The sequence below is a fragment of the Pseudoalteromonas spongiae UST010723-006 genome, from assembly GCF_000238255.3.
Classification (GTDB): domain Bacteria; phylum Pseudomonadota; class Gammaproteobacteria; order Enterobacterales; family Alteromonadaceae; genus Pseudoalteromonas; species Pseudoalteromonas spongiae.
Genome location: NZ_CP011039.1, coordinates 2138154 through 2195824, shown reverse-complemented (window position 1 = coordinate 2195824; position 57671 = coordinate 2138154). Strand labels below are relative to the sequence as shown.

Below are 57671 nucleotides of genomic sequence, written 5' to 3'. Positions count from 1 at the left end.
TTTATCGCCAGCTGCGTGTGATGCATTAATGGCATACGATTGGCCGGGCAATGTACGCGAGCTATCTCACACCTTAGAACGCGCGACCTTACTTGCCGTAAGCGAAATCAGCCCAGAGCATCTAATGCTAACGCCAAGTGTAGCTCAAACCCCAGAGACTCTTGAGCAAACACCCACTAAGTACCAAGGTACCATGGATGACATTGAAAAAACGGTGATTGAACAGCGTTTAATGGAATACCAAGGCAACGCATTAGATACGGCAAAATCACTTGGCTTAAGTCGCAGTGCGTTTTATCGTCGACTCGATAAGTTTGGTATTTAATAGTGAAAAACTTTTTCAATCAGTTACAACGTTCGGTGTTGTGGGCAGCGCTTCCGGGCAATTTTATTGCACTGGTGATGATTTGGCAGGCGGACTTCAGCATCTATTTGCAAGCGTTGGTGAGCGTGTTGCTGATTTTAGTGGTGCTGGTAAATCTTTATTACTTGTTTGATAAATTAAACGAGCAGTTCTTGTCGTTAGCAAATTTAGTTGAAGCGTTAAATGTAGGTGATTACACCTTGCGAGCTAAGGGCGCTGCTGAGTCATCGGCGCTCGGCGATTTAGTTCAGCAGATTAACCGACTTGCAGATAACTTATCAACCACTCGCTTTGAATACAAAGAAAGTCAACTGTTGCTAGCAAAACTGATTAAACAAATTGGTGTGATTATTTTTGCCTGTGATGAAAATCAAAAAATTACCTTGGCAAACCCTGCGGCAGAGCGCTTTTTTGAAAAATCTGAATCCAAGTTGATTAACCATACACTTGCGGATTTAAACTTAGTTGATCTTATTGATGCGCCAAATAATCAATTAGTGATGGTTGCGAATAAACAAGCATCGTCACGCTTGCATTTGTATCGTGATAATTTTCGAGAAACCGGTAAGCAGCATAACTTATTTATTTTATCGGATTTAGAAACAGTACTGAGCCATCAAGAGCAAAAAGCATGGAAAGACTTAGTGCGTGTGTTAAGTCATGAAATTAATAATTCGCTGTCACCCATTATTAGCTTAACCGACACGATAAATAAAATATCATCGAGCTTGCCGATTGACGGCGAAGACAAAGAAGATATTCAAGGTGGTTTAACCATTATTGGCGAACGTGCAACACGCTTAAAATCGTTTATTCAAGGTTATCGTCAACTTGCTACTTTGCCTGAGCCACAGAAAAAACAGCATGATTTAGGAAAAATAATCTCCAGCAGCTCAGAGTTACTTGGTTATTCCTGTAATTTACAGTTAGCGGACAACTGTATTGTTGAAGTGGATGCCGCTCAATTAGAACAGTGTTTAATTAATTTATTAAAAAATGCCCATGAAGCAGCACCACAGCAAACAATAGATGTTTCACTTAAGCAAGATAAGCAAGATAAGCAACAAGTAGTGATTGAAATCAGAGATTTAGGCGCAGGAATTAGTAACCCTGATAACCTTTTTGTACCTTTATACACCACTAAAAAGCAAGGCACAGGTACTGGCCTTGCGCTGTGTCGCCAAATTGTATCAGCGCATAACGGAGTGATTTCACTTAGCAACCACCCTGAACGTGGTTGCGTTGCAAAAGTGGTGTTGCCTGTTAATTAAAACGAGCGATTGAATAAGGGGTTAAATCAATTAAGGGTTTAACTCCTTGCACATCACAAGCGATAAGCTCGGCACAAATTGCCGCTAGCGTTAGACCTAGGTGCTGGTGGCCCAAGTTAAAAAATACATTGTTGTGTTTAGGTGCGCGCCCCATCACAGGCAGTGAGTCGGGTAGCGTAGGGCGAAAGCCCATCCACTTTTTATCTTGCTCAGGGTGGTCGTCTACCATATTTGGCCAAATAGATTCGCCAAGCTTCTTTAACATATCCGCACGACGATAAGTTGGTGCTTTGCTTAGGCCTGCAAATTCCACTGTACCAGCCAGGCGAAGCCCTTCTTGCATTGGGGTTAAAATAAACTTTTTCTCAAATGAAACAACCGGCATAGTGGGCATGTTCTCACTACTTACCATGTAATGATAACCGCGCTCTGTATCAAGTGGCACGTTATAACCAAGTTGTTTACACAGTGATTTGCTGTGAGCACCGGTACACATTACGAGTGCATCAAATACAAGGTCATCGTGGTTGGTATTTATGGTTACAGCTGAATCGGTAGTAAATAGCGATGTGACTTCAACTTGTTTAAAGCTAACGCCTAACGATTTTGCATGCTCAAATAGCGCGAGATTTAATTGATATGGGCTACAAGTGTGCCCTACATCAGTAAAATATAAAGCATGCGTTATATTTTGATGCAAGCCCGGTTGTAACTCATCAAGCTCATTGCGTTCAAGTAGGGTGACATTAACACCCTCATTTTTATAGTGTTCTAGTGTTGTGAGCGCATTTTTTCGCGAGTCTGACTCAAAGGTGAGTAAGCTGCCATTTAAATGGAATAGTCCTTCGCTATTACTTGCTTGAGTAAGCCGCTGCCATGCATTTATTGCCGCGCAGTTTAGTTTTTTTAACGCTTCTTTGTTTTGCTTGAAAATGCGCGGACGCATATTTGCTAAAAACCGCATAAACCACGGTAATGCTTTAAATAAATAACTCGGGCTAATACGCAGTGCGCCTTTCGGGTTGAGCAGCATTTTTGGCAATTGCGGCAATAAAGAGGCTTGTGCCAGTGGGAATATTTGCTCTGTCGCAAAGTGCCCCGCATTACCTTTTGAACAGCCTTCGCTAATACCTTGTTTATCGAGTAATGTGACTTGATAACCACATTGTTGCAGCTGAATTGCGGTTGCAATTCCAATTACGCCTGCGCCAATTACAGCGACATTTTGATTAACCGATCGAGAGGTGTTTTCCATTAGATTAAAATAGTGCTTTACATTGTATACAATATACATTAACTTAATCGGTATACAATGTACAGTATCACTTTTCGAAGTAAAAACAAATGAAACTAAATTGGCAATATGTGTAGTCGTTTTTCACAACACAATGCAAAAACGCAATGACACATTCAGATATGGTTTTAGCGTACGAAGTATAACAATTAGGCTTTCCCCTTAGCCAAGGTGTGCATCAAGGTGCACGCCTATTTCGCATTATAAGAAGTAACAATAGATAGGAGAGCAGCAAGTGAAGAAAGGGACCTATTTTTGTATTGATGCCCATACCTGTGGCAATCCAGTGCGACTGGTAACCTCGGGACACCCTGTGCTTGATGGCAATACCATGGGTGAAAAGCGTATGCACTTTATGCGCGAATTCGACTGGATCCGCCAGTCTTTGATGTTTGAGCCTCGTGGTCACGACATGATGTCGGGCGCGTTTTTGTATCCTCCATGTTCAGATAATGCCGATGCGTCCATTTTGTTTATTGAGACTTCTGGCTGCTTACCTATGTGCGGACATGGCACGATCGGTACGATTACAGCGGGTTTGGAAGCGGGGCTTATTCAACCCAAAGAGCAGGGTAAATTGACGATTGATGTGCCAGCCGGGCAGATCAATGTTGAATATCAGATGACTAACAACAAAGTTGATTGGGTCAAAATTTATAATGTTGCGGCTTATTTAGCACACCGTGATATTGAAATTGACGTGCCAGAGCTTGGCAAAATCAAACTCGATATCGCCTATGGCGGTAACTTTTACGCCATTGTTGAGCCGCAAGAAAATTTCCCTGGTATTGATAAATGGTCACCTGGGGATATTTTAAAATTCAGTCCATTGGTACGCGAAATTGCAGGGCGTGCCGCGGAATGTATTCACCCAGAAGATAGTAAAGTAACAGGACTATCGCATGTGTTATGGACCGGCGCACCAAAAACTGAAGGTTCTACCGTAGCCAACGCGGTGTTTTATGGCGATAAGGCGATTGATCGCAGTCCGTGTGGTACAGGTACATCGGCACGTATGGCGCAACTGCATGCGAAAGGTTTATTAAAGCCAGGCGAAAAGTTCGTACATGAAAGCATTATTGGCAGTCAGTTTGTTGGCACTATTGAGTCAGTAACCGAAGTTGGCGGCATTACTGCCATAAAACCATCGATTCAAGGATGGGCAAAAATTACCGGATACAACCAAATACTAGTGGATGATGATGATCCCTATGTTAATGGTTTTCAACTTGTATAAAGGGGAAAGTAAATGTTTACAGGATTAAGTTTTATTAATAACGAATGGACTTCACAAGGTGAAGGTTCATTTAACGCAATTAACGCATTTGACCATACACCGCTTGAGCCTGCATTTAAAAACTGTAGCCTTGATCAGCTAGCACAAGCATGTGATGTGGCAGACGCTGCATTTAAGGTTTATCGTAAAACCACTAAAGCCCAGCGCGCTGCGTTTTTAAATGCGATTGCAGATGAACTAGCAAGCAAAGAAGATGAACTTGTTGCACGTACTCCTCTTGAAACCGGTTTACCTGAAATGCGTATTAAAGGTGAGCTAGGTCGTACTGTTGGGCAGCTACGTTTATTTGCAGCAAATTTAGAAAAAGACGTTGAGTTTATCGCTGAAGATGCAGCATTACCTGAGCGTCAGCCTTTACCGCGTCCAACATTAAAAATGGCAAAAATTGCGATTGGTCCGGTTGCGGTATTTGGTGCAAGTAACTTTCCACTTGCGTTCAGCGCGGCAGGTGGTGATACAGCCTCGGCATTAGCGGCTGGGTGTCCTGTGGTTTATAAATCTCATTCAGCACACCCAGGTACCAGCGAAATTGTGGTTAGCGCGATTGAAGCGGCAATTACTAAATGTGATATGCCAAAAGGTGTTTATCAGTTATTACACTCAAAAAGTTATGATGTAAGCCACGAACTGGTTAAAAATCCAAAAATCCAAGCGGTTGGTTTTACTGGCTCGTTTGGTGTAGGTATGGCACTGCAAGACAGCATTAAACAACGCAAGCAGCAAATTCCATTTTATGGTGAGCTTGGTTCAACAAATCCGCAAGTACTGCTTCCAGGTTTTGTTAAAGGTCAAGAAGATAAACTAGCAGCAACATTTATTGCATCGCTAAATATGGGGGCAGGTCAATTCTGTACTAACCCTGGTTTGTGGTTAATTGCTGAAGAAGAAGCTGAAAGCTTTAAGCAAGCTGTAGCAAAAGAAGTGGAAGTGTCTGCACCGCAAGCCATGTTAACACCTGCTATTTTAAAAGCGTATCAATCAGGATGTGAAAACTTTGCAAGCAATGCGACGCTTGTTGCAAGTGGTCAATCTGAAGCACTTCGTTGTAGCACGCAAGTATTTGCCACTACAGCGACTGAGTTCAGAAACAATAAAGCATTGCATGAAGAAGTATTTGGCCCAGCAGCGTTAATGGTAACTTATTCATCGAATGATGAATTAGTAGCATTGATTGAAGAACTCGAAGGTCAATTAACAGCAACAATTCATGGTAGCGAAGCATTAGTACAGCAACATACTGATATTACCGAGTCGCTAAGTTATGTTGTTGGCCGTTTAATATACAATCAAATGCCAACGGGAGTGGAAGTGTGTGATGCAATGATGCACGGTGGTCCATTCCCTAGTTCAACGGATGTACGTAGCACATCTGTCGGCAGCCAAGCAATAGAACGATTCTTGCGTCCTCTATGTATACAAAATGCATTTTAGGATCTGTTGATCTTTCAAGTTCGTTTTTGCAGTAGCTTGATTGGGTTTTATGCAAGGAAGAGGCTGCGTTGCATAGTTATTCTATGCGAGTCAGCCGATAACAAAGCAGAAAAGCCAATCAAGCACTGCCGGAAGGTTTTTTTGAGCGCGCTTTTATCATTGTTGCCTACATGGATGTAGGTAAGGGGCGAGAGCAGGACGCGGAAGCTTTGCCCGATATTTGCTTAGGCGACTAGGCTACACATCGAGCGCCGCGGTAGAAACACGCTCAGAAAAACAAAAATAGAACAGCAAAGATTAACGGACCCTAGAGTTCGCATGAAATAATTGTGTGTTCCCGTTCTAAGGTAAAAGGCCAGCTATGCTGGCCTTTTTTTATAATTTGTATAAACTATTGCCAAGTTTATACAAAATACAAAGAGATAAAATGGGGCTAGCATATAAAACACGTACTGAATTTGTAGTGGATGCAATTCGTGAAAAAATCTTAAAAGGCGAAGTAAAATCCGGTCAACCGTTACGCCAAGCAGCGCTTGCGGAAGAGTTGGATGTAAGCCGTATTCCTGTACGTGAAGCCCTATTACAACTTGAAGCAGAAGGCTTAGTAAAGTTCCAAGCGCACAAAGGCGCGGTAGTAACTGAACTTGATGCCGCACATGTTGATGAGCTTTTTGAATTAAGAGCAATGTTAGAAGCTGATCTCCTTGCTCGCTCTATTCCAAATATGAATGCAACTGACTTTGATCATGCTGAAGAATTATTATCTAAGTTAGATGAAGCGCTTACCCATGAAGACAGTGCCAACTTATGGGCAGATTTGAATACCAGTTTTCATACCTATTTGTATCAAGCAGCTGAGCGCCCACAGACGCTAGAAGTGGTAAATATTTTAAATAAAAACTCTGACCGCTATATTCGTATGCACTTATTACTTGCTGGTGGTATCAAAAAAGCAGGTGGTGAGCATAAGCAGTTAATCGATTATTGCCGTGCCGGTGACACGAGCAATGCCTGTCAGCTACTTAAGCAACACATTCTTGGTGCAAAAGAAGAAATTAAAGCACTGTTAATTGAAGAATAAGTGCTAAATGAATATAAAAAACCAGCCTGATGTGGCTGGTTTTTTGTTTTAAATGCTTAGCTAAAAAAGCCCAGAGAAATTACTTTTTAATTAACGGTAATTGTTTTTCACTCCACGCGAGGTAGTCACCTTCTAAATGCTTTAACTTAAAGCCTTTCTTAGATAACGCTTCTTCAAATATACCCGCGCGACGACCTGAGCGACAATACACAACGAGCGTGTGATCTTTTAGTTCCTCTAATACCGACATGTTTTCTTCAATTTGATTATGCGGAATATTAAGTGCGCCTTTTACATGTCCATCGTTAAATTCTTCTTTTGAGCGCACATCTATTATGGTGTAAGCATTAGCCGACATTTGGTTTTCAAGAAGTTGCTGCTGCGTAATAACTGGCGTATTAGCAAAACAAGTAACACTAAATAGTAGTGATGCAACAAATGCGATGTATTTCATAGTAGGTTCCTTTAGTTTTTATTAAATAGATCAACAGCGGCTTGGCTCATAGCCGTTACGCCTGTTTTAATTGTCAGTGGGTAATCTGGCGCAAATTTACTTGAATGAAGCGAGGGTAGCTTAGTGCCATTTTTAATTGCGCTTTCATACTCTGTTGGGTTTACACCACCAAGCCAAAAAATGGTAATAGGCACATTTTCATCGGTGCGACCAAACAGGCCGAAATCTTCACCGGCCATTACTGGTTCCGCTTTTAATGTATTGTCTTCACCAATTGCTTTTTTAATACTGGCGGTAATACGTGTCGCAAGCTCTGGGTTATTATAAGTAGAAGGAATACTTTCCGACTCGTGTACTATTACTTCAGGGTGTTCGTTTTCTGAAAGACCAGCACTTAGTGCAATCCCCTTAGTAATACGTTTAATTGCCGCAATTTGTTGATTGCGCACGTCGGGGTTATACGAACGTAAAGTAAGCTGTAGTTTCACTTGGTTCGAAATAATATTGTGTTTTGAACCACCATGAATAGAACCGACCGTAATCACGTTTGGCTCGAGTGGCGATACTTCGCGACTTGCGATGGTTTGCAATGCAAGTACCGTGCGTGAGGCAAGTACCACGGGGTCGATAGTCGTGTGCGGGTAAGCGCCATGACCGCCGCGACCTTTTATAATCACATCAACCGAATCCACATTTGCCAATGCATACCCTGGAGCAATTGCGATTTTACCTGCAGGCGCTGAGGCACTTACATGAAGTCCTACAACATAGTCCGGTTTAGCAAATTTAGTATACAAACCTTCTTTTAACATGGCTTTTGCGCCGCCACCAACTTCTTCAGCAGGTTGCGCAACCATCATCAAGGTACCTTGCCAATCACTTTTGTGTTCAATTAGCTGCTGAGCTGTACCAATAAAACTCGTCATATGAATATCATGACCACAACCATGCATTACACCTACTTTATTACCGCTTTTATCAATGACTGTTACTTTTGATGCGTAATCTTTATTTGTTTCTTCAATAATAGGTAAGCCATCAGTATCTGCTCGCAGCATAACTGTTGGTCCGTTACCATTTTTATAAATACCAACGACGCCAAAGCCACCAACATTTTCAGTAACACTAAAGCCCAATTGCGTTAACTCTTTGGCAAGTCGCTGAGACGTAGCTTTTTCTTGGTATGACAGTTCAGGGTTTTGATGGAGGTGTTTATACAATTCGTTTAAGGCGTTTTGCTGGTTTGTGTTTGGGGTAAATTGACTGGCAGCAAATGCGCTATTACTTATAAGCAGTGCTGATAGGAATGCATATTTCATTTGTTATTCTCTTTCTAAGCATTGTTTTTTAGTTATATTGCCTCCATATTGAAACTAATTGAAGTTAATAATTAATTTTATATGTCGAATATTATTGAATTAACAGCTGAAAGCTTTCAGCAAGTTATCTCAGAAACAGCACCTGAAACACTTATTGCTCTTTATTTTCATACTCAGCAAGCGCCTGAATGCGCTACTATGACGCCATTGCTTGAAGCAAAAGCAGCGCAATACGCTGAGCACTTACTGTTAGCCAAGTTAAATTGCGATGTTGAACAAGCGTTGGCATCTCAACTTGCACAACAAATTGGTCTTCAGGGCATCCCAGCCATTTTACTTTTAAAAGGCGGCGCACCTGTAGACATGTTGCCAGGTCCGCAAACGCAAGAGATGTTAGATGCTGCATTTGAAAAGCATTTACCTAATGCTGAAGATTTACTTGTTACTCAAGCACAACAATTGCTGAGCCAAGGTAATTACTCTGACGCCTATACAAAAGCAAAACAAGCTTATGACATAAATGCACAAAACAGTAAAGTTAAGCTTATTCTTGCAGATATCTGCTTAAACATACAAAAAGTAGATGATGCTGAGGCGTTGTTGTCGACTATTCCAATGGTTGATCAAGATGCCTACTTTAATAACTTAAAGGCTAAAGTTGAGTTAGCGCAAGAAGCTAAGGATTCGCCAGAGATAAAACAGTTAGAAGCTGAAATTGAAAAAGACGAAACTAACTTTGACGCAAAAGTAAAACTAGCAGTGCAATACGATCAGGTTGGTCGCAAAGAAGAAGCGCTAGAAACCTTGTTTAGTGTACTGCAAAAGGATTTAGCGTTTGGTGATGCACGTAAGATGTTTTTAGATGTGATTGCGACATTGCCAGATGGTGATGAGTTAGCAGGGAAATATCGTCGCAAGCTATACAGTATTCTATACTAATACACACCATATAAAGGAGAAGGAGCCACAAGGCTCCTTTTTTATTTCATATTGTTTTAAAAAATCTGACATATAAATTTGCAATCCTGAAACATTGATCGATACTTAAATTCCTCTTTTTGAGTTCAAATGCTCAAAATCGTACGTTTAACGTTCGGTTTTGTAGCCTTAATGTTAAATTTAGAATTAAATCGCTATTTTTTACAAAAAACTCAAAAAAAGGGTTGCGCCCAAATCAAATCACTCTATAATGCGCCTCCACCAACACGGGGAACGACGCAGCATAGCAGCGAATCACGAGTTGGTTGAGTCAAGTAAAACTGAGTTTTGAAACTTTCTTAAAATAAAAAGAAAATAATCAAAATTAAGTGTTGACAAAAAATTAGGAAAGCGTAACATACGCAGCCCTAACAGCGACGAAGCGTCGCGGCAAACACAAGGTTGTTTGCACTGTTCTTTAAAAATTTAAGCAATCATCTGTGTGGGCACTCGTACAGATTAAGTTCTAACATACGCTTTTAAAGCGTAACAAAATTTAGGCTTAATTGAACTGAGTGACCAATTGATACGAAAGTATCAGCACAGTCAATTCGATATCTTTATGATATCAAAATCAGAATTCATTGAGTCGGAACGTATGTTCCAAAAACACTTTTAATTGAAGAGTTTGATCATGGCTCAGATTGAACGCTGGCGGCAGGCCTAACACATGCAAGTCGAGCGGTAACATTTCTAGCTTGCTAGAAGATGACGAGCGGCGGACGGGTGAGTAATGCTTGGGAACATGCCTTTGGGTGGGGGACAACCATTGGAAACGATGGCTAATACCGCATAATGTCTACGGACCAAAGGGGGCTTCGGCTCTCGCCTTTAGATTGGCCCAAGTGGGATTAGCTAGTTGGTGAGGTAATGGCTCACCAAGGCGACGATCCCTAGCTGGTTTGAGAGGATGATCAGCCACACTGGAACTGAGACACGGTCCAGACTCCTACGGGAGGCAGCAGTGGGGAATATTGCACAATGGGCGCAAGCCTGATGCAGCCATGCCGCGTGTGTGAAGAAGGCCTTCGGGTTGTAAAGCACTTTCAGTTGTGAGGAAAGGTTAGTAGTTAATACCTGCTAGCTGTGACGTTAGCAACAGAAGAAGCACCGGCTAACTCCGTGCCAGCAGCCGCGGTAATACGGAGGGTGCGAGCGTTAATCGGAATTACTGGGCGTAAAGCGTACGCAGGCGGTTTGTTAAGCGAGATGTGAAAGCCCCGGGCTCAACCTGGGAACTGCATTTCGAACTGGCAAACTAGAGTGTGATAGAGGGTGGTAGAATTTCAGGTGTAGCGGTGAAATGCGTAGAGATCTGAAGGAATACCGATGGCGAAGGCAGCCACCTGGGTCAACACTGACGCTCATGTACGAAAGCGTGGGGAGCAAACGGGATTAGATACCCCGGTAGTCCACGCCGTAAACGATGTCTACTAGGAGTTCGGTTTTTCGGAACTGTCTTCCAAAGCTAACGCATTAAGTAGACCGCCTGGGGAGTACGGCCGCAAGGTTAAAACTCAAATGAATTGACGGGGGCCCGCACAAGCGGTGGAGCATGTGGTTTAATTCGATGCAACGCGAAGAACCTTACCTACACTTGACATCCAGAGAACTTACTAGAGATAGTTTGGTGCCTTCGGGAACTCTGAGACAGGTGCTGCATGGCTGTCGTCAGCTCGTGTTGTGAGATGTTGGGTTAAGTCCCGCAACGAGCGCAACCCCTATCCTTAGTTGCCAGCGATTCGGTCGGGAACTCTAAGGAGACTGCCGGTGATAAACCGGAGGAAGGTGGGGACGACGTCAAGTCATCATGGCCCTTACGTGTAGGGCTACACACGTGCTACAATGGCGCATACAGAGTGCTGCGAACTCGCGAGAGTAAGCGAATCACTTAAAGTGCGTCGTAGTCCGGATTGGAGTCTGCAACTCGACTCCATGAAGTCGGAATCGCTAGTAATCGCGAATCAGAATGTCGCGGTGAATACGTTCCCGGGCCTTGTACACACCGCCCGTCACACCATGGGAGTGGGTTGCTCCAGAAGTAGGTAGCTTAACCTTAGGGAGGGCGCTTACCACGGAGTGATTCATGACTGGGGTGAAGTCGTAACAAGGTAGCCCTAGGGGAACCTGGGGCTGGATCACCTCCTTATACGATTTAGAACTTTTTGTTCGAAGTGTCCACACAGATGATTGTTAGCTAAGCAATAGCTTAGTTAATTTGCTCTTTAAAAATTTGGAAAGCTGACAAACTTTAAATTAAGTACTTACTTAGTAAGTGCAATATTTAATTTAGAGTTCTCAAAATAAAGTAAAGAAAATATGCCGCAACATACTCTTTAAAAAAGAAAGTGTTGTTGGTATCTACTTTAGTATTCAATATTTAACTTCTGGCGGAGTTAAAAACTGTCTTTGACGATACAAACCATTTTGGGTTGTATGGTTAAGTGACTAAGCGTATACGGTGGATGCCTTGGCAGTTGGAGGCGATGAAGGACGTATTAACTTGCGATAAGCCTAGTCAAGCTAGTAAAAAGCGCTTGAGACTAGGATTTCCGAATGGGGAAACCCACCACTTTGTGGTATCACTTACTGAATACATAGGTAAGTGAGGCGAACCGGGAGAACTGAAACATCTAAGTACCCCGAGGAAAAGAAATCAACCGAGATTCCGAAAGTAGCGGCGAGCGAAATCGGATTAGCCCTTAAGCTGTAATGTAGTTAGTGGAACATTCTGGAAAGTTTGACGATACAGGGTGATAGTCCCGTACACGAAAACTTATTTACAGTGAAATCGAGTAGGTCGGAGCACGTGAAACTTTGACTGAATATGGGGGGACCATCCTCCAAGGCTAAATACTCCCAACTGACCGATAGTGAACCAGTACCGTGAGGGAAAGGCGAAAAGAACCCCTGTGAGGGGAGTGAAATAGAACCTGAAACCGTATACGTACAAGCAGTAGGAGCAGATTCGTTCTGTGACTGCGTACCTTTTGTATAATGGGTCAGCGACTTATATTCAGTAGCGAGGTTAACCATTTAGGGGAGCCGTAGTGAAAGCGAGCGTTAACTGCGCGTTTAGTTGCTGGGTATAGACCCGAAACCCGGTGATCTAGCCATGGGCAGGTTGAAGGTCAGGTAACACTGACTGGAGGACCGAACCGACTATCGTTGAAAAGCTAGCGGATGACCTGTGGCTAGGAGTGAAAGGCTAATCAAACCGGGAGATAGCTGGTTCTCCCCGAAATCTATTTAGGTAGAGCCTCGGACGAATACTATTGGGGGTAGAGCACTGTTAAGGCTAGGGGGTCATCCCGACTTACCAACCCTTTGCAAACTCCGAATACCAATAAGTAATATCCGGGAGACACACGGCGGGTGCTAACGTCCGTCGTGGAGAGGGAAACAACCCAGACCGCCAGCTAAGGTCCCAAAGTGTATGTTAAGTGGGAAACGATGTGGAAAGGCCCAGACAGCCAGGAGGTTGGCTTAGAAGCAGCCATCCTTTAAAGAAAGCGTAATAGCTCACTGGTCGAGTCGGTCTGCGCGGAAGATGTAACGGGGCTAAACATACCACCGAAGCTGCGGCTGCGAATTTATTCGCGGGGTAGGGGAGCGTTCTGTAAGCTGTTGAAGGTGTACCGGGAGGTATGCTGGAGGTATCAGAAGTGCGAATGCTGACATGAGTAACGATAAAGCGGGTGAAAAACCCGCTCGCCGGAAGACCAAGGGTTCCTATCCCATGCTAATCAGGGTAGGGTGAGTCGACCCCTAAGGCGAGGCCGAAAGGCGTAGTCGATGGGAAACGGGTTAATATTCCCGTACTTGGAATAATTGCGATGGGGGGACGGAGCAGGCTAAACAAGCATGGCGTTGGTTGTCCATGTGAAAGTATGTAGGCTGGAAACTTAGGCAAATCCGGGTTTCTAAGGCTGAGATACGAGACGACACACTACGGTGTGGAAGTTGTTGATGCCATACTTCCAGGAAAAGCCTCTAAGCTTCAGATTATTTCGAATCGTACCCCAAACCGACACAGGTGGTCAGGTAGAGAATACTAAGGCGCTTGAGAGAACTCGGGTGAAGGAACTAGGCAAAATTGTACCGTAACTTCGGGAGAAGGTACGCTCCTATCTGTGATGAGACTTGCTCTCTAAGCGGACGGGAGTCGCAGTGACTAGGTGGCTGGGACTGTTTATTAAAAACACAGCACTCTGCAAATTCGAAAGAAGACGTATAGGGTGTGACACCTGCCCGGTGCCGGAAGGTTAATTGATGGGGTTAGCTTCGGCGAAGCTCTTGATCGAAGCCCCGGTAAACGGCGGCCGTAACTATAACGGTCCTAAGGTAGCGAAATTCCTTGTCGGGTAAGTTCCGACCTGCACGAATGGTGTAACCATGGCCACGCTGTCTCCACCCGAGACTCAGTGAAATTGAAATCGCAGTGAAGATGCTGTGTACCCGCGGCTAGACGGAAAGACCCCGTGAACCTTTACTACAGCTTGGCACTGAACATTGACCCTACATGTGTAGGATAGGTGGGAGGCTTTGAAGCACAGTCGCTAGATTGTGTGGAGCCGTCCTTGAAATACCACCCTTGTAGTGTTGATGTTCTAACATAGGCCCCTGAATCGGGGTTGTGGACAGTGCTGGTGGGTAGTTTGACTGGGGCGGTCTCCTCCCAAAGAGTAACGGAGGAGCACGAAGGTTTGCTAAGTACGGTCGGACATCGTACGGTTAGTGTAATGGTAGAAGCAAGCTTAACTGCGAGACAGACACGTCGAGCAGGTACGAAAGTAGGTCATAGTGATCCGGTGGTTCTGAATGGAAGGGCCATCGCTCAACGGATAAAAGGTACTCCGGGGATAACAGGCTGATACCGCCCAAGAGTTCATATCGACGGCGGTGTTTGGCACCTCGATGTCGGCTCATCACATCCTGGGGCTGAAGTCGGTCCCAAGGGTATGGCTGTTCGCCATTTAAAGTGGTACGCGAGCTGGGTTTAGAACGTCGTGAGACAGTTCGGTCCCTATCTGCCGTGGGCGTTTGAGAATTGAGAGGGGCTGCTCCTAGTACGAGAGGACCGGAGTGGACGAACCGCTGGTGTTCGGGTTGTGATGCCAATTGCATTGCCCGGTAGCTACGTTCGGAATCGATAACCGCTGAAAGCATCTAAGCGGGAAGCGAGCCTCGAGATGAGTTCTCACTTTAACTTGAGTTAACTGAAGGGCCGTTGAAGACTATAACGTTGATAGGCAGGATGTGGAAGTGGTGTGAGCCATTAAGCTAACCTGTACTAATTACCCGTGAGGCTTAACCATACAACGCCAAAGTGGTTTAGACCCGCAGAAGTTGAATAGCTCGAAAGAGCAAAGAACTAAAGTAGATAACTTTACGAATTGAGATAAAAAGACAGTTTTCCAGATTTAGATTTAAGACAAGCTCTTAAGTCAACCAGATTTGCTTGGTGACTATAGCGTTTTGGAACCACCTGACCCCATGCCGAACTCAGAAGTGAAACGAAACAGCGTCGATGATAGTGTGGGTTCGCCCATGTGAAAGTAGAACATCGCCAAGCTCCTAATTAAAGAAACCCGTTGCTTAAATGCAACGGGTTTTTTAAAGCCTAAAATAAATAATAAAAAGCAAATTACCGAATTTGCTTGGTGAACATAGCGTTTTGGAACCACCTGACCCCATGCCGAACTCAGAAGTGAAACGAAACAGCGTCGATGATAGTGTGGGTTCGCTCATGTGAAAGTAGAACATCGCCAAGCCCCTATTTAAAAGAAAGCCTCAACATTATGTTGAGGCTTTTTTGCATTTATGACTCAAAAAAACAGGGCAAACGCCCATGTGCCTCTTCACCGCTGTAGGCACTTGAACACCTCCAACGCTAATAACTAAATGAAAAGCCCGCTAAATGTGCGGGCTTTTTGAATTTTAGCGTTTAATGAATTTGCAAAGCTTTAATTCATCCATGAAGCTGGGCCCCATCGCGCATCCTTGCGCTCACTTCCTTAGGCTGCGAAACTCCGTTTCGGTCCATCGTCACACATGTGCCTCTTCACCGCTGTGGGCACTTGCACATCTCCAACGCTACTAATTAAGTAAGTAAGATCGATAAAAGCCCTTCATCCATGAAGCTTATCGATATTCGAATACCCATATATATCAAAGCCCGCTCATCGAGCGGGCTTTTTGCGTCTAAAGTCAGTACAGAAAAGGGCTACCATCTTTATTTGGTTATTATCTGTCGTTGAAACTTTAAGGCTGGCTTTTGGATATTACTTATCAGAAGTTACTATCTATTTACCATTGCTAACAAGTAGTCGTAACTGCGAAACAACAGTGATTTATTATGAAATCTAAAGTCTTTAACTAACGATTTATATATCCCTACATAAATAACCTACTCGTAAACTAATCGCTTTGATTTATCATCGATATATAGTTTTCTTTCAAGTAATAAGTCCACTCTGCAAGAGTGTTAATTAGGATTTGAGTTTATTTCCTAACCAGTTGAGTCGTAAACATAAAAAACTACTTGCTGTGGTACTATTAGTTTGTATAATGCAATTACTTTATAAAGCGTAGCCTTTGTATTGTAATTTGTGCCAGTGTGATGGAATTGGTAGACATAGGGGATTCAAAATCCCCCGCAGCAATGCGTGGCGGTTCGAGTCCGCCCACTGGTACCATTTAATGCTACATAGCATTAAATAAAATTAGCCGACGTAAGTCGGTTTTTTTGTGCCTGAAATTAGCTTGTTTTAACTTTAATTAGCGTGTGATCTTAACTCTAGGTTAGAATAACGCATCCCATAGATTTGAGGTTTTACTACTTTTATGTCAAATATCGAACAACGAACTGGTTTTATGCGTCGTCTAGCATCATTGGTATACGATGCGTTAGCGACAATCGCGATTATCATGTTGGCGCAGATTATCTTCCTTGGTGCTCTTGAGCTGCTTCTTTCATTGGGGTTAATCAGTAAAAGTGAAGATGCAGACATCTCTCACTTTGTAACAACCCAACCATGGAACTTTATTAATCAGTTTTATTTAGTGTGTGTGGCTTGCTTCTTTTATGTTTACTTTTGGACTAAGGGCGGCCAGACGATCGGTATGCGTGCATGGCGATTAAAAGTGAGAAACTTAGACGGTAAACCTATTAGTAAGCCACAAGCGCTTATCAGGGCGATTACGGCGTTATTAGGGCTAGGAAATTTAATAGTACTGATTGATTTTAAGAACAAACGTTCACTACAAGATTATCTTGCTAAGACGGAAGTTATTACGCTGTCGAAAGAAGAAAATAAAAAGGTGTATCGCGAGCTCGATTAATATTTTACGAGCTCTGGAGACATAGTTCAGAAAGTCAAAGGCGCTATTATTGGCGCCTTTTTAGTAAGAAAGTTGCAATTGCGATAAAGATCAAACTAGGCATTATTGCGCCAATTGACGGATGTAATTCATACACTAATACAAACGGGCCAAAAATACGGTCTGTTAAATGAAATATAATACCTGTCACTACGCCCATAATAATTCGTGCGCCCATTGTTACACTTCTTAGTGGGCCAAATATAAATGACAGTGCCACTAATAACATCACAGCGATAGTAAGCGGTTGCATTACTTTACGCCAAAACGCTAGGTCATAGGTGCTGGTATCTTGGTCATTCTCTTTTAGGTATGAGAGGTAAGAATACAAGCCTGTGAAAGACAGTGTTTCGGGTTTAACAGATACTACACCAAGCTTTTCCGGAGTAAGTTTTGACTCATAGAAATAGTTTTCTGATATAGATGTATCTGTACTATTTGCATCAATTGCTAAATGTTGCACTTTATAAAGCTGCCAACCGTTTTGTTCCGGAATCGCTTTTTCTGCACGTTTGATTGTTTGCAGTTCCAGTCGCTCATTAAATTGGTACATGGTTAAACCATCTAAGCGACCCGACTCATCGACATTATTGATATTGATAAAAGTATTGCCATCTTTAGCCCAAACGCCTTTTTGTGCGTTAAATATGCTCCCGCCGGATATTTCCATTGTACGAAGCTGCTTAGCCGTTTTTTGCGCTTCAGGTACAACCCATTCAGCGATTGCCATCATAACAACTGCTAAGATCAGTGCAGTTTTCATCACTGAACGAATAATTTGAAAACGTGATAAACCGGCTGCTTGCATAACAACAAGCTCGCTGTTTGAAGCAAGTGCACCCAGCCCAAGCAGGCCACCAATTAATGCAGCCATAGGAAAGAATACAACGATGTCGTAGGGCATGCTGTACAAGGTGTATAAAACAGCATCTACGATATCGTATGTACCGCGGCCAACCGATCTTAGTTGCTCTATAAACTTAATCAGTGTACCAATGCCTACTAATACGAGTAGGGTAAAGCCTGTGGTTTGCAATAAACTGCGACCTAAATAGCCATCTAAAATTCTCATGCTACGGCCTCCTTCTTACTAAACCAAGCTCGAATGGTGGAGCCTAAAGGCCTATCACGAAGAATTAAAAAGGCACCTATAAACAGAGCGCTTAGGTGAATCCACCAAAGGCCAATAGATGTCGGGACTTTACCTTCTTGTACTAAAAACGTGCCTGCATTCAACAGCACAAAGTAACCCAAATAAAGGGAAATCGCAGGTACTAACTTGGCGAACTTTCCTTGTCTTGGATTAACTACCGATAGCGGCACAGCAATTAGGGTTAAGAGTGGGATTGATAATGGCACCGCTAATCGCCATTGAAATTGTGCAATCGCCTCGGTTGTCCCTTGCTCTAATAATTGCATCGATGGCAAGGCTTCTAATTTACGGCGTTTTTGCTCGATTGCTTGATCTTGAATTTGCACTTCGTAGTTAGTGAATTCTGTAAGCTGAAGTTGCTTACTGCCAGCAGGGTTTTCATAACGCTTACCATCACTGAGCACTAATTTTTGTTCGCCGGTATTTCTGTCTTCTTGTACTTTGCCTTTTTCGGCGTATACCACTTCCGATGTAGGACCATTTTTATCGCTATCTATTTGCGCATAAAAAACACGGTCTAGTTCAGTACCATTTTGCTTAATATCGTGAATAAACACCACGGCTTTTTCGTTATCGGTTTGTTGAAAGCGTCCTGAGCGAAGCGCAGCGAGGCCTGCATCAGCTTCAATCTTTTCTTTTAGCTGATACTCGTGCTCGTTTGCCCATGGTGCAAGGGTCAGCGTTAAAAAGCCTGCCAGCACTGCCAACACAGTAGATGACACGAGTGTTAAGCGAACTACGTACCATTCGCTTACACCGCATGCCTTTAATACTGTCATTTCGCTGTCGGCATAAATGCGACTGTAGGCCAAAATAATGCCAAGGAAAATACTTAACGGTAAAATTAAAGATGCCAATTGTGGCAGCTTTAATAGCACCATTTGCAACACCAATTGGCCGGGAATAGAGCCCTCTGCAGCGTCAGCTAAAATCGAGACAAATTTCTGGCTGACGAAAATAGTCATCAAGGTGAGGAATACAGCGAGCTGTGATTTGAATACTTCTGTCGATAAATAGCGAAAGATTAACACCGCGACCTCTACAAAACTTGTCTTTTTACTGGAATAGTCTGAAATTTTAAGTAAACTTTGTATTTTTACAACTTAAATATATGCCATTAGGACTTAAATTTAAAAATTAAGTTTGTTTTGGTTTAATTTATAGTCAAAATCACTCAGGAGTCGCTATGGAATTTAGCGTTAAAAGTGGCAGCCCAGAAAAACAACGCAGTGCATGTATTGTTGTGGGTGTTTATGAACCTCGTCGTTTATCACCAATTGGCGAGCAACTCGATCGTATTAGCGATGGTTATATTTCTAATTTGCTACGCCGCGGCGATTTAGAAGGTAAGCCTGGGCAAATGTTGCTATTACACCATGTACCAAACGTGTTAAGTGAGCGCGTGCTATTAGTTGGTTGTGGTAAAGAACGTGAGCTTGATGATAAGCAATATAAGCAAATTATTTCAAAAACCATTAGTACGTTAAACGATACGGGCTCAATGGAAGCAGTATGTTTCTTAACTGAATTGCATGTTAAAGGTCGCGATACCTACTGGAAAGTACGTCAAGCGGTAGAAACAACACAAGACAGCCTATATGTTTTCGATCAGTTAAAGAGCAAAAAGAGTGAAGCGCGTAGACCGCTTCGTAAAATCGTTTTCAACGTACCAACGCGCCGCGAATTAACTATTGGTGAAACAGCGATTGAACACGGCCTTGCAATTTCACACGGCCAAAAACTGTGTAAAGACGTTGCAAACATGCCACCAAATATCTGTAACCCAGCGTACCTTGGTGAGCAAGCAAAAGAACTTGAAGCAAATTACGACAACGTAAAAGTTAACCTTGTTGGTGAAAAAGAAATGGAAGAGTTAGGTATGCACTCATACCTAGCAGTAGGCCGTGGTAGCGCGAATGAATCGATTATGTCGGTTATTCACTACACAGGCGCGCCAGAAGACAAAGCACCAATCGTGTTAGTGGGCAAAGGCCTAACTTTTGACTCAGGTGGTATTTCAATTAAGCCAGGCGAAGCCATGGACGAAATGAAATACGATATGGGTGGTGCTGCAGGGGTACTTGGTACGATGCGTGCGATTGTTGAAATGCAATTACCAATTAACGTGATTGCAGTGCTCGCAGGCTGTGAGAACATGCCAAGCAGCAATGCATACCGCCCAGGTGATATTTTAACAACTATGTCTGGTCAAACAGTGGAAGTATTAAATACCGATGCTGAAGGCCGCTTAGTATTATGTGATGCATTAACCTATGTTGAAGCATTTGACCCTGATACCGTAATTGACGTAGCGACGTTAACAGGTGCATGTATTATCGCACTTGGTCACCAAACATCAGGTTTACTAGCAAACCATAATCCACTGGCACATGACTTATTAAAAGCGTCAGAGCTAAGTGGTGACCGAGCATGGCAATTACCGCTTTGGGATGAGTATCAAGAACAGCTAGAAAGCCCGTTTGCCGATTTCACTAACTTAGGCGGACGTGCAGCCGGTACAATTACTGCGGCATGTTTCTTATCGCGCTTCACTAAAAAGTACAATTGGGCTCACCTTGACGTTGCTGGTACTGCATGGCGCAGTGGCAAAAATAAAGGTGCAACAGGTCGCCCAGTTGCAATGTTAACTCAGTATCTATTAAATCGTGCTGATGTTAATATGGAGCAAGATGCCTAAAGTGATTCTAGAGGCAGTTTAATGAACGCAGTATTTTACGTTCTAAAACAACTAAATGAGCCGGTAAATTCCATTCCGGCTCATTTTGATCTAGCGGCAAGGCTAGCTGCAGATTGTTACCGACAGGGAAAAAAAGTATTTATTCTTGTAGATAATCAAGAGGATGCACATGTAATAGATGAGCACCTGTGGCAATTCGAAGTAGATAGCTTTGTTCCACACAATCTGCAAGGCGAGGGACCACAAGCAGGATCACCTGTTGAAATTGGCGAGTCAGCGCCAGTGGCAAATCGCAAAGTGATAATAAATCTGGCCAAAACGGTGCCCGATTTTATTCGTCGCTTTTCAGAGGTATATGATTTTGTACCTGCTGATGAACAATTAAAAGGCGTAGCGCGTGAACGCTACAAAGTAATGCGTCAACTAGGGGCGCATTTGTCGACACAAGAGATAGAGATTTAGTATTAAGGTTCTGTGCAATGGATAAAACCTATAATCCACAAGATATTGAACAGTCGTTATATCAAGGCTGGGAAGAGAAAGGCTACTTTAAACCGTCAGGTAAAGGTGACGCGTATTCAATTATGATCCCACCGCCAAATGTCACAGGTAGCTTGCACATGGGCCACGCCTTCCAAGATACCATCATGGATACGCTGACACGTTTTAAGCGTATGCAGGGCAATAACACCCTTTGGCAGGTTGGTACTGACCACGCAGGTATCGCAACGCAAATGGTTGTAGAGCGTAAGCTTGCAGCTGAAGAAGGTAAAACACGTCACGAGCTTGGCCGTGATAACTTCATCGACCGTATTTGGCAGTGGAAAAATGAATCTGGCGGTACTATTACCAAGCAGTTACGTCGACTAGGCGCGTCTGTAGATTGGGATCGCGAACGCTTTACGATGGACGAAGGTCTTTCAGAAGCGGTTAAAGAAGTATTTGTTCGTCTTCACAAAGAAGATTTAATTTACCGTGGTAAGCGTCTTGTAAACTGGGATCCAAAGTTACACACGGCAATTTCAGATTTAGAAGTTGAAAACAAAGACAAGCAAGGTCATATGTGGAACCTGCGTTATCCACTGGCTGATGGCCTAACAACGCAAGATGGTAAAGACTACATCGTAGTTGCGACAACGCGTCCTGAAACCATGTTAGGTGACACGGGTGTTGCAGTAAACCCAAATGACGAGCGCTATCAAGACTTGATTGGTAAAGAAGTAATTCTACCAATTGTAAATCGTCGCATTCCAATTGTTGCCGATGAACACGCCGATATGGAAAAAGGCACAGGCTGTGTAAAAATTACTCCTGCGCACGACTTTAACGATAACGAAGTAGGTAAGCGTCAGCAACTACCGATGATCAATGTGTTTAACAAAGACGCTGCGGTATTAACTGCGGGTGAAGGTTATACATTTGATGGCAAGCCGCAAGAAATCGACGCACCAATTCCAGAGCGTTTCCACGGTCTTGACCGCTTTGATGCGCGTAAAGCGATTGTGGCTGAGTTTGAAGAGCTTGGTTTACTAGAGAAAATTGAAGATCACAGCTTAACAGTACCATACGGTGACCGTTCAGGTGTGGTTATTGAGCCACTTCTTACAGACCAATGGTATGTGCGTGTTGCACCACTGGCAGAGCCTGCAAAACAAGCAGTTGCTAACGGCGACATTAAGTTTGTACCAGCGCAATACGAAAACATGTACAACGCGTGGATGAACGACATTCAAGATTGGTGTATTTCGCGTCAGCTTTGGTGGGGACACCGTATTCCAGCATGGTACGATGCTGAGGGTAACGTATATGTTGGTCGCAGCGAAGAAGAAGTACGTAGCGAGAATAACATCGCTGCGGATGTTGCACTTACACAAGATGAAGACGTACTTGATACTTGGTTCTCATCGGCTCTTTGGACCTTCTCTACGCAAGGTTGGCCTGCACAAACTGAAGACTTAAAAGTATTCCACCCATCAGATGTGCTGGTAACGGGTTTTGATATTATCTTCTTCTGGGTTGCACGTATGATCATGATGACCATGCACTTCATCAAAGATGAAGATGGCAAACCACAAGTGCCATTTAAAACGGTTTACGTAACCGGCCTTATCCGCGATGAAAACGGCGATAAGATGTCTAAGTCAAAAGGTAACGTACTTGACCCAATCGATATGATTGATGGCATCGACCTTGAAAGTTTAGTAGAAAAGCGTACCGGTAACATGATGCAGCCACAACTGGCGGCAAAAATTGAGAAAAACACCCGTAAAACGTTTGAAAAAGGCATTGAGGCACACGGTACTGATGCACTGCGCTTTACTCTTGCTGCAATGGCATCAACAGGGCGTGATATCAACTGGGATATGAACCGTCTAGAAGGTTACCGTAACTTCTGTAACAAGCTTTGGAATGCGAGCCGCTACGTATTAATGCACACAGAAGAAAAAGACTGTGGTTTTAATGGCGGCGAGATGACGCAGTCACTTGCAGATCGTTGGATCTTAGGTCAATTCCAAAACACGGTTAAAACATTCACTGATCATTTAGATAACTACCGTTTTGACTTAGCAGCAAGCACCATTTACGAGTTCACTTGGAACCAATTCTGTGACTGGTATCTTGAGCTAACGAAGCCGGTATTGTTTAAAGGTAATGAAGCAGAACAACGCGGCACACGTAACACGCTAGTAACGGTGCTTGAAGGCTTACTGCGCTTAATGCACCCATTAACGCCATATATCACTGAAACAATCTGGCAACGTGTTGCACCTCTTGCAAACATTAACGCCGATACCATTATGCTACAGGCATTCCCTCAGTTTGATGAATCGCAGGTAGATGAATCAGCGATGGCGGATCTTGAGTGGGTTAAGCAGTTTATCGTTGCGATTCGTAACATCCGTGGTGAAATGGACATTAGCCCTAATAAGCCTCTAGACGTACTGCTTAAAAACGCAAGTGATGAAGATAAGCGTCGCCTTGAAGAAAACGCAAAGTTCTTAGCATCACTAGCTAAATTAGAATCTACAACTGTATTAGCTGAGACTGACGAAGCGCCAGCGTCTGCTACCGCGTTAGTCGGTGGCTTAGAAGTGCTTATTCCAATGGCGGGTCTTATCGATGTTGAAGCTGAACTTGCACGTATTAGCAAGCAGCTTGAAAAAGCACAAAAAGGCCTAGAGCAAGTAGAGCGAAAGTTAGCAAACGAAAAGTTTGTTAATAATGCCCCGGAAGCAGTACTTGCTAAAGAGAAAGAAAAGCTTGCTGAATACAGTGAAGCGAAAGCCAAGTTACTAGAGCAAAAGGCTAAAATCGAAAGCCTTTAATCTTTAAACTTAATAAAAGCCGCGTCTATCGCGGCTTTTTTATTTGTACGTAATCATTTACTTACCGTTACAAAATTCGTGAAGATTGCATCGCAAAATATTGACTCGCGAAGTGACTTTAAGACATAGTGATAATGTAACATTATTACAAAAAATACTGATAAAAAGGAAACGCACAAATGCGCATTAAAGCGATCGCAGCTGCACTTGCATTTAGTTTTGCAGGCTCAGCATTTGCCGACGAAGGTATGTGGCAACCACATCAATTACCTGAATTAGAAGATATTCTTAAATCAAAAGGTTTAGCAATTGACGCTAAGTCAATCTCAAAGCTTACCGAATTCCCAATGAATGCCGTAATCAGCTTAGGCGGTTGTACAGCATCATTTGTATCGCCAAAAGGTTTGGTAGTTACTAACCACCACTGTGCTTATGGTTCTATTCAGTACAATTCAACTACTGATAACAACATTTTAGAAAATGGCTTTTTAGCAAAAAAACCATCGGAAGATTTACCTGCAGCGCCAGGTTCACGTGTGTATGTTACTGAAGAAGTGACGGATGTAACGGCTAACGTGAAAAAAGGCACTGAAACACTTACTGGCAAAGCGCGCTACGAAGCCATTGATGCAAACCGTAAAGCACTTGTTGCTGAATGTGAAGAAGACAAAGGCTACCGTTGTAATGTTTATACGTTCCACGGTGGATTAGAGTATTACCTAATTAAATCGCTTGAAATTAAAGACGTGCGTTTAGCTTACACGCCAGCAATGGGTGTGGGTAAATACGGCGGTGATATCGATAACTGGATGTGGCCGCGTCACACAGGTGATTTTGCATTCTACCGTGCGTATGTTGGTAAAGATGGCAAACCTGCCGAGTTTTCAAAAGATAACGTACCGTTTGAATCTAACTCATTTTTAAGCGTGAGCGCTAAAGGCGTGCAAGAAGGTGACTTTGTGATGGTGACTGGCTACCCAGGCCGTACTAACCGTTACCGCGTATCACCTGAAGTGGATTATGTTTTTAACACGGCATACCCACTTGCGCGCAAGCATAACTCTAAATACGTTGAGCTAATCGAAGAAAATGCACCTGAAGGTTCGCAAGAGCGTATCGCATACGAAAGCACGATTGCTGGCTACAATAACTACATCAAGAACTATGGCTCAATGATTGAGAGCTTCAAAAAAGGTTCTATGTATACGCGTAAGCAACAATTTGAACAAGATTTACAAGCGTGGATCAACAGCGATAGCGAGCGCAAAGCAAAATACGGTAACGTATTAGCTGATTTAGAAGCGCTTGTTGCAGAGTCGCAAAAGCACAACCAACGCGACCGTATGTTAGGCTATGTTCACCGCTCACAAATGATTTCAACAGCACGTATGTTGTATCGTTTAGCTGTGGAAAAGCAAAAGCCAGACGCAGAGCGCGAAAGTGGTTATCAAGAGCGTGACTTACCGCGTATCGAAGCGCGTCTTAAGAGCATGAGCCGTCGTTATGCCGAGCCAGTTGATAAAGCAATTCTACTTCACTTCTTAGAGCTATATGCTGCATTACCAGCAAATGAGCGTATCACTGAGGTAGATAGCGCTTTGGCACTAGAAAATGGCTTTAATAAAGCTAAGCATTCAGCCATGTTAGATGACATGTATGCAAATTCTAAACTAGCTGATGAAAAAGCCCGTTTATGGATGCTGGACTTAGACCTTGCGCAGCTTGATCAAAGTAACGACCCATTTGTGAAATACGCAAAAGCGATTTTCAGTGTAATGAAGTCAATTGAAGATCAAGATAAAGAGCTTGTAGGTAAAATGCAGGCGGCTCGCCCAGCATTAATGGAAGCGATTATTGCGTACAACAAATCACTTGATAAGCCTGTATACGCAGATGCAAACAGCACATTACGTGTAACTTACGGTACAGTGGGTGGTTACTCACCGCAAGACGGATTAGTTGCAACACCGTTTACTTCACTTGAAGGTCTGCTTGCGAAAAATACCGATGTTGAACCATTTAACTCACCGAAAAAGCAAAACGACTTAATCAAGCAAAAGCATTACGGTGATTACACAGGTGGTATGAACACAGTACCAGTAAACTTCTTGTCAAATGTTGATACAACTGGTGGTAACTCAGGCTCACCAACGCTTAACGGTAACGCAGAACTTGTTGGTTTACTGTTTGACGGTGTTTACGAAAGTATCATTGGTGACTGGGATTACGATGCAAACTTAAATCGTTCAATCCATGTAGATTCACGTTATATGCTTTGGGTTATGGATAAGGTTGATAACGCGCAGAATTTACTAGATGAAATGAAGATTGTGCGTTAAACAATCTTTCTACTAAATTAAAAAGGAGGCGTATGCCTCCTTTTTTATGAGGCAAACACAATGCAATTAAAATGGATTGACTCCCAGCACATTGCGCTGGCGCTACTTGATGAACACCCCAGCGTTGACCCACGTGAAATTAGGTTTACCGACTTACGTGATTGGGTGCTTGCGTTAGAAGATTTCGATGACGACCCAAGCCATTGTGGAGAGCGAATATTAGAAGCAATTCAAATGGCTTGGATTGAGGAATATGAATAAATAACTTAGGCTAAGCTATGAAAAAGCTCTTCCGCATCTTCTTTTATATCTTGGTAATCTTCTTCATCAAGGTCGAGCACGGTTAACACTTTCTCTTGCATATCAGGCCAATCAGGTGAATGCACAAAGCGACGATTTACGTGTACTATGTCTTCAGCCATTTTCAGCGTTGCGTAGGTGAGTTGGTCTTGGCTAAAAGTAGGTGTGTCTAAATACGCATCGTCATGATGACGTAATATAAGTTGGCAAATATTTTTTGGAAGGTTCCAACTGGTAGCCAAAAAGTAACCGATTACCGCATGATTTGTGCGGTACGCTGCTTCTTCACGTGCAACAAGAGATAGATGGTAATTGCGGTTAGACTCTTCCAGTACATCAACATAATTAGCGTAGTTCATCGCCATCGCAGGAATGCCGGCATCGTGAAATAACCCCACCATATGCAAATTTTCAGTTGGCACTATTGCTTTAAGTTTTTTACCAATCAAGGTTGAGATAGCTGCGATTTCGCTTGCGGTATCCCAAAAACGTTCTAGTCGAATGCAGCATTTGTCTTGATCAAACGCTTTTTCAAGTAAAAAGCCTGTTACTAAATTAGTTATGCCTTCTAAACCTAGAAACATAACCGCTTGTTTAATGTCGGTTATTGTTCTGGCAAGGCCGTAATAAGGGGAGTTAATAACCTTTAATACCATAGCGGCAATGGCTACATCACCAGCCACAATATTGGCAATATTGTTAAGTTCTGGCGAATCACTATTTAATTCAGTTTGCAGTAATTGCAGTAATTCAGGTTTTGGGGGAATCGTAAAGCCAGATTCTAGATCAGTAAGAACCTTACTATCAATTTCGATCATTATAAGCACCTTAATCAACGAGTGGCGCCATTATACTTGGTCTTTATTTCTCATGTTAGAGCTAAATCAAAGGAATTACGTTTATCATTATCAAATATTTGAGCATAATAGAACGCTAATTTGTTCAATTATAAATTTTAGGCTTGGTTTTGCGAAAGTTACTGCTCATATTACTGATTTTCCCACTTTTTTGTTACGCTGAATGGCAATCCGATGAAAAAGCAATTATGGGCACATCAGTCAAAATAACACTTTGGCATCATGATAAAAGCCATGGTGAAGCCGCCATTAAGGCCGTTTTTGATGAAATGGAACGAATTAATCAGCTAATGAGCCCCTACATAAATAGCAGTGAGCTTTACCGTGTGAATAAAAATGCGGCAATCCAACCAGTTAAAATCAGTAATGAGTTATATCTATTAATCAAACAAGCCCAACTAATTTCAGCACAAACCAAGGGTGCATTCGATATTACCTTTGCCAGTGTCGGCTTTTTATATAATTATCGCGAGCGTATTTCACCTAGTAATCAGGTGCGAGACACCAACCAAGCCTTAATCGATTATCGTCAAGTTGAGCTAAACGACAAAAATCAAACAGTACATTTTAAGCAGCAGGGCATGAAAATTGATTTAGGTGGTATTGCAAAAGGCTACGCTGTTGATAATGCCATTACAATTTTAAAGAGTCAGGGCATCGATTCGGCGTTGGTAAGTGCGGGTGGAGATACCAAAGCACTTGGCAAACACGGAGACAGGCCGTGGTTACTCGCCATTCAAGATCCGCGTAAAAAAGGCAAACACGCCATTCAATTACCGATGGAAAATGAAGCAATTTCTACCTCGGGCGATTACGAACGTTACTTTATTCAAGATGGCGTACGTCACCATCATATTATTGATCCAAAAACTGGCCATTCAGCTGCTAAAGTTCAAAGTGTATCGATTATCGGTCAACAAGGTGTGATGACAGACGCGCTGTCGACCAGCGTTTTTGTGCTGGGTGTAAAGGATGGTTTGGCATTGATAAATTCAATGCCAAGCTTTGAGGCGTTGATTATTGATAAAGACCGCAAGCTGCACTTTTCAAATGGTTTGTTAGCACATTAAAGAGGCGTCGCCGAGTGCATTTGTGATTACGCAATCGGCTCAAACGCAATTAAGCTGTCCATTAATCTGGCGTTACCTAAGCCATGCATCGGGAATAAATTAGCAAAATTGCCTTGCTCACCATGTAGTGCCATGTAATTGAGAATAACAGTTTCAACCAGTAAGTTAACATTGTTGGCTGCAGGTCCCGATGCCGTTTCTACTGACGCATCGCGACGCATATAACCAATTTGTTGGCGCTTAGCTTGTTGCTCTGGTGTTGCACCTAACAACTGTGGCGTGCCTTGCGGGTTATAGACCAAGAAGAACGACGCTGAAGTTGATGAGTTGTCGCCTGTCCAAACACCTTTACCGCGGCCAAATTCTGAATCATCTATCATACCGTTACTGGCAACAGAGCCATCACTGTACACATACATCATTAGTGGCACGCCAAGTCTTGCGGCATATTCTAAGCATGCACCCATACAACGCCCTGCACGTAAATCGCGAATTTCACCGGTCGCTCTATCGCCAGTGTGGTAATCAAAACCACCCATAGTGATAGTACCTGCGCCGGCGTAACCGTTAAGCACTAATTTCATAATCGAAGCTGTTTTTCTAAACTCGCCATCTTGGTTAAGTTCTTCGGCAGTAAAAATAGCATTGTCACCGGTGATCAATGGATCTGTCATCGGATTCAAGTTGTCTGGGTTACCAAAACGGTCAGTAATATCTGCGGTTTTAACGTAACCGCAGCGTACCAAGTCTTTCAGAACATCATCACGGCTTATTTGAGTACTGACGCTGTTTAGCTTCATATCACTAATGCGTTGAATGGACTCCATCACCGCAACGGCATCACTTTGGTCAAGTAAACCAACTAAATCACCGGTATCGACAAGGCCTGTAACATCACTGGGCCTATCTATTTTGGTAGGGCGTTTGGCCGAATCAAATAAACTATCGGGCGACATAGAGTTTGCTCCGGAGTCGGAGTTACGAGAACCGACTAAACTCAGCAGTGAGCCATCGGCGCCAACACGGTTTATGCCAAACATTGGGTTATGCGGGTTAGTGCCGGTATCATTTTCAGAGCGTGCTGGGATCACCGCACCATTAATATTGGCGCGATTAGTCACGGATACTTTTTCAAGTATGCCTTGTAAAAATTGACTGTCTGAATGAAATGCCAATCCCAGTTCACTATTAACAAAATCGCTTAACCCAGTTTGCGCATTGGCGATTGGTGGGATCATATCGCCCGGTAAACCGAGTTTGCTGTAACCTTCAGTCGATAAAAAATCCATTTGCCCGTTGGGTCCACCAACCAGTACATTTGAGCCAGCGATGTTTGCGCCTCCGGCCAAATCAAAGCAAATAAAGGGAATTTTTCCAGCGCCAGAGGTGGCAATACCACAACTTTGCTTTAGCGCTTCTAAATCACTGGAAAGTGTACTTTGTGCTTGTAGTGGGCTTGAGAATAAACTAAACAATGAACCACTAAAAAACGTGCCTAATCCTGCGGCAAACCCCTGCGCGATAAAATCGCGACGGCTGATTGGTTTACTGTGATCTTGGTGCAGTAATGGTGTATCTGGGTTGAGAATATGATTTTGTTTTTTCATAACATTTCCATTACTTAATTATTGTTGCTGCGCTGCCAACGATTGCCGAGCAGCTGGCTTTAGCGATAATTAAAGTACGCGCAGCATCACAGTCTTGAGGGCAGCGATTTAAGCGCTGAATAAGTGCGTTTAATTCTTGTTGCATGCTGTCGTATTGCGGCGCTGATGCGAGTTCTTGGCCAAGCAAATAATGTGATAATCCAGAGCTAAATTGCAAAGTGCGCTCAGGCGTAAATGCCACATCGGGTGTTGTATTAAAGTCGAAATCAGCAAATGCGTTTGAACGCAGAGCCGGATCTTCGATAAACGCGCTACAGTACTTAATAGCTAATTGTGAAATCGCCATTTGGTTAGCTGCAACAAAACCATCAAGTGTATTTACGGTAGGTAACTGTTGTTTTAACTGTTCATAGGTTTGCGCTATTTCAGCAAGTTTGGTACTTATCCCCGTCATTTGGGCCATTGAAAAGTTAATTTCAGAAAATGCTTTTATGCCGATATCGCTGCTGAGCTCTGCTGGAAATTCAATTGGGAAAGGCGGTAATTCACCTGGCACTCTGACAAATTGGTGTTCACCCAGTACATCAAACGACAAAAAGAACTCATCGTTATTGGGGCCTTGTTCTAAGGGAATTAAACTGCCCAAGCGTGAAAGCGGCTGCCCAGTTTGGCTTGAATAATTACTGCCTAGGGTTGTTTTAAGGTTGGCAAAGCTTTGCCCTAATGGGCTTTCTTTGCCATTAATACCAATGCGTATGCCTTCAAGTGCAATGGCTTGCGGTGATACATTGCTATCAAGTGACAAGAAAAATGGTTCTTTAAACAAGTAGCTATAACTATCGAATTGACTCACTTCTGCAATAATGTAACTGCGCGGTAAATCTATGAGCTCGCTTACAGAGAATAATAAAAAGAACTTTTCACCGACACCTACATCGTAGTTTTGAGCAATTTGTTCAGGTGTAATCGCGCGATTGTGAAGGGCCATCATGCGTACTTGACCACGCCATTTAAAATTACTGCTGGTCTCACTGCCAACCACAAGGGCAAAGCTTGCATCCCAATTAGACAGTACGCCTTGATTATCTTCTTGTTGCGATATCAAGTTGCCATTAACGTAAATGCGTTTGCCATTGACCGGATCAAAGGTCAGTACCACATGCTGTAAGGTAGCTTGCAGTACTTCATCATTATTAGGCGTTGATAACATTGGATCGCCATTACTGCTGGTGGTGTTATCACGTAATAAAAAGTTGTAGTTATAAAGTGTTTGGCCGAGTGTAAAGTTACGACGATCGTCACCTCCTGAATAACTAATAATCCGTGCAGGGCCTTCTTGTGTCACGTTGTCAGGCACAAGCCATGCTTCAAGGCTAAATTCACCTGTGGCTGTAAGCATTTTGTGTAGTTTCGCGCTCGCGCTAGTTGATGCTTGCGCGCGGCCTCCATTGAGCTTAATGCCCCAACCACCAACCCAAGAGACATCGCCATTAATGGTTAAGTTAGCAGCTGGCTCAACGCCACTGGTGTCGTAGGCAGTAAACCCTTGGCCTGATTTAAATTCCCACTTTGCAATAATGTGTTGCTCAAAACGGTTACCATTGTTAGCAACAATGCCTTCGGTGAGTTTTAATGCTTTGCTGAGCACTAATGCATCATCAACTTGGTTCGTTGGAATTGCATCGGCCATTTGCGTAATGGCTTCTTGCATAAGGGCTGCATCGCTTTCGCAATCGGACCAGCAGTTATGAAATTCGCTGCCTAAACGCAGTACAAAACGTGATAATTCAGGTTGGTTTAAATCTATTTTTGCTTGTGCAACTTGATAAGCAGCGTCTGCATTGGGTTCAGCAAAGTAGGGCGCTACAGGAAATGACGCACTGCTACTATGACAGTTTGCACAGTTTTGTTGCAAAATCGGGTGAACATACGTGGAAAATAATGCACTTGATGCAGGAAAGCTTTTACTGCTACCGGGGACTTTAAGAATTGGGTCGTCAAAGTCGATGGTGGTCGCAGTGTTATCTGTTTGCGCCCATTCGCTTATCCAAGTCGTAAGGATATCGGCGCACACGCTATCGCTTTGTTGCCAACAGTTATGACCGCCCGCCACTTTTGTTACTAACAATGAGTCTTTTGGTGAGGTTAAATTGATGAACCCATTAATTGCGCCATAGGCAAGGTTTATATCGTCGCGTCTTGCAAATTGCGGGGATTGACCTTGTTCATTATGGCACGCACCACATTTATCATTACCAACAAGGTTATCCCAAACAGCTATTTTAAACTGTTGTATGTCTGCGGTTTCTGCGGCAGGGCCTGAGTAAACAAATTCTCCCGAATCATCAATCGGGGGTTTTGGTTGTTCTTTTACTTCAGAATCTGAGCCACAGCCACTCAGTAATGCCATTAGCAAAAGCGATAAAAAAATGCGCATGTTAATCTCCTTTGCAATAGTTGGCAGTTGCAGCAAACACGGTTTTTAGTTTGTAGCCTGAGTTTTTAAAGGTATCGGTAATTGTTGCGAGTGTGGTTGCATCTTGTTGATTTTGTACTTTGCGTAAACACACTTTTTCAAACACTTTACTTACTTGGCAACTGGCAAATTGTTCACTGTAGGCGATTTCTTTACCTAAGCTTTTTGCGCCATTACCGCTTCCTGAAAGTTGTTCATCCCAACCTAAACGGCGGTTTAACCCTTGTCGCCAATAGTTGTCCCATTTATCGGATTCAGTAATAAAGCCAAACTTAAATGTTTCGCTATTGATATGGTATTTACCTTGCACGGTATTGGCTTGGTAACTCAATTGACCATTCTCGCCAGTAAGATCGTTATCGCGATCGTACTCGAAATTATAATAAGCATAGGCTTGCGCCATTGGGTCCATACCTGAATGGCAACCGCTACACGAGTTCATAAAAATGCGGCTATCGCCACCAGGACTGCGGCTGACATCTTGGCGAATACGGTTAGTTGCAATGCTGGTATCTTTAAGTGCGTCTAGGTCGGTACACATATGATTGATAAAGGTATAGCGAAACATTGCTCGGTTTGTGCCAGCAATAAAAAATGCTTTACTGGCAGCACGCGAAGTAATTACGCCGCTCGTCGCTTCAATGGGTAAATTAGTCACGCTTGATTGTGTTTGCCGCGTCAGCGTGTCTTTTAAATTAAGTGCGCTTTGGTCAAGTGCAGCGTAATGGTCGTTATTACTGATTGAATAATTCGGCAAATTTGCACTTGCGGCGGCCGTATAAATAATGTCGTCAAATAAGATAGTGCGAAAGTCTAAGTCATCCCTTACCACGCCCATAATGGTGGCAGTGTAGTCGTTAAGCGGCTGGTGTACATCAAAGTCACGATTGGTCCAAGGTGTCACCCAATCTTTTAAAGTCACGCGGTAAAACGCGTCGTTCTCCATAGCAAGCTTAGCGGCGTCATCGCCTTTACCGGCTTCAAGTAAACTGACCATATTTTCAAGCACCGTAGCACTCGGTGATACGCCTGTTAACCGGGTATGTATACGATTGGCTTGCTCTTCAACACCAGCAAATGCCGAACTTGCGCTCATCGCTAAGATCAGTACTAGCGTTTTACTAAATAAATGGGGAGAAGATGTATTGTGTGATAATTGCATATCCATTTTGCTAGTTGACCTTGATAGAGGTACGCATGTTAACATTGTTAATGCATAAACGGTAAAGAAAAGTTATTGTAAAAATATCTTTGCGTGCAATAATATTATATTGCTAAATTTTCATTCTAAAATAATACTAAATAATGGTTTGTTTAGTGGCGCTTTAGGGTTTTGTTTTTATAGGGATTGGGAAGTGAGTAAGCTGCTAAAATTATTTGTACTGTTATTGCTAACAGGATGCGGCAGTGACGTTGTTGAGCAGCAACCACAAGTACAAGATCCAATCGCCGAAGAAGTTCCCCTTGCATTTGTTATTCGTGATAGCAGTGAAGCTGTTAGTTTTTCGTTAGCTGATCCAACACTTTTTAACCCCGGAGCTGCGCTTTATTTTAAAAAACTTGCGGGTGTTGATGCGCCGTTAGTAAATATTTCTAGCACATTGTTCGAACAGCCTATTGATATTAAGCACGTGTCGGCATCAGCAGATGGCAATAAATTAGTGTTTAGTTTACGTGCGCCAGAGCTTGAAGATGCCTCTGATGATATGCAGCCGAAGTGGAATATTTGGCTTTATGACGTAGTAAGCGACAAGGCGACAAAACTAATTAGCGATGAATTGATTGCAGAAGAAGGCGATGACTTATTCCCCGTTTTCCTGCCAGATGGTCGTATTTTATTTAGCTCTAACCGACAGCAAGGCAACAAAGCCCGCCTGCTTGATGAAGGCAAACCGCAATATCAGGCACTAAGCGACAACTTTCGTGAAAAAGCACTTACACTGCATGTCATGGAGCAAGATGGTAGTGATATTAAACAAATATCGTATAGCCAAGGTCACGACCTTTATCCTCAGGTATTACAAAATGGTAAAATTGCGTTTGTAAGGTACGAACATCGAGGCCGCAATCGTGGCTTACATATTTATCAAATAGACTCAGATGGTAAGCAGTTGGAGCTGGTATTTGGCGCCCATTCTGATTACCCAAATGACTTGGCAATAGCAAGTCTACAGCAAGCACCTAATGGCAAACTGGTGATTGGTTTGCGAGATGGTGACAGTGAATTACCAAGCACAGATTTCTACTATCTCGATAGCGAACAATTTATGGATAATGGACGTTTTCATGATGGTAATGAAACTCAGCAGTCCGCATTTAGCTCGTCATTATTCGCATTAAGTCCGCCAGAAGGTGAACTGGCACTTACCGGAAAGTATCACTGGTTTACCCCTATTTTTGATGAATCCCAACGCAGCCTTGTGGTGTGGAGTCAGTGTCAGGTTATCGACCCAAATAATACCGATAATGTAATTCCCTGCACTGAGGCTCTGTTAAATGATGAAAACACGCAAGCCGCCCCTGATTTATTTGGCTTGTGGATTTACGATGAAACCACTAAAACACAAAAACCCGTAGTGTTAGCTGAACAAAATAAATTAATCGAGGAGGTAGTGGTACTTGAATCGAAAAACGCCCCACTTGAGACTGAATACTCGTCGGATTTAAGTTTGCAAAACGAACAAATGGGCAGTATTCATATTCGCAGTGTGTACGATTTTTCCGGCGAAGATACTGCAAACCCAAATATTACAACCATTTCAGATCCAAGCGTCAATGCTGAACGCGTTTATGCGGTACGTGTAATAAAGCCAGTGTCTATTCCAGATAGAAATGAATATAACTTTTCTACCGCGCTGTTTGGTCGAAGTAGTGGTCAATCAATGCGTGATATTTTGGGTTACGCGCCAGTTGCTCCTGATGGCTCAGTGCATGTCAAAGTGCCAGCCGATGTGCCGTTTTCCCTTGAATTATTAAATCGTGATGGGCAGCGTATTAGTGGTCGTCACGAGAGTTGGCTGCAACTTAAAGCCGGCGAAACGCGCACTTGTAATGGGTGCCACCAAAGTACCAATGAATTGCCACATGGTAAGGTTGCACAGCAAAACAGTGTTAATTTAGGCGCAGCTTCTACCAGCTGGGTTGGGAGTTTTGGTGATATTAACGCACAAATTGGTGAAACTATGGCGCAAAGTTTTGCCCGTGTTGTTGGCTTACCTACGCTGAGCCCCGAGCCAATTTTCCCAGATGTTTGGCGTGAAGGTATTGCCGCAGAGGCTGATTTAACAGGTAGCTTGGTAAGCCTTGAAACGGCATCACCACTTACTGATGCGTGTGCACAAAATTGGACAAATCTATGCCGCTTATCGATTCATTTTCCCGAGCATATTGCGCCACTATTTGCATTATCACGACCTCAACTCGATGCAAATGGCGATGAAGTGGCAAATTTCCGCTGTTTAAATTGCCATATTACAAGCGATGAAAATGGCGATGCGCAAATCCCTGCAGCACAGTTAGATTTAAGCTTGTCGCCTTCAAATGAGAATAACCAGCACGCGATAGCCTACCGTGAACTGTTTTTTAACGACAACGAACAAGAATTGGTTGACGGTATTTTGATTGATAAATTAGTCGACAGGCTCGATGAAAATGGTAATCCAGTTTATTTAGTCGATGAAGACGGTAATTTAATTTTAGATGAAGACGGTAACCCGATTATTGAGCAGGTTACAGTCACTATTCGCCCTGCATTGAGTGTGGCTGGCGCCGCTGCAAATACGCGCTTTAATACGTTGTTCGCCACAGCAGGCAGCCATGCAAACTATTTATCAGAGGCGGAAAAGTCGCTGCTTTGGCAGTGGCTCGATATCGGTGCGCAATACGCCAACAGCCCATTTTACAGTGAGGAAGAGTAATGACGAAGTGGCTCTTACTATTGGCATTACTGTTTAGTTTTGAAACGGCTGCGCAATCACTAAAACTAGCAGTAAAAGAACCGTTTTTAAATATTCACAGCGGCGCAGGGCGCGGTTACCCGATTATTTATGTCGCAGAAAAAAACGAAACCATTACGGTTATTAAGCGCCATACATCTTGGTATTTAATTTCCCTAGAAAATGGGCAACAAGGCTGGGCAAAACAACAAGAATTGGTTGAAACCTTAACATTAGACGGTAAACCTTTTTTAGTGACAGACGCAACGCTTGATGCATTTGAAAACCAGACATTTAGCTTTGGTATTGGTCTTGGCCAGTTGGAAGGTGTAAATAGCCAGTCAGTTAATGCGAGTTGGCGTTTTACGCGTCATTTATCGAGTCAATTAGAGTACAGCTATGCACTTGGTTCAGTGGCAAAAAATCAGCTAGTTGATTTATCGGTTTTCCATCACCCATTTCCCCATTGGCGCTTTTCACCTTATTTAGGTATCGGTGCAGGTCAGGTTTGGACAACGCCAAAAACACCGATTATTGGTGGTGGCGATGAAACCAGACAGTCAGACTTATTAAGCGCCACTGTGGGCTTAAACACATATATTACCAGTCGTTTTGTCTTTAAAGCAGAATACAAACGTTTTAGCGCACTTACCGAGCGTGATGTTACAGAGGATTTAGAGTTGTGGAAATTAGGTATCACGGTATTTTTCTAACTGCGTTAGCAACCTTAGCATTGACTTTTTCAGCGCCAAGTAACGCAAATAATGAGCAACAAGTAAGCCCAGTTGTTGACCCGCAAATAGCACGTACCGATATAGAAGAAGCGCAGATAGATAGCGATGATTTTGAATTTGGTGTTTATGGTGGCGTTATCTCAATTGCTGACTTTTCATCGACTTCGCTGGCGGGTGCAAAGTTGGCGTATCACATCAATGAAGACTTTTTTAGCTATTTTAAATACGGCACAGCAACCGCCGGAGAAACAAGCTACGAAAAGCTTAGCGGTGGCGCAAAATTATTGACAGATGAAGAGCGCGATTATCAGTTACTGGATTTAGGTATCGGTTATAACCTTAAGGGCGAAACCTTTGTGTCACAGAACCTCACGCTTAATAGTGCTTACTATTTTACGTTAGGCGCAGGCACCACCGAATTTGGTGGTGACGACCGTTTTACGGTATCTGTTGGTGCGGGTTACCGCATGTTGCTGAACGATTTTGTCACGGTGCAAATCGATATGACCGACTACGTATTTGAAAGTGACATTTTAGGTGATCCTGAAACTGTGCATAACCTCGCATTTACGCTTGGCTTAAGCGTTTATTTCTAAGGTATTTGTTTAATGAAAAAAATAATAATCATCATCACATTATTTCTAACCAGCATGTTTGTGGGCAATGCAACATCGGCAGAGCTCAATAAAAGTGCGCCCGACTTTACATTAAAGGCGTTAAGCGGTGATAACGTGCGCTTAAAAGAGCTAAGTGGTCAGGTTGTACTGATTAACTTTTGGGCGAGCTGGTGCGGACCGTGCCGTAAAGAAATGCCATTACTTGACGAGTTACACGCTAAATACAGCGATTTAGGCTTTACCGTGCTTGGCGTTAATGTGGAACAGCAAAACCAAAAGGCAAAAGAGTTTATTAATGAGCTTAACGTGTCTTTTCCAATTTTGCTTGATGAGCAAAATACCGTTAGTAAGCTTTACGATGTAGAAGCCATGCCAACAACGGTTGTGATTGACCGCAATAGCAACTTACGCTATGTCCATTATGGCTATCAGGCTGGCGATGAAAAACTCTATAAGAAAATGGTTAAGGCATTGATCCGTGAATAAATTAATTGCGATTTGTTTTACTTTATTGCTAACCGGCTGTGCTGCAACAGATGGCTTTGAGCCGTGGGTAAAACCGTATGAGCGTGAAAACCTTGCACAACCTGTTATGCAGTGGCAGCTTGATGCAGTTGAATCGGGTTACATTCACCATGTTTATCAAGCACGGGAAGGCGCAAAGGGTGCAGAAGGCACATCAGGTGGTGGCTGTGGCTGTAACTAATCTATTTAAATACCTTGTTGCGAGCTTTATGTTCGTGAGTTTAAGTATTTGCGCGGCGGTATTACCGGAAGATCGTGTTGATGCGATGTACCACAGTTATGATGGTGGCGGCATGAGCATTGACGGTCCGTCGATTTTAATTCGTAAAAAAGTTTCCAAAGCGGTATCGGTTTCGGCTAATTATTATGTGGACTCGGTAAGTTCGGCATCAATTGACGTATTGGCAACGGCCAGCCCTTATAAAGAAGAACGTGACGAGCAGTCTGTAGGCGTCGATTTTCTAAATGAAAAAACGTTGTTCTCACTTGGTTACAGCCAATCGCAAGAAAATGATTACGACGCAAAAAGCTACAAACTGGCTGTTAGTCAGAGCTTTTTTGGTGATTTATCGGTGCTTAGTTTGAGCTATGCCCAAGGCGACGATATTGTGATGCAAAACGGCAATGCGCTTTTTAGTGAAGAAGTGAAGCGCGCCAACTATGCATTGTCTTGGTCGCAAGTGGCGAGCAAAAACTGGACCTTTGATTTCAATATTGAGGCGATTACCGAACAGGGCTATTTAAATAACCCGTACCGCTCTTACCGCTATCGTGATGACACCGCTGCACTTGGCTACAGCTACGCTACCGAGATTTACCCTGAAACGCGCACCAGCAATGCTGCAGCGCTCAGAACCCGCTATTTTTTGCCAATCAACGCCGCACTATACGGTGAAGTTCGTTATTTTAGTGATACTTGGGGCATAGCTGCCAGTAACTATAAGCTCGGTTACAGTCAGGCGTTATATGATAATTGGTTAATTGATTTTCATGTGCGCCATTACACGCAAAGCAAAGCCGACTTTTATCGAGATATGTTTGATAGAAAAGATCAGTTTAATTTTATGGCACGTGATAAAGAAATGAGTTCTTTTAATGATTTAACCATTGGGCTCAAAGCACGTTATTTACATACTTTTGATCGTTCCAGCTTGATAAAAAGTGCCAGCGTAAACTTTGCGTGGGATCATATTCGTTTTGACTATGACGATTTTAGAAACGTGCTACAAACGGATAATCCGGGGCAAGAAGATTTTTATAGTTTCTCAGCAAATGTGCTAAGAGCTTATGTGTCGCTTTGGTACTAGGGAAAAGTAACAATGAAAACCATGCTAAAAAACACCTTAATTATGTTGTGTACTGTGCTTAGCCTTAATGTGTACAGCGTTGATAATAAGCCACTTAGCGAGCAAATTGAAAACTTAAAACAGCAAGCAATTGCGCTCAATCGAGACCTATTTATTTTAGAAGAAGATTTACTTTATCCACCGGCGACGCAAATTGCATTCTATGTCGCGATGGATGCTAGTGAACTGTTCACCATTGACTCAATTAAACTCATGGTTGATGACGAGCTAGCGACTCATTATCTATATACCGAAAAGCAAGTTAACGCGCTTGCTAAAGGTGGGGTACATCGTTTGTACCAAGGTAATGTAAAACAAGGTGAGCACCAACTTACTGCTTATGTTATTGGTAAAGGGCCGCAAGGTCGTGATATTAAACGTGCAGCTACATTAACCTTTAATAAAGATGATGAGGCAAAAGCAATTGAGCTGGTGATCAGCGCAAACAGCGCGAAAGAACAAGCAGATTTCACTATTCGAGAAATTGAGTAAGTCATGAGAACCTTGGTTGTTACCACATTGCTCGCGCTAGCGGTCAAAGCGAATGCTGAACCCAACTCCACGCAACAAGCAGCTGTAAGTGACGAGAAGTATGGTGTTGCTTTGTATCAGCTTTACCAGCAAAACTACCAGCAAGCACTCACCGAATTTGCTATTGCAGATGCGAAAGGAGGCATTGACCACCCAGGTGTTGATGCTCAAGTTGTAAAAGCCGGCGCTGCATTTTCATATGGTTTGCATATGACGGCAGCACGTGACTTTAACGCATTACTGAGTGAGCAAGACCAAGACTTATTGAATTACGCTAAATTGCAATTAGCGCGGGTTTATTTTGCAAATAACGACGCGAAGCTTGCACAGCAAACGCTATCAGAAATTACGCCTCCGACAAAAGACATAGCGTGGCATAACACCTTTTACTATTTACAAGGGCGACTTGGCTTAGCTCTTAGTAATCCTGCACAGGCAAATACTGCGTTATCGCAGCTGCCCGTTGGAAGGCAATCACATCACTACCTTGCCCATAACATACTAGTTGGTTCACCAAGCAATCAAGATGCGGCGCTGGCATTATTAACATTGCCAGAATTAGACCAAGAACAGCATGCATTACTTGATAGAAGCTTTCTCGCTTTAGGTTATGCCGCTTTAGAAAATGACCAAGCAACGCATGCCGAACAGGCATTTTCGCAAGTATCACAGCAGTCGCTTTGGTTTAACGAAGCGTTATACGGATTAGCTGCGAGCTTATTAATGCAGCAGCAATACGCCAAAGCCTTGGCGGCTCTGAATGTTATTATTGAATCAACAAGCGGAGATGTGTTTGCGAAGCACCAGGCATTAACCGCTAAAGCACATGTGTTTGTTAGTACTGAACGTTTTGCACTCGCTGTTGATGCAATAGATGCCGCAGAGCAGCAATTTGTCGCCTTTAATACGCGCTTAGATGCGGTGAATAAACAGGTCAATAATACGGCATGGCTGCGTGATACATTACAAAATGACACTGCGCTTAAAGGTTACATGGATATACTTCATGTTGGATTGTTAAGCGATGATTTTGATGCAAAACGCCATGCACTTTTTGAGTTAACAGAATTAGCTTCGCAATTTAATGTGCAACAGCGTCAGCTCACTAATTATGCTGCGTTATTGCAAGAAAAGGCAGCCCGTCAAAATCGCATTATCCAAGCTACTAATTTACCAAACTACTTATCTGATTTGCGCCAGCAACAGCAGCAGTTGCAAGTGTTACAAGCATCATTAAATAAGGCTAAAAATACTCGCAGTGGCTTATTAAATAAAACAGAACTGCAAGCGCAAAAGCGTATTTTATCAGCCCAACATAAAATTGACTCACTCAAATCGTCTCGCAATATCGCATCGCAACAAGCGCGTTTAGAACGCTTAAAAGGTATTTTAGTATGGCAGCAAGATTATCAATTTGACGAGCGCTACCAAGCGCATAAGCAGCAACTTGCACAAGCGCAACTTATGCTAGATAAAGCACAGTCGCAATATAATAACAGCCAAGCGTTAATTGAATCGCAACGGGATTTTAATGCCCTTAATGAACGGTTGGCAAAAACGCAGCAACAATTGGCATTAAACCAACAAAGTGTAAATACCCTGATTAATAAGCAAGTCGCTGAAATTCAACAGCTACTGTTGGACGACTTAAAGGCATCATCACAGTTTTTAGCCGATGACCAATTTAAGTTAAAAGTGATGCGTAGTATCGCGCTTGAAGCACTGGCAATGCAGGTAGATAGTAGCAAAGGTGACGCATTATGAAGCGCTTAACTGTGAGTGTATTGTCATTGAGTTTGACTGCGTGCTTTTTAACGCAGCCAGAACCGGCTAAACGTAACACTTTGGGAGAACTCGACTTAGCGACAGAGTTACCACAAACCACGGTTACAGAAGCTGCACCTACACCTGAGCAACTTGCTGCTGCATATCAAGAAATTGTCGCGCTTGCACCTAAAGCAAGTGCACGACAACAAGCGAATAGTCGCTTAGCCCAGTTAAGCTTAGAACAACAGCAACTCGCGCAAGAACAAGGTGTAACACAAGATTCTGGTTACTTTGATAATACGGTTAATCAGTATTTGGCGTTGTTGGCAAACTCTGAAGCACTAGATGGGCGAGATGAGGTACTTTATCAATTAGCCAAAGCGTATTTCTTAAAAGGGGATCAGCAAGCGGCATTTGATGTGACGAGCGAACTAATTCGCGACTATCCTGACTTTGCCCATAATGAAGAGCTGATTTTCCGCCAAGGCGAATACATGTTTAACCAAAAGCAGTATGAGCAAGCGAAAAATCGTTATCTAACGCTGGTTGAAAGTTATCCCGACTCGCCACTTGTCAGTACATCGCGCTATATGCTGGCATGGTCAGATTTTAAATTGTTTAACTATCAAGCATCGCTTAATAGCTTTACGCAAGTACTTAGTCTTGCCCTTGAGCAAGATGGTAAGACGGTAATAAATATCGAACAGCTTAATAATAGCGACCGTTATTTAGTAGCGGATACATTGCGTATTATGAGTGTGATTTTCTCATATAGTGATTTTGAACAAGATCCGGTTTCTCATTATCAGCAGTATGGTTGGCAAGCGTTTAGCTTTATGAATTTTGACTCGCTGGCAAATTACTATATCGAGCAAAAACGCTATCTTGATGCGGCCAAAACCTATCAGAGCTTTATTACCACATCGCCAGAGCCAAACCACAAAGTAGATTTTGCCTTGGCGCAAATGTCGGTGTTTAAAAAAGCGAACTTTAAATTATTACTAACGGATTATGAGCAGCAATTTATTCGCGAATTTGGTGTTGGCAGCACCTACTTAGCGACGGAACCAACAGATGCACATTATCTTGCCTTAAAGACTCTTGAAAAGAAATACGCAGATCGCAGTTATTATCAAGGGCAACAACTTGCTAAGCAAAATGAAAACGCGATTACTGCGTTTAGCGCAGCCGCTATAGGTTATCAGCGTTATCTCGACACCTTACAACTAAAGCAACAAGGCGATATCGACAGCCATTACTTGTTAGCTGAGAGTTTGTATCAAAGTCAGCAATGGCAAAAAGCGTTATCTGAGTACCAAACAATTGCCTATTCAGCCGAGCCGAACAAATACCAAAGTGATGCAGGGTTTGCAGTTGTATCAATTTACAAAACACAGCTTGCTAATAAACAAAGATCACAACGCGGTGACGCAAGACAACACGAATTTGTAGTTGAAGTCGTTGATAACTGGCTTAAGTTTGCAACTTTGTTCAGCACGCACAAATCGGCAAGTACTGTTGTATTACAAGCGTTTAATTTATTATTTGAACGTCAAATGTATGATGTTTTGCTAACAAAGTTTGCGCACGTTGAACAGTTTAGTTTATCTGATTCTGAAATGTATCAAGCGCAGCTGCTAGCGGCACACAGCCATTACAATTTACAAGATTATGCAAGCGCCGAGAGTGCTTACAAGCAGTTGTTAGCAAAGTCATCAGAGCAAGCATCTTTAGTGCGCGAAAATCTAGCGCAAAGTATGATTAAGCAGGCTGAAGCTGTGGCGGCGACCAATGTGCAGCTCGCAGCAGATAAATACATTGCGCTGTTAACCTTGTTGCCATCCACATTGTACCGTGAGCAAGTACAATACAATTTAACGCAATACCTCATATCGTTGCAGTTATTTAGCCAAGCGAGCAAGTGGGTCGACGATTTTATTATACGTTATCCAACGTCAAAAAATATTGAGTCGCTGCAAACGCAAAAAATAGCGATTTATAAAAATACACAACAAGGCGATAAGCTGGCTGCGCAGTACGCTTATCTTGCAACTAGCCACAGTGATGAAAATACGCGTCGTATTTCGCTCTATCAAAGTGCTGAGCATTATCGCAATATGGGCGATATTGAAAATGCGCGTCTGCAGTTTCGTACATACGCTCACAGTTACCCAACACCATTCGCACAAAACCTGCAGGCAAAAGTGGAACTGGCAAATATTTATCAAAAACAAAATAAAGCCAGTGAACGTCGCTTTTGGTTAAACAAAATTATCGCCGCTTATAAAGTTGCCCCCGAGAGTGAACTCACTTGGGCTAAAACCGAGGCCGCTAAAGCAACCGAGGTCTTTGCTAACGATGCGTTTTATGTTTACCAAAAAAGTAAATTAACCGTACCGCTAAAAACAAGTTTAGCGCGCAAGCGTAAACATATGACTGTGGCGCTTGAGCGTTATCAACAGTTGGCAGATTACGCACTTGGCCAGTACTCCACGCAGGCGAATTTTAAGATTGCACAAATCTACCACCTGATGGCGCAAGATATTATGTCGTCAGAAAGGCCAAAGCAGCTTAAAGATCTTGCGTTAGAACAGTACGAGTTGTTACTTGAAGAGCAAGCGATACCCTTTGAAGATCAGGCAATAGAACTGTACGCACGCAATAATCAATTACTGCATTCAGGTCTTTATGACGAATGGATCAAAAAAACGCTCACCGCGTTAGCAAAGCTAATGCCCGCGCGCTTTGCTAAAAAGGAAGTTGAGCCCGGAGAAAATCATGCAATTTATTAAGCTTTGTTCTACTAAGCGCTGTGGCTTGTTGGTCTTGCTGTTTTCGTTAGCAGCGTGTCAAACAGCCCCTGAAACTATCAAACAAGCAGAACAAACTGCCGAAACAAACGAAGTGCAGGTACCCTTAAGCGAGAAAGAAAAGTTACTGCAAGCGCCTAACTATTACCTGCAAACAAGCGCATCGGATGATGCAAAAGCCGCGTTCGAAAAAGCGCTTACCTACAAAAAAGAGGGTAAATTAGCGCTAGCGAAGCAGCATTTCACGAACCTTACCTTGCAATACCCAAATCTGTCTGGCGCGTATTTGCAATTAGCGTACTTGGCAAAACAAGCAGAGCAAAGCACCTTGTATTTAGAATATTTAGAGGCGGCGGTAAACGCTAACAAATACAACTACTACGCGGCAAATGAACTGGCGTTATTGAAGCGCGAAAAGGGCGAATTTAGCGAGGCGCTTGCGCTTTATGATTCGGCAATCGCAAGTTGGCCGGGATTTGCAGCAAGTTATATCAATAAAGGCATTTTGCTAGACCTTTACTTAGATCAAAAGGAGCAAGCAGTAGCGGTGTATAACACTTACTTAATGCTTGTTCCTGAGGAGTCTCAAAGCTATCGCCAAGTTGCGACATGGCTTGTGGATTTAGAGCACCAACTTAAACAACGCGGAGCAAACGAAAATGGCTAGATACTTAAGTGTTTTATTGCTCTTCTTTACTGTGCATTCGGTGGCAAAAGAAACACCAAAAGAGCAATCCACTCAAAGCAAAAAAATTGAATTACAAACAACTATATCGGGCTCACAAGAAGAGCCGAAGTTTATGTCAATTTTGCCGTGGCAAGACTTGTCACGAGTGACACTACCCAAGCCAAAATTAACGATTAGGCCGCGTCATAAAATTACCGCAATCGACCCAGCAAAGTTACAGCGTCAGATTGCGTTTCATACATCGCAAAATAAAAACAATAACCAATAATTAACGGTTACATTTGGAGTTTAAAATGGAAAGTTTCGATACTGTTGTCAGATTTTTTCAAGATGGTGGTAGCTTTATGTTACCGATTGCAATCGTGTTAGCGATTGGACTGGCGATTGCCCTAGAGCGCTTTTTTGTGCTGACGGGTGCTAAGTTAGCCAATCAAAAAGCCTTTAAGCAGCTTATGCCTCAGTTAGCGAAAGGCGATTATAAGCAAGTGCTTAATCAAAAGAGTAATGCAGGCGTGGCAAAAATTATAAGTTCAGGCCTTGAGCGTATTGAACATACGCAGCGCCGTGAAGAAATTGAATATGCGATGGAAGAGCAAGTACTTGAATTAATGCCGCGCCTTGAAAAGCGCACGGCTTATTTAGCTACGCTTGCCAATATTGCTACCTTGCTAGGTTTATTAGGCACGATTATCGGCTTGATTGCGGCCTTTTCGGCGGTTGCTGATGCTGACCCTGCAGAAAAGGCGTCATTGCTTTCGGCAAGTATCTCGGTTGCAATGAACACTACAGCGTTTGGTCTAATTGCTGCAATTCCGCTGCTACTTTGTCACTCAGTATTACAAACAAAAACAACCGAAATTATTGATGGCTTGGAAATGGCGGGCGTAAAGTGTCTTAATTTATTAACCAAGCACAATCTCGTTTCGCAAAAAACACGTCAAACAGATTAAGGGGACGACTATGTTTCGCCGCAAGTTGCCAAATAGGCAAGATGCTGAGCTGGATATTACGTCATTTATGAGTTTGATGATTGTGCTTGTGCCTGTGTTGCTGATGATGATGGTGTTTTCGCACATCACCGTGATGCAGTTAAAATTGCCACCATTATTAGCAAATCAAAGTGCTGAGCAGCTCAAAGAAAAAGAACTGCAACTTGAAGTAACTAATGATGCTATCACAATTTACTACCCAGCAGGTGCACCGCTTAAACAGTTTGCCAAGCAAGATGAAACGTATCCATTTGATCAAGTTCAGCTCGCGCTTAAAGACGTAAAAAATCTATTGCTTGAAAAAGGGGTGGATAAAAAAGACATCACTTTGTTAATTGCCGAAGACGTTGATTACCAAACCTTGATTACAACGATGGAAACGGTTCGTAGTTATCAAGCCGTTGTTGTGGCGTCGGTGGTTGATGCTGAGTTGTTTCCAGATATCGCCTTAGGTGATGCGTTGGTGGAGGCGTTATGAAAAAATCAGTAAGAGCACTTCGTATGGAGCGCCATCATCGCAGAGCAAATCAGCAAGCTAAGTTGAGCCTAGTCTCTCTGATGGATATTTTTACGATTTTAGTATTTTTCTTAATCGTTAATTCATCGACGGTACAAGTGCTTGATGCAAATAAAAATATTGATTTACCTAAAGCGTCAAAACAAGCGCTCGCACAAGAAACTTTGGTACTGATGGTGAGTAACAAAGCGCTTATCTTGCAAGGGCAATTGATTGCTGACTTAAATGATTTAGATAACGCCAGCGAAGAAGTATTTTCGCCACTTGAAAATGCGCTTAAAGTACATGCAGAATCAATCGAAGCGGTTGATAATATGCGCCCGCTAACCATTATGGCTGATGGCAAAATTGCCTATCACCGTTTAAAGAAGATTATGCAAACCTGCCAGCAAGCAGGGTTTGGTGATTTATCTTTGGCAGTAGAGCAAGTCGCAGAAAAAGGCGGTGGTGAACAATTATGACAAGCGCCACAGTGAATACCCATTTTGAGCTTTATAACAACTCAGACAATCGCTTATTTACCCGCTTAACGTACGGCTTTTTGGTTTGCACATTAGTGTTTGCGGTGATTGTTAAAATTACCGAACTACCTGAGTTAACTAAAGCACAGAAAGCCAAAATACCGCCTAGTTTAACTCGGGTGATTGAGCGCGTTAAAGTTGAGCCTAAGCCTGAAAAACCAAAGCCTGAAATTAAGCCCATCGAGCAAAAGCCCGAGCCGGTGAAAGAAGTAAAGCCAGAGGTAAAGGCTGAGGTTAAACCTAAAACGCCGACCAAACGGGCGCTTGAAAAAGCGAAGGAAGAAGCCAGCCGTGCAGGGCTTGTTGCATTAGCGGATGATTTAGCCGCGCTACGTGATGATTTTAAATTGACGCCATCAACGCAACCTGTGACTAACGCTCAAGCAAAGCGTAAAACGGTTAAAAGTGAAGACGTAAGCGTAAAAGCGAATGCCACACAACCACTTAATATTGCCGATGAACAGCAAGCAAAAGCGAATGTGCAAGCGCTCGCCGACAAATCGCTGGTGGCGTTAGGAGATGAAGTTGTGGCTGAAACAGGGGGTTATCAAAGTGATGTAACCGCCAGTGAAAGCATTAGTGAAGAAGCGTTAGAGCAGCGTAAAGTCGAAGCCATTCGTGCAGTACTTGATAAAAACCAAGGGGCCTTTTACACCCTTTATCGCCGTGCTTTACGTAAAAACCCAAGTTTACAGGGTAAGGTAACGGTTGAGATTGTGGTTGCTGGAAATGGCCAAGTTAAGGATTGCCAAATCTTATCTAGTGACTTGAACGATGCGGAACTAGAACGAAAACTGGTAAATCGTATTCGTATGATCAATTTTGGCTCTGAGTTGGTGTCTGAAACTAAACTTAATTATTCGTTTAATTTCTTACCATTCTAACGCATTAAGTTTCAAACTTAAGCCTTTGTAAAATCTAGCGTGTTGCTCTTTATAAATAGTGTAAAGAGCAATGCGTTTTATGTTATCTGCCTACCTATTTATGTTTTTCTTACAAGAAAGTGAACCAACTGACGGTCTATTACTTATATTAGGGGCTGTTTCGGTCTTTGCTAAAATAAGTAAAGGCCTTTTTGTGTTTGAACTTCCACAGTTGAAAATGTGAAAAATGCACAAATATAAACGTACACGCTAGTGCGGCTAAATGCCTAGTGTTACAATATTACAAACTATTCGTTGGAAATGTCGTGGCTGAAGTAAGAGCAAGAGTCCAGCTCAAAGTTGGCAAAGAAAGTAACATCCCTGCAGAAATCGTCTCATTTCATGGTTTGCTAGATGGTGAAGAGCATGTTGCTTTAATTTTTAACAATGCGGATAAAGAACACAACCCGTTAGTGCGTATGCACTCAGAGTGTTTAACCGGTGATGTGTTTCATTCATCACGTTGTGATTGTGGCGAACAACTTGAAGAGTGCATTCATACTATGCACCAGCAAGGCGGAATTATTTTATACCTTCGCCAAGAAGGTCGTGGTATTGGTTTATACAATAAAATTGATGCATACGTGCTACAGTCGCAAGGTATGAACACCTATGAAGCGAATAATCACTTAGGGTTTGCCGACGATTTACGTGAATTTAGAGATGCGGCCTTAATGCTCACTGCATTGGGTGTAGATAAAGTAAAATTGATGACGAACAATCCACGCAAGATCAAAGAATTGACAGAAGCGGGTATTGAAGTTGCAGAGCAAGTAGGCACTTCTGCGCACGTAAAAGATGGAAACGAAGCCTATTTGGCTGCAAAAGTTTCACGTGGTTCACATATGCTGGATTTAACGCAAGTAAAAAAGTAGCATAGGCATATCGTGTTGATTTATTAACGCTCCATTTTATGGAGCGTTTTCATTTATAAGAAAATAAAATGGCAGTAGAAATACGTATTTTTAAGGCGAAAGCAGGCCTAAATTGGTTTAAGGCAGGGTGGGAGCTATTCAAAGCTCAGCCGGGCACCTTTATTTTAATGCACTTGTTTATTGGTGTATTGTCGTTAATTGCTTTGGTGGCGCCTATTTTTCAATTGCCAGCCGCGCTTGCAATGCCATTTTTTACTGCAGGCTTTTATCGTGCCATGCTCAATCGTCAGCAAGGTAAGCAAATTGCGTTTACCGATCTGTTTGATGTATTTAGCGAAGCAGGGCGCCGTTTAATGCTATTTCGCTTAGGTTTATATCATCTGTTTGGTGGCTTTATATTAGCCCTTTTAACTACTACCTTATTCCAAGGCCTGAGTGAACCAATTAACGCATATTTGCAGGCAGTAGAATCACAGAATGTTGATTTAGTGCAACTGCACGCACAGCAGGTGATTGATAGCATTCAAATATCTAATATTATTGTTTTAGTTGCGGCTTATTCGCTCTATACCATGTGTTTTGCTTTCACTATACCTTTGGTTTACTTTTCTAAAAACAATAGCATTTTAGAGTGTATTAAAGCCAGTCTATTAGTGTTTTGGCACAATATGGCAGCACTGGGTGTATTTGGTGCAATTTCAACAGGGCTTATCTTGTTTGCAGCGTTTCTGTCGTTTATTCCACTGTTATTCATTTTACCTATTCTTTACGCTGGATTTTTTGTGTCTTTTCAAGCGATGTTTATGTCAGCCATGGTTGAGCAAACAACACCGCAAAACAGTGATGACACGCCGAGCGATAATCACGATAGATTTGATGCTTAATGACCGAAAAAGAACAAGCAAAATTAAAAAATTATGTGCTTTGGTTATTGTCTCGACAAGAGTATTCCAAAGCACAAATCGCCAAAAAATTAACTAGCCGTTGTGAAGATACGGGGTTTATTGAAGAGCTAATTGCATGGTGTGAAGAGTATGGCTTTATTGATGACGTACGTTACGCTGAAAGCTTTGTACGACGCCAGATAAATAAAGGTTTAGGATTGATGCGTATTAAAAATGAAGCGTATCAAAAAGGGGTTAATGCAGGCCTAGTACAAACTATTGTCGAAGAATTAGAAATAGACTGGTATCTGCAGGCCCAATCCGCATATAATAAGAAATTCGCTTATACAAGTAGTTCCCTCGATTTTAAAGAAAAAGCGAAGCGCATTCGCTATATGAGTTATCGAGGTTTTAATCATGAACAAATTGAATTTGCAATGCAAACAAGTCCGTCAAACGAATGAGAGGTAGCATGCAGCATATGACGACCGCGGAAATCCGCAACGCGTTTCTAAATTATTTCGCATCAGAACAACACCAAGTGGTGCCATCAAGTTCATTGGTACCAGGTAACGATCCTACTTTACTATTTACCAATGCCGGTATGGTGCAGTTTAAAGATGTATTTCTAGGCGGTGAGCGCCGTCCATACAACCGTGCAACGAGTTCACAGCGCTGTGTACGTGCCGGTGGTAAGCACAATGATTTAGAGAACGTAGGTTATACTGCACGTCACCACACCTTCTTTGAAATGCTGGGTAACTTCAGCTTTGGTAACTACTTTAAGCAAGATGCAATTAAGTTTGCATGGCAGTTCTTAACGGATGTAATCAAGTTACCAAAAGACAAGCTGTTAGTAACGGTTTATCACACTGATGATGAAGCGTTTGATATCTGGCACAAAGAGATGGGACTTGCTGAAGACAAGATTATTCGCATCGATACGGCTGATAACTTCTGGTCGATGGGTGATACAGGCCCGTGTGGTCCATGTTCTGAAATTTTCTACGATCACGGTGAAGAAATTTGGGGTGGTCCTCCGGGCAGTCCAGAAGAAGACGGTGACCGTTTTATCGAAATCTGGAACCTAGTATTTATGCAATACAACCGTCATGCTGACGGTACAATGGAACCTTTACCGAGCCAATCTGTTGATACAGGTATGGGCCTTGAGCGTATCTCTGCGATTATGCAGGGCGTTCACTCAAACTACGAAATCGATATTTTCCAAAATTTAATTAAAGCTGCGGCTGCGGTTACTAATGCGCAAGATTTAGAAGATAAATCATTACGCGTTATTGCAGACCATATTCGTTCGTGTGCGTTTTTAATTGCCGATGGTGTGATGCCGTCAAACGAAGGTCGTGGTTATGTATTACGTCGTATTGTTCGTCGTGCAGTGCGTCACGGTAATAAATTAGGTGCAACTGAAACCTTCTTCCATAAGTTAGTTGCGGCACTTGCAACTGAAATGGGTGAAGCGTACCCAGAGCTAATCAAGCAACAAGCGATTATCGAAAAAGTACTGCGTATTGAAGAAGAGCAATTCGGTAAAACCCTTGACCGTGGTCTAGCAATTCTAGAAGAAAGCTTAAAAGATCTTAAAGGCGACGTGATCCCAGGTGATCTTGTATTTAAGCTTTACGATACTTATGGTTTCCCAGCTGATTTAACCGCTGACGTTGCGCGTGAACGCTTTATGACAATTGATGAGCGTGGCTTCCAAGAAGCAATGGAAGTGCAACGTAAACAAGCGCAACAAGCGGGTAAATTTGGCGCTGATTACAACGACCAATTAAAGTCAGAGAAAACCACTGAATTTAAAGGCTACGATAGCGAGCAGTATACAGGTACTGTGGTTGAGCTATTTAGCGATGCGGATGCCGTATCTGTATTAGAAGATGGTCAACAAGGTATTGTTGTACTTGACCGCACACCTTTCTATGCTGAAAGTGGTGGTCAAGTTGGCGACACAGGTATTTTAAAAGTTGCTAATGGCGAATTTATTGTTGAAGACACGACTAAGCTTGGTAATGCATTTGCGCACAAGGGTAAAGTAGTTGGCCGCATTGGTATCAATGACCGCGTAGATGCGCAAGTTGATGCATCGCGTCGTGATAACACCAAGAAAAACCACACAGCAACGCACTTATTACACGAAGCGCTTCGTGTTGTACTTGGTGACCATGTTACACAAAAAGGTTCATTAAATGACCCTGAGCGTTTACGTTTTGACTTTTCACACTTTGAAGCAGTAACAAAAGAAGAGTTACAACGCATTGAAGATATGGTGAACCTGGAGATCCGTAAAAACATCGATCTAAATACCGAATTAATGGCAATTGACGCTGCGAAAGAAAAAGGCGCAATGGCATTATTCGGTGAAAAATACGACGATGAAGTACGCGTAGTGAGCATTGGTGATTTCTCAATTGAGCTATGTGGTGGTACGCACGTTAAGCGCACCGGCGACATCGGTTTATTCAAGATTGTGTCGGAAGGTGGTATTGCAGCTGGTGTTCGTCGTATTGAAGCCGTTACGGGTGAAGGTGCCGTTGCATATATTAACAAACAAGCAGAAACCCTGTCTGCAATCGCTGCGTTAGTGAAAGGCGATGGCAACAATGTGCTAGACAAAGTGTCTGCGCTAGTTGAGCGTGCGAAAGGCCTTGAAAAAGAAATTGCACAGCTTAACGATAAGCTTGCAAGTGCTGCGGGCGCGTCATTACTTGATGCGGTTGTAGACGTTAATGGTGTTAAGTTACTCGTTGCTAACGTTGAGGGCACTGAGTCTAAAGCGCTACGTGGCATGGTTGATGATCTTAAGAACAAACTCGGTTCTGGCATTATCGCGTTAGGTGTTGCAAATGGCGACAAAGTAAGCCTAATTGCGGGTGTAACAAAAGACTTAACGGGCCAGTTCAAAGCGGGTGAGCTTGTAAACCACATGGCATCGCAAGTTGGCGGTAAAGGTGGCGGTCGTCCAGATATGGCACAAGCAGGCGGTTCACAACCTGAAAACTTAAGCTCGGCACTTGAAAGTGTAAACGCTTGGGTGAGTGAGCGCGCTTAAACTTGGCGTTATTAGTTAAAAAATTTGGCGGCACTTCAGTTGGTTCTATAGAGCGTATTGAAGCTGTCGCTGACCTTGTTGTACGTTCTAAACAGCAAGGGCATCAAATTGTCGTAGTTGTGTCGGCAATGTCCGGCGAAACCAACCGCTTAATTAACCTCGCAAATCAAATTGACTCCAGTCCAAGTTCTCGCGAACTCGATGTACTGCTAACTACTGGTGAACAAGTTTCAGTGGCGCTTCTTGCCATGGCGATTATCAAACGTGGTCATTCTGCGATTAGCTTACTTGCTGATCAAGCAGGTATTATGACGGATAATCTATTTGGTAAAGCGCGTATTCAGATGATCCCGCCAAAGCGTTTGAATCAAGAGCTTGAGCAAGGTCGCATTGTGATCCTTGCGGGATTTCAAGGGCGTGACATTGAAGGAAATATCACCACGCTTGGCCGCGGAGGCACAGATACAACAGCGGTAGAAGTAGCAGCAGCAATTAACGCGGATGAATGCCAAATTTATACTGATGTAAATGGTGTTTATACAACCGACCCACGAGTTGAGCCAAAAGCAAAACGAATGGATTATGTTACCTTCGAAGAAATGCTGGAGCTTGCTAGCTTAGGTGCAAAAGTACTGCAAATTCGTTCAGTGGAAGCTGCTGGTAGGCATAACCTACCTTTACGTGTGCTTTCAACATTTGAGCCGGATCACGGAACACTGATTAGTTATGAGGAAAACCCTATGAATTCTAAAGTAGTTTCAGGCATCGCGTTTAGTAAAGATGAAGTACTAATTAAAGTGCATAATTTGGATAATACGCCTGAACAACTCGCTGAATTATTAGAAGTATTCTCTGATAATAATATAGAAATTGACATGATCAGTAATTTTTCCTGCACAGGCGATAAAGTCGGCTATGCTTTAACTGTACATGCAGTCGATTCGCAGTTGGCAGAAAAGTTAATTAAACAAAATCTTACAACTCTTAATGCGGATTCAGTTACAGTTAATGAAACTGTTGCTAAGATTTCTATAGTTGGCATAGGAATGAAATCTAATGCTGGGGTAGCAGGAAGGCTATTTCGCGCATTAGCGAATGAAAATATTAACGTTCAACTTATTTCAACGTCAGAGATAAAAGTCTCAGTTTTAGTAGATGAGAAGTACCTAGAATTGGGAGTTAGAGCTTTACATAGTGCTTTTTCTTTAGACCAGTAAAAGTTTCTAACTTTTTGAATAATATTCATGTAAAATGGAATTGATACGGAATCTTTAAACTTTGGATATTTAGGAGCAAAGAATGCTAATTTTGACTCGTCGCGTAGGTGAAACCCTAATGATTGGGGATGAAGTTACAGTTACTGTACTTGGCGTAAAAGGAAATCAAGTACGTATCGGTGTTAATGCACCAAAAGATGTTTCAGTACATCGTGAAGAAATTTATATGCGTATTCAAGCTGAGAAAGCAGGTGCTGAACCAGGCAACGAATAGTTTAAAGCAGAATTTTAAGAGCCAGCATTTTATGCTGGCTTTTTTTGTTTTTATTGTATTGTCAGAGCCTTGTGGGCTGATATGATGTATACAATTTTAACAATCAGACAGAACGCTATGATCAAACAAACTTCTCTCGCGTTTGCTGTAGGCCTTGCACTAACAGGCTGTATGGATACGCAAACAACTACACAAAAAACATCAGCCGAACAAGCGGCAGCAGAGCAATCAGCTCAAGTCTCAGAAAATCAAAAACTAAATCAACTGGTAGAAACTTACTTTGATGAAGCGTTAGCATTTTCACCTGTATCAGGTACTTATGTCGGTGAGTCTCAGTACAATAATCAGTGGAGCCCGGCAATTAATGAAGAGAATAGAGCAAAAGCCACTGCATTTACTAAAAAGTATCAAGCTAAACTTGCTGAAATTGACGCATCAAAACTAACAGGGCAAGACCTACTAAGTTATCAAATTTTCGAGCGTGACTTAGCACTATCACATGAAGCGGAGCAATTTCCTAGTTACTTAATTCCCATTGATCAAATGGCGGGTCAGCATAATACCTTTGCAAGCCTTGGCTCGGGCAAAAGTGCGCAACCGTTTTCTACTAAAGCCCAGTTTGACGATTTTATTGGCCGTGCAAATGGTTTTGTAACTTGGCTTGAAAGTGTTGAAGCAAATATGCGCGAAGGTATGAAGCAAAATGTGACTTTGCCGCAAGTACTAGCCAAAAAACTACTACCACAATTCCAAGCGCACGTTGTAACGGATCATACGCAAAGTGTTTTTTGGATGCCTGTGGCTGAAATGCCAGACAGTATTTCTGCAAAAGATAAAGCGCAAATCGAAGAAGACTATCAAGCGCTTATTCTGAACACGCTGGTGCCAGCATACGCAAAAATGGCTAAATTCTTAGAGCAAGAATACATTCCAGCTGCAAACGAGAAAGTAGGCTATGCAAATTTACCAAATGGTAAAGCTTGGTACGAGTTCTTAATTAAGCAACACACCACGCTTGATTTAAATGCCGACGAAATTCACGAAATAGGTTTGAGTGAAGTAGAGCGCATTTTAAATGAAATGAAAGGCGTAAAAGAAGCCGTTGGCTTTGAAGGTGATTTAGCCGCATTTTTTGTTCATTTACGTGATAGCGATGAATTCTACTATGATAAGCCTGAAGACCTTGTAAAAGCGTATGAAGATGTAAAAGTTAAGATTGATGCTCAGTTGCCAAAACTCTTCGATATCGCGCCTAAGGCAGATTACGTAGTTAAACCAGTAGAAGCATTTAGAGCGGCGTCTGCTGCGGGTGCTTCTTACCAAGCCCCAGCACCAGATGGCTCAAGACCGGGTGTGTTTTACATCAATACACATAACCTAAAAGCGCAGCCTAAGTTTTTACTTGAAACGCTCTCTATTCACGAGGCAGCGCCTGGCCACCATTTCCAAATTGCACTACAACAAGAAGTGGAAGGTTTACCACGCTTTAGAAAATTTGGTGGCTACACCGTGTTTGCTGAAGGCTGGGCACTGTACGCAGAAAGCTTAGGTAAAGAGCTAGGCTTATTTACTGACCCCTACATGTGGTACGGACGTTTAGTTGATGAGCAATTACGTGCGATGCGTCTGGTATTAGATACCGGTTTCCATGCCAAAGGTTGGACTCGTGAGCAGGGTATTGAATACATGAAAGCAAATTCATCTATGGCTGAAAGTGACATTATTTCAGAAGTTGAGCGTTATATCGGTTGGCCTGGTCAAGCGCTATCATATAAGTTGGGTGAATTTAAAATCCGCGAGCTTCGTGAAAAAGCAAAAGCAGCGCTTGGTGATAAATTTGATATTAAAGCGTTCCATACACAAATTCTAATCGATGGTGCACTGCCAATGCCGATTTTGGAAGCTAAACTAGATAGCTGGATTGAAAGTGTAAAATAGGCAAATTTAAGTAGCAGTTTCGGCTGCTACTTAATACAAAAACTTGTATATTATAGCCGCCTTAGCTACAAAAATAAGCAAACTGCATATTCTGTGAACGAACAGAAAAAATATGACTAAAATTGTTTGACTTATTTTCAATAGGCTTTAATATACGCACCCACAAGACGGAGAGGTGGCCGAGTGGCCGAAGGCGCTCCCCTGCTAAGGGAGTATAGGGTTTGTAGCCCTATCGAGGGTTCGAATCCCTCCTTCTCCGCCATGTCTTGTACGAGCTCGTAGAACAATTGGATAGTTTATCTAAGTTAAGTTGGCTACGAACAAAGTTCGTGTACATCAGAGTAAGATGTAAAAACTAAAAATTTAGGACGCGTAGCTCAGCTGGATAGAGTACCTGGCTACGAACCAGGCGGTCGGAGGTTCGAATCCTCCCGCGTCCGCCACTTTACTAAAGTGGTTAAATAAATAGTCATCGGCTAAGATGTAAAGTTAGAAATATCACGGACGCGTAGCTCAGCTGGATAGAGTACCTGGCTACGAACCAGGCGGTCGGAGGTTCGAATCCTCCCGCGTCCGCCACTTTACTAAAGTGGTTAAATAAATAGTCATCGGCTAAGATGTAAAATTAGAAATATTGCGGACGCGTAGCTCAGCTGGATAGAGTACCTGGCTACGAACCAGGCGGTCGGAGGTTCGAATCCTCCCGCGTCCGCCACTTCTTTTGAGGTGACATCAACCGACAAACGTCGGTTTTTTTGTCTCTATGATTTAATAGAAACAAACATCAGAGTGAGATGTAAAAATTAAGC

General features: G+C 42.7%; 44 protein-coding genes, 5 tRNA genes and 4 rRNA genes (1 of these 53 only partly in view). 44 read left to right on the top strand and 9 right to left on the bottom strand.

Features of this window, described 5'->3' with window-relative positions:
* Nucleotides 1-325, top strand: partial view of a sigma-54-dependent transcriptional regulator gene (locus tag PSPO_RS10205; protein WP_010561668.1) — the 3' portion only. Its footprint begins 1052 nt before the window's first position; only the last 325 of its 1377 coding nucleotides appear in the window; the start codon falls outside the window, past its left edge; the stop codon is at nucleotides 323-325.
* Between the two features lie 2 nt (nucleotides 326-327).
* Nucleotides 328-1635 carry a sensor histidine kinase gene (locus PSPO_RS10200; protein WP_010561667.1) on the top strand — a complete coding sequence of 436 codons (1308 nt, stop codon included), beginning with the start codon at nucleotides 328-330 and terminating at the stop codon, nucleotides 1633-1635.
* Here PSPO_RS10200 and PSPO_RS10195 read toward each other — a convergent pair.
* Nucleotides 1628-2929, bottom strand: coding sequence for an NAD(P)/FAD-dependent oxidoreductase (locus PSPO_RS10195; protein ID WP_148665241.1), 1302 nt, complete (start codon nucleotides 2927-2929; stop codon nucleotides 1628-1630). The two genes, PSPO_RS10200 and PSPO_RS10195, sit on opposite strands and share 8 nt — an antisense overlap.
* Before the next feature lie 235 nt (nucleotides 2930-3164).
* Here PSPO_RS10195 and PSPO_RS10190 point away from each other — a divergent pair, with 235 nt between their 5' ends.
* The 3 genes from PSPO_RS10190 to PSPO_RS10180 all read left to right on the top strand — a co-directional run bounded on the left by PSPO_RS10190 (nucleotide 3165) and on the right by PSPO_RS10180 (nucleotide 6738).
* Entirely contained in the window at nucleotides 3165-4166 is a 1002-nt protein-coding gene (locus PSPO_RS10190; protein WP_010561665.1) for a 4-hydroxyproline epimerase, read from the top strand.
* Between the two features lie 12 nt (nucleotides 4167-4178).
* The gene (locus tag PSPO_RS10185; RefSeq protein ID WP_010561664.1) at nucleotides 4179-5657 is read left to right on the top strand and encodes an aldehyde dehydrogenase (NADP(+)); all 1479 of its coding nucleotides are present in this window, start codon (nucleotides 4179-4181) and stop codon (nucleotides 5655-5657) included.
* Between the two features lie 427 nt (nucleotides 5658-6084).
* Nucleotides 6085-6738: a GntR family transcriptional regulator gene (locus PSPO_RS10180; protein WP_040642007.1), complete on the top strand. Its 654-nt coding sequence runs from the start codon at nucleotides 6085-6087 to the stop codon at nucleotides 6736-6738.
* A gap of 79 nt (nucleotides 6739-6817) precedes the next feature.
* Here the strand turns inward: PSPO_RS10180 and PSPO_RS10175 are convergent, their stop codons facing one another.
* Entirely contained in the window at nucleotides 6818-7192 is a 375-nt protein-coding gene (locus PSPO_RS10175; RefSeq protein WP_010561662.1) for a rhodanese-like domain-containing protein, read from the bottom strand.
* Between the two features lie 11 nt (nucleotides 7193-7203).
* A complete protein-coding gene (locus tag PSPO_RS10170) occupies nucleotides 7204-8511 on the bottom strand; it encodes an amidohydrolase (RefSeq protein ID WP_010561661.1) in 1308 nt (435 codons plus the stop codon).
* 81 nt (nucleotides 8512-8592) lie between these two features.
* Here PSPO_RS10170 and PSPO_RS10165 point away from each other — a divergent pair, with 81 nt between their 5' ends.
* The 7 genes from PSPO_RS10165 (at nucleotide 8593) to PSPO_RS10130 (ending at nucleotide 16833) form a co-directional block, all read left to right on the top strand.
* Nucleotides 8593-9450 (top strand): tetratricopeptide repeat protein, encoded by an 858-nt coding sequence (locus PSPO_RS10165; protein WP_010561660.1) that lies wholly within the window; start codon nucleotides 8593-8595, stop codon nucleotides 9448-9450.
* Nucleotides 9451-10105: 655 nt separating this feature from the next.
* Nucleotides 10106-11638 (top strand): 16S ribosomal RNA (locus PSPO_RS10155).
* A 289-nt stretch (nucleotides 11639-11927) separates the two neighbouring features.
* Nucleotides 11928-14807, top strand: a 23S ribosomal RNA gene (locus PSPO_RS10150).
* A 142-nt stretch (nucleotides 14808-14949) separates the two neighbouring features.
* A 5S ribosomal RNA gene (gene rrf, locus PSPO_RS10145) occupies nucleotides 14950-15064 on the top strand.
* Nucleotides 15065-15148: 84 nt separating this feature from the next.
* Nucleotides 15149-15263, top strand: a 5S ribosomal RNA gene (gene rrf / locus PSPO_RS10140).
* Together the 16S, 23S and 5S rRNA genes form the textbook arrangement of a ribosomal RNA operon.
* Before the next feature lie 839 nt (nucleotides 15264-16102).
* Nucleotides 16103-16187: transfer RNA gene (locus tag PSPO_RS10135), tRNA-Leu, on the top strand.
* A 148-nt stretch (nucleotides 16188-16335) separates the two neighbouring features.
* The gene (locus tag PSPO_RS10130) at nucleotides 16336-16833 is read left to right on the top strand and encodes an RDD family protein (RefSeq protein WP_010559567.1); all 498 of its coding nucleotides are present in this window, start codon (nucleotides 16336-16338) and stop codon (nucleotides 16831-16833) included.
* A 46-nt stretch (nucleotides 16834-16879) separates the two neighbouring features.
* On the opposite strand, the gene lptG is transcribed toward PSPO_RS10130, so the two are convergent.
* Both lptG and lptF read right to left on the bottom strand, forming a co-directional pair.
* Nucleotides 16880-17944: an LPS export ABC transporter permease LptG gene (lptG, locus tag PSPO_RS10125; RefSeq protein ID WP_010559568.1), complete on the bottom strand. Its 1065-nt coding sequence runs from the start codon at nucleotides 17942-17944 to the stop codon at nucleotides 16880-16882.
* Complete coding sequence (gene lptF / locus PSPO_RS10120) at nucleotides 17941-19056, bottom strand: LPS export ABC transporter permease LptF (protein ID WP_010559569.1); 1116 nt, start codon at nucleotides 19054-19056, stop codon at nucleotides 17941-17943. The genes lptG and lptF overlap by 4 nt, the downstream gene beginning before the upstream one ends.
* Nucleotides 19057-19211: 155 nt before the next feature.
* On the opposite strand from lptF, the gene pepA reads away from it, so the two are divergent.
* The 5 genes from pepA to iscX all read left to right on the top strand — a co-directional run bounded on the left by pepA (nucleotide 19212) and on the right by iscX (nucleotide 26649).
* Nucleotides 19212-20723, top strand: a complete 1512-nt coding sequence (gene pepA, locus PSPO_RS10115) for a leucyl aminopeptidase (RefSeq protein ID WP_010559570.1) — start codon at nucleotides 19212-19214, stop codon at nucleotides 20721-20723.
* Between the two features lie 21 nt (nucleotides 20724-20744).
* Nucleotides 20745-21185 carry a DNA polymerase III subunit chi gene (locus PSPO_RS10110; protein ID WP_010559571.1) on the top strand — a complete coding sequence of 147 codons (441 nt, stop codon included), beginning with the start codon at nucleotides 20745-20747 and terminating at the stop codon, nucleotides 21183-21185.
* A gap of 17 nt (nucleotides 21186-21202) precedes the next feature.
* The gene (locus PSPO_RS10105; RefSeq protein WP_010559572.1) at nucleotides 21203-24049 is read left to right on the top strand and encodes a valine--tRNA ligase; all 2847 of its coding nucleotides are present in this window, start codon (nucleotides 21203-21205) and stop codon (nucleotides 24047-24049) included.
* Nucleotides 24050-24228: 179 nt separating this feature from the next.
* Entirely contained in the window at nucleotides 24229-26388 is a 2160-nt protein-coding gene (locus PSPO_RS10100; RefSeq protein ID WP_010559573.1) for a S46 family peptidase, read from the top strand.
* 60 nt (nucleotides 26389-26448) lie between these two features.
* Entirely contained in the window at nucleotides 26449-26649 is a 201-nt protein-coding gene (gene iscX, locus PSPO_RS10095; protein ID WP_010559574.1) for a Fe-S cluster assembly protein IscX, read from the top strand.
* 5 nt (nucleotides 26650-26654) lie between these two features.
* Here iscX and PSPO_RS10090 read toward each other — a convergent pair whose 3' ends face one another.
* Nucleotides 26655-27506 (bottom strand): HDOD domain-containing protein, encoded by an 852-nt coding sequence (locus PSPO_RS10090; protein WP_010559575.1) that lies wholly within the window; start codon nucleotides 27504-27506, stop codon nucleotides 26655-26657.
* Nucleotides 27507-27655: 149 nt separating this feature from the next.
* Here PSPO_RS10090 and PSPO_RS10085 point away from each other — a divergent pair, with 149 nt between their 5' ends.
* Nucleotides 27656-28615, top strand: a complete 960-nt coding sequence (locus PSPO_RS10085; protein ID WP_010559576.1) for an FAD:protein FMN transferase — start codon at nucleotides 27656-27658, stop codon at nucleotides 28613-28615.
* Between the two features lie 26 nt (nucleotides 28616-28641).
* On the opposite strand, the gene PSPO_RS10080 is transcribed toward PSPO_RS10085, so the two are convergent.
* The 3 genes from PSPO_RS10080 to PSPO_RS10070 are packed head-to-tail and all read right to left on the bottom strand — an operon-like array spanning nucleotide 28642 to nucleotide 33860.
* Nucleotides 28642-30222, bottom strand: coding sequence for a hypothetical protein (locus PSPO_RS10080; protein WP_010559577.1), 1581 nt, complete (start codon nucleotides 30220-30222; stop codon nucleotides 28642-28644).
* Nucleotides 30223-30232: 10 nt separating this feature from the next.
* Nucleotides 30233-32659, bottom strand: a complete 2427-nt coding sequence (locus tag PSPO_RS10075; protein ID WP_010559578.1) for a LamG domain-containing protein — start codon at nucleotides 32657-32659, stop codon at nucleotides 30233-30235.
* A gap of 1 nt (nucleotide 32660) precedes the next feature.
* The gene (locus tag PSPO_RS10070) at nucleotides 32661-33860 is read right to left on the bottom strand and encodes a hypothetical protein (protein ID WP_193437077.1); all 1200 of its coding nucleotides are present in this window, start codon (nucleotides 33858-33860) and stop codon (nucleotides 32661-32663) included.
* Between the two features lie 193 nt (nucleotides 33861-34053).
* On the opposite strand from PSPO_RS10070, the gene PSPO_RS10065 reads away from it, so the two are divergent.
* The 26 genes from PSPO_RS10065 (at nucleotide 34054) to PSPO_RS09940 (ending at nucleotide 57577) form a co-directional block, all read left to right on the top strand.
* Entirely contained in the window at nucleotides 34054-36615 is a 2562-nt protein-coding gene (locus PSPO_RS10065) for an HzsA-related protein (protein WP_010559580.1), read from the top strand.
* A complete protein-coding gene (locus PSPO_RS10060) occupies nucleotides 36615-37346 on the top strand; it encodes an SH3 domain-containing protein (RefSeq protein ID WP_010559581.1) in 732 nt (243 codons plus the stop codon). The genes PSPO_RS10065 and PSPO_RS10060 overlap by 1 nt, the downstream gene beginning before the upstream one ends.
* Complete coding sequence (locus PSPO_RS10055; protein ID WP_010559582.1) at nucleotides 37316-37963, top strand: outer membrane beta-barrel domain-containing protein; 648 nt, start codon at nucleotides 37316-37318, stop codon at nucleotides 37961-37963. Before PSPO_RS10060 ends, PSPO_RS10055 begins: the two co-directional genes overlap by 31 nt.
* Nucleotides 37964-37975: 12 nt before the next feature.
* Nucleotides 37976-38470, top strand: coding sequence for a TlpA family protein disulfide reductase (locus tag PSPO_RS10050; RefSeq protein ID WP_010559583.1), 495 nt, complete (start codon nucleotides 37976-37978; stop codon nucleotides 38468-38470).
* On the top strand, nucleotides 38463-38690 hold the full coding sequence (locus tag PSPO_RS10045; RefSeq protein WP_010559584.1) for a DUF4266 domain-containing protein: 228 nt from the start codon (nucleotides 38463-38465) through the stop codon (nucleotides 38688-38690). Before PSPO_RS10050 ends, PSPO_RS10045 begins: the two co-directional genes overlap by 8 nt.
* Nucleotides 38677-39816: a DUF3570 domain-containing protein gene (locus PSPO_RS10040; protein WP_010559585.1), complete on the top strand. Its 1140-nt coding sequence runs from the start codon at nucleotides 38677-38679 to the stop codon at nucleotides 39814-39816. The genes PSPO_RS10045 and PSPO_RS10040 overlap by 14 nt, the downstream gene beginning before the upstream one ends.
* A 12-nt stretch (nucleotides 39817-39828) precedes the next feature.
* Nucleotides 39829-40347, top strand: coding sequence for a hypothetical protein (locus tag PSPO_RS10035; RefSeq protein WP_010559586.1), 519 nt, complete (start codon nucleotides 39829-39831; stop codon nucleotides 40345-40347).
* Nucleotides 40348-40350: 3 nt separating this feature from the next.
* Entirely contained in the window at nucleotides 40351-42150 is a 1800-nt protein-coding gene (locus PSPO_RS10030) for a tetratricopeptide repeat protein (RefSeq protein ID WP_010559587.1), read from the top strand.
* A complete protein-coding gene (locus PSPO_RS10025; RefSeq protein WP_010559588.1) occupies nucleotides 42147-44945 on the top strand; it encodes a tetratricopeptide repeat protein in 2799 nt (932 codons plus the stop codon). The genes PSPO_RS10030 and PSPO_RS10025 overlap by 4 nt, the downstream gene beginning before the upstream one ends.
* Entirely contained in the window at nucleotides 44932-45630 is a 699-nt protein-coding gene (locus tag PSPO_RS10020) for a tetratricopeptide repeat protein (RefSeq protein ID WP_010559589.1), read from the top strand. Before PSPO_RS10025 ends, PSPO_RS10020 begins: the two co-directional genes overlap by 14 nt.
* On the top strand, nucleotides 45623-45919 hold the full coding sequence (locus PSPO_RS10015; protein WP_010559590.1) for a hypothetical protein: 297 nt from the start codon (nucleotides 45623-45625) through the stop codon (nucleotides 45917-45919). The genes PSPO_RS10020 and PSPO_RS10015 overlap by 8 nt, the downstream gene beginning before the upstream one ends.
* 25 nt (nucleotides 45920-45944) lie before the next feature.
* Nucleotides 45945-46601, top strand: coding sequence for a MotA/TolQ/ExbB proton channel family protein (locus PSPO_RS10010; protein ID WP_010559591.1), 657 nt, complete (start codon nucleotides 45945-45947; stop codon nucleotides 46599-46601).
* A 10-nt stretch (nucleotides 46602-46611) separates the two neighbouring features.
* Complete coding sequence (locus tag PSPO_RS10005) at nucleotides 46612-47118, top strand: ExbD/TolR family protein (protein WP_010559592.1); 507 nt, start codon at nucleotides 46612-46614, stop codon at nucleotides 47116-47118.
* Complete coding sequence (locus PSPO_RS10000) at nucleotides 47115-47618, top strand: ExbD/TolR family protein (RefSeq protein WP_010559593.1); 504 nt, start codon at nucleotides 47115-47117, stop codon at nucleotides 47616-47618. The genes PSPO_RS10005 and PSPO_RS10000 overlap by 4 nt, the downstream gene beginning before the upstream one ends.
* Entirely contained in the window at nucleotides 47615-48562 is a 948-nt protein-coding gene (locus PSPO_RS09995; protein ID WP_010559594.1) for an AgmX/PglI C-terminal domain-containing protein, read from the top strand. Before PSPO_RS10000 ends, PSPO_RS09995 begins: the two co-directional genes overlap by 4 nt.
* Before the next feature lie 305 nt (nucleotides 48563-48867).
* On the top strand, nucleotides 48868-49476 hold the full coding sequence (locus PSPO_RS09990; RefSeq protein ID WP_010559595.1) for a GTP cyclohydrolase II: 609 nt from the start codon (nucleotides 48868-48870) through the stop codon (nucleotides 49474-49476).
* A gap of 68 nt (nucleotides 49477-49544) precedes the next feature.
* Complete coding sequence (locus PSPO_RS09985) at nucleotides 49545-50360, top strand: BPSS1780 family membrane protein (RefSeq protein ID WP_010559596.1); 816 nt, start codon at nucleotides 49545-49547, stop codon at nucleotides 50358-50360.
* Nucleotides 50360-50824 (top strand): regulatory protein RecX, encoded by a 465-nt coding sequence (locus PSPO_RS09980; protein WP_010559597.1) that lies wholly within the window; start codon nucleotides 50360-50362, stop codon nucleotides 50822-50824. Before PSPO_RS09985 ends, PSPO_RS09980 begins: the two co-directional genes overlap by 1 nt.
* A gap of 8 nt (nucleotides 50825-50832) precedes the next feature.
* Complete coding sequence (gene alaS, locus PSPO_RS09975) at nucleotides 50833-53433, top strand: alanine--tRNA ligase (RefSeq protein WP_040641274.1); 2601 nt, start codon at nucleotides 50833-50835, stop codon at nucleotides 53431-53433.
* 2 nt (nucleotides 53434-53435) lie between these two features.
* Nucleotides 53436-54650, top strand: coding sequence for an aspartate kinase (locus PSPO_RS09970; protein WP_010559599.1), 1215 nt, complete (start codon nucleotides 53436-53438; stop codon nucleotides 54648-54650).
* 82 nt (nucleotides 54651-54732) lie between these two features.
* Nucleotides 54733-54924, top strand: coding sequence for a carbon storage regulator CsrA (gene csrA / locus PSPO_RS09965; protein ID WP_010559600.1), 192 nt, complete (start codon nucleotides 54733-54735; stop codon nucleotides 54922-54924).
* A gap of 117 nt (nucleotides 54925-55041) precedes the next feature.
* A complete protein-coding gene (locus PSPO_RS09960) occupies nucleotides 55042-56862 on the top strand; it encodes a DUF885 domain-containing protein (RefSeq protein ID WP_021032970.1) in 1821 nt (606 codons plus the stop codon).
* A gap of 169 nt (nucleotides 56863-57031) precedes the next feature.
* Nucleotides 57032-57124: transfer RNA gene (locus tag PSPO_RS09955), tRNA-Ser, on the top strand.
* A 104-nt stretch (nucleotides 57125-57228) separates the two neighbouring features.
* A tRNA-Arg gene (locus tag PSPO_RS09950) sits at nucleotides 57229-57305 on the top strand.
* 59 nt (nucleotides 57306-57364) lie between these two features.
* Nucleotides 57365-57441, top strand: a tRNA-Arg gene (locus PSPO_RS09945).
* 59 nt (nucleotides 57442-57500) lie between these two features.
* A tRNA-Arg gene (locus PSPO_RS09940) sits at nucleotides 57501-57577 on the top strand.
* Nucleotides 57578-57671: the final 94 nt, after the last annotated feature.

Coding starts and splice junctions, on each gene's coding strand:
- PSPO_RS10195 (WP_148665241.1), bottom strand. CDS start 2,929: ATGTATATTGTATACAATGTAAAGCACTATTTTAATCTAATGGAAAAC.
- PSPO_RS10185 (WP_010561664.1), top strand. CDS start 4,179: ATGTTTACAGGATTAAGTTTTATTAATAACGAATGGACTTCACAAGGT.
- PSPO_RS10180 (WP_040642007.1), top strand. CDS start 6,085: ATGGGGCTAGCATATAAAACACGTACTGAATTTGTAGTGGATGCAATT.
- PSPO_RS10175 (WP_010561662.1), bottom strand. CDS start 7,192: ATGAAATACATCGCATTTGTTGCATCACTACTATTTAGTGTTACTTGT.
- PSPO_RS10170 (WP_010561661.1), bottom strand. CDS start 8,511: ATGAAATATGCATTCCTATCAGCACTGCTTATAAGTAATAGCGCATTT.
- PSPO_RS10165 (WP_010561660.1), top strand. CDS start 8,593: ATGTCGAATATTATTGAATTAACAGCTGAAAGCTTTCAGCAAGTTATC.
- PSPO_RS10130 (WP_010559567.1), top strand. CDS start 16,336: ATGTCAAATATCGAACAACGAACTGGTTTTATGCGTCGTCTAGCATCA.
- lptG (WP_010559568.1), bottom strand. CDS start 17,944: ATGAGAATTTTAGATGGCTATTTAGGTCGCAGTTTATTGCAAACCACA.
- pepA (WP_010559570.1), top strand. CDS start 19,212: ATGGAATTTAGCGTTAAAAGTGGCAGCCCAGAAAAACAACGCAGTGCA.
- PSPO_RS10110 (WP_010559571.1), top strand. CDS start 20,745: ATGAACGCAGTATTTTACGTTCTAAAACAACTAAATGAGCCGGTAAAT.
- PSPO_RS10105 (WP_010559572.1), top strand. CDS start 21,203: ATGGATAAAACCTATAATCCACAAGATATTGAACAGTCGTTATATCAA.
- PSPO_RS10100 (WP_010559573.1), top strand. CDS start 24,229: ATGCGCATTAAAGCGATCGCAGCTGCACTTGCATTTAGTTTTGCAGGC.
- iscX (WP_010559574.1), top strand. CDS start 26,449: ATGCAATTAAAATGGATTGACTCCCAGCACATTGCGCTGGCGCTACTT.
- PSPO_RS10090 (WP_010559575.1), bottom strand. CDS start 27,506: ATGATCGAAATTGATAGTAAGGTTCTTACTGATCTAGAATCTGGCTTT.
- PSPO_RS10080 (WP_010559577.1), bottom strand. CDS start 30,222: ATGAAAAAACAAAATCATATTCTCAACCCAGATACACCATTACTGCAC.
- PSPO_RS10075 (WP_010559578.1), bottom strand. CDS start 32,659: ATGCGCATTTTTTTATCGCTTTTGCTAATGGCATTACTGAGTGGCTGT.
- PSPO_RS10070 (WP_193437077.1), bottom strand. CDS start 33,860: ATGCAATTATCACACAATACATCTTCTCCCCATTTATTTAGTAAAACG.
- PSPO_RS10060 (WP_010559581.1), top strand. CDS start 36,615: ATGACGAAGTGGCTCTTACTATTGGCATTACTGTTTAGTTTTGAAACG.
- PSPO_RS10050 (WP_010559583.1), top strand. CDS start 37,976: ATGAAAAAAATAATAATCATCATCACATTATTTCTAACCAGCATGTTT.
- PSPO_RS10035 (WP_010559586.1), top strand. CDS start 39,829: ATGAAAACCATGCTAAAAAACACCTTAATTATGTTGTGTACTGTGCTT.
- PSPO_RS10030 (WP_010559587.1), top strand. CDS start 40,351: ATGAGAACCTTGGTTGTTACCACATTGCTCGCGCTAGCGGTCAAAGCG.
- PSPO_RS10025 (WP_010559588.1), top strand. CDS start 42,147: ATGAAGCGCTTAACTGTGAGTGTATTGTCATTGAGTTTGACTGCGTGC.
- PSPO_RS10020 (WP_010559589.1), top strand. CDS start 44,932: ATGCAATTTATTAAGCTTTGTTCTACTAAGCGCTGTGGCTTGTTGGTC.
- PSPO_RS10015 (WP_010559590.1), top strand. CDS start 45,623: ATGGCTAGATACTTAAGTGTTTTATTGCTCTTCTTTACTGTGCATTCG.
- PSPO_RS10010 (WP_010559591.1), top strand. CDS start 45,945: ATGGAAAGTTTCGATACTGTTGTCAGATTTTTTCAAGATGGTGGTAGC.
- PSPO_RS10005 (WP_010559592.1), top strand. CDS start 46,612: ATGTTTCGCCGCAAGTTGCCAAATAGGCAAGATGCTGAGCTGGATATT.
- PSPO_RS10000 (WP_010559593.1), top strand. CDS start 47,115: ATGAAAAAATCAGTAAGAGCACTTCGTATGGAGCGCCATCATCGCAGA.
- PSPO_RS09995 (WP_010559594.1), top strand. CDS start 47,615: ATGACAAGCGCCACAGTGAATACCCATTTTGAGCTTTATAACAACTCA.
- PSPO_RS09985 (WP_010559596.1), top strand. CDS start 49,545: ATGGCAGTAGAAATACGTATTTTTAAGGCGAAAGCAGGCCTAAATTGG.
- PSPO_RS09980 (WP_010559597.1), top strand. CDS start 50,360: ATGACCGAAAAAGAACAAGCAAAATTAAAAAATTATGTGCTTTGGTTA.
- alaS (WP_040641274.1), top strand. CDS start 50,833: ATGCAGCATATGACGACCGCGGAAATCCGCAACGCGTTTCTAAATTAT.
- csrA (WP_010559600.1), top strand. CDS start 54,733: ATGCTAATTTTGACTCGTCGCGTAGGTGAAACCCTAATGATTGGGGAT.
- PSPO_RS09960 (WP_021032970.1), top strand. CDS start 55,042: ATGATCAAACAAACTTCTCTCGCGTTTGCTGTAGGCCTTGCACTAACA.